A 56,625-nucleotide genomic window follows, 5' to 3' on the forward strand; every position below is an offset into this window, starting at 1 on the left:
ATTCGCCAGGTGGCCCTGCATCGCAGTGAAGAGGCGGCAGACAAGCCCGTCGCCCCGGAAGAAACACACTAGAGTGACCAAGGCGCCAGGGTGTTTCTGGCGCCGTTGACAAGGAGCTGCACCATGAAAAAAATCATCCTCCTGGGCCTGACCGCCCTGCTGGGAGCCTGCCAGACCATGAGCCCCGCGCCCAAAGCCAGCCTCGATGGCGAAGTGTTCTACCTGCAACGCATCGCCCTGCCGCCCGCCGCCACCTTGAGCGTGACCCTGCAAGACGTGTCCTTGATGGACGCCCCGGCCGTGACCCTGGCCGAGCAGAAAGGCCCGGTGAAAGGCCAGGTGCCGCTGCCGTTTCATTTGAGCTATGACCCGGCCCAGGTCAAACCCGGCCACAGTTACTCGGTGAGCGCTCGCATCGAACTGGATGGCAAGCTACTGTTTATTACCACCGAACGGCACGCTGTGCAGTTGAACGGCCAGGATCCACAACCGCTGCGCCTGCGGGTCGATGCGGTTGCACACTGATTAAAAAATCGAACATAAGGAAGCGCCCATGCTCCGTAACTCCCTTCGCCTCACTGCCCTGTGTGCCGGCCTGCTGCTCGGCGCCAACGCCATGGCCTTGTCCCTTGGCAGCCTGTCCCAGGGCGACGCCACCGGCGGCCTCAAGGACGCACTGACCCAAGGCGCGCAGATTGCCGTCAAACAACTGGGGGTGCCCGGTGGTTTCAGCAACAACCCCGAAGTGAAGATCGGCCTGCCGGGCAAATTGGGCAAAGTCGCCGACAAGCTGAAAATGTTCGGCATGGGTGACCAGGTCAACCAGCTTGAAGCCAGCATGAACAAGGCGGCCGAGTCTGCCGTGACCCAGGCCCAGCCGATCCTGGTCAATGCGGTGAAGAACATGAGCGTGACCGACGCCAAGGGCATCCTCACCGGCGGCCAGGACTCGGCCACCCAATACCTGAACAAAAGCAGCCGTGACGAAATCCGGGCCAAGTTCCTGCCGATCGTCAAGGCCGCCACTGACAAGGTCGGCGTGGCCCAGCAGTACAATGCGCTCGCGGGCAAGGCCGCCAGCTTTGGCGCCATTGATGCCAAGAGCGCCAATGTCGAAAGCTACGTGACCGAGCAGGCACTGGACGGGTTGTTCAAGATGATCGCCCAGCAGGAAGAAACCATTCGCAAGAACCCGGCGGCAGCGGCCACCAGCTTGGCCAAGAAGGTCTTCGGGGCGTTGTAGACCGTACCCCGCAACTAAAAAACGCCCTGAACCATTCAGGGCGTTTTTTTTAGTACCAGATCTTGCGAGGCAAACTGCTCACATTGGTATTGCTGTTGCTGTTGCTATTGGCATTGGCGTTGCTGTTTTCGTTACTGATAGTGATGTGGATGTCGGGCTGGCGATTGCCATTGAACTGGCCAAATCCCTGCCCCATTCCAAATACCGCCCCCATCAGTTGAAACGGCAACGCCAGTATCGGTATAAACATATGCACTCCTCAATATTCATCGTCAAAAGCTCCCTCTGAGTGGCAAGGCCGCCCGGATGGTTCCTGCTGCATGAGCGGTTATCGATCGAACGTAAAGGGTGCGGACAAAGGCCTGTAAGGCTGATGCCCCTCAATCACCGAGGCCTGCTGATAAGGCTTGGGCTGGGGAGGCAGGACAGGTCCCATGGTTGGCCGGGAGGGATGACCGTGATTAAAGCCGGGCCGTCCATGACCAGGCTTCTGCGGTCGTGCCGTATCAGCTTCTTTATTGCTGGAAGGAAATAGATTGCCCAACAGCGTCCCCAGGACCGCGCCTTTAAAAGCCGCCAGGGCAGACAAAATAAACATATGACACTCCATGAACTCAGTATTGAGGTGCCAGCACGACAGCCGTGCTGACATCCTCGCCTGTCAATCAGGCAAATCTGAGTGGAGTGACGCCTGCAAACGTTCCCAATGGGCGGGAACCGTTTGCATCCACATGTTAAGCGGCGTCCTTCCTGACCCTGAACCACGCCGCATACAACGCTGGCAGGAACAACAGCGTCAACGCCGTCGCCACAATCAACCCGCCCATGATCGCCACGGCCATCGGCCCGAAGAACACGCTGCGTGACAACGGGATCATCGCCAGTACCGCCGCCAGCGCGGTCAGCACGATCGGCCTGAAGCGTCGCACCGTCGCCTCGATAATCGCTTGCCAGGGCGCCAGGCCGGCCTTGATGTCCTGTTCGATCTGGTCCACCAGGATCACCGAGTTGCGCATGATCATCCCAGACAACGCGATGGTCCCCAGCATTGCCACAAAACCAAAGGGCTGACGGAACACCAGCAGGAACAGCGTCACCCCGATCAACCCCAGAGGCGCTGTAAGAAAGACCATCGCCGTGCGTGAGAAACTGCGCAGTTGCAACATCAGCAAGGTCAGCACCACCACGATAAACAGTGGCACGCCGGCCTTGACCGAGTTCTGCCCGCGGGCGGAATCCTCGACCGTACCGCCGACCTCCAACAGGTAACCGTCCGGCAGTTCAGCGCGCACACCTTCCAGCGTCGGCAGGATCTGCTGCACCAGGGTTGCCGGCTGTTCCTTGCCGTAGATATCGGCGCGGATGGTCACGGTCGGCAGGCGATTGCGGTGCCAGATAATGCCTTCTTCAAAGCCATATTCCAGGGTCGCGATCTGCGACAGCGCCACGCTTTTGCCGTTGTCGGTCGGCACTGCCAGGCTTGGCAGCAACGACAGCTCGGTACGCTCGTGAACGGTGCCGCGCAGCAGGATTTCGATCAACTCGTTGTCCTCCCGGTACTGGCTGACGCTGGAACCGGTGAGGGAGCTCTGAAGAAATTTCGACAGGTTGGCGGTGCTCACACCGAGGGCGCGAGCACGGTCCTGGTCAACGTTGAGGTAGACGATCTTGCTCGGTTCTTCCCAATCCAGGTGCACGTTGACCACGTGGGTATTTTCGCGAACCTTGGCCGCCACTTTCCGCGCCAGGGCTCGGACTTCTTCGATGTGTTCGCCCGTCACCCGGAACTGCACGGGGTAGCCAACGGGCGGACCGTTCTCAAGACGCGTGACCCGCGAGCGCAGTTCCGGGAACTGTTCGTTGAGGGTCTCGATCAGCCAGGTGCGCAGGCTTTCGCGCTCCTCGATGGTCTTGGCCAACACCACAAACTGGGCAAAGCTGGCGGCGGGCAATTGCTGGTCCAGCGGCAGGTAGAAACGTGGCGAGCCTGTGCCCACGTACGCCACGTAGTTTTCAATTCCCGCATGTTCCTTGAGCAGCGCTTCCAGGCGCTTGACCTGATCAGCCGTGTTGCTCAAAGACGCGCCTTCAGCCAGTTTCAGGTCGACCATCAATTCCAGCCGCCCGGAAGCCGGGAAGAACTGCTGGGGCACAAAGCGGAACAGCGCCACCGAGCCGATAAACAGCAGCAGGGTCAGGACGATTACCGTCTTGCGCCGACGCACGCACCATTCCACCAGGCGTCTTACGCGCTGATAGAACGGTGTGCCGTAGGGATCCGGCCCGTCAGTGCCATGCTTGGCTGCATGAATCTTCGCCAGATCCGGCAGGAGTTTTTCCCCCAGGTACGGCACGAACACCACTGCCGCGACCCACGAGGCCAGCAGCGCGATGGTCACCACCTGGAAGATCGAGCGGGTGTATTCACCGGTGCTCGATTGCGCCGTGGCAATCGGCAGGAAGCCCGCCGCCGTAATCAGTGTGCCCGTGAGCATCGGGAAGGCGGTGCTGGTCCAGGCGAAACTGGCGGCCTTGAGCCGGTCGTAACCCTGCTCCATTTTGATCGCCATCATTTCCACGGCGATGATCGCATCATCCACCAGCAGGCCCAGTGCGAGCACCAACGCGCCGAGGGAGATTTTGTGCAGGCCGATGCCGAGGTAATACATGGTGGCAAAGGTCATGGCCAACACCAGCGGAATCGCCAGGGCCACCACCATGCCGGTGCGCACACCCAGGGAGAAGAAGCTCACCAGCAACACAATCGCCAGGGCCTCCGCCAGCACCTGGACGAATTCGCCCACACTGGTTTTCACTGCTGCCGGTTGGTCCGACACCTTGCGCAGCTCCATACCGGCAGGCAGGTTCTTCTGCAGGCGTGCGAATTCGCTTTCCAGGGCCTTGCCCAGCACCAGAATGTCGCCGCCATCGCGCATGGCCACGGCCAGCCCAATGGCATCGTCGCCCATGTAGCGCATGCGCGGTGCCGGCGGGTCGTTGAAGCCGCGGTGAATCTCGGCCACGTCGCCGATACGGAACGTGCGATCACCGACGCGGATCGGGAAGTCGCGGATTTCGTTAACGGTCTTGAAGTTGCCGGACACCCTTAACTGCACACGCTCGCTCGGGGTTTCAAAGAAGCCGGCGGTCGATACCGCGTTTTGTTCCTGCAATGCCTGTTGCACCGCGGCCAGCGGCAAGCCGAGGGTGGCGAGCTTGAGGTTGGACAGCTCGATCCAGATCTTCTCGTCCTGCAAACCCAGCAGTTCGACCTTGCCCACATCCGGCACCCGTTGCAGCTGAATCTGGATGCGATCGGCGTAGTCCTTGAGCACAGCGTAGTCAAAGCCGTCGCCGGTCAGCGCGTAGATATTGCCAAAGGTGGTGCCGAATTCATCGTTGAAAAACGGGCCCTGAATATCCGGCGGCAAGGTCTGGCGAATATCGCTGATCTTCTTGCGCACCTGGTACCAGAGGTCCGGGATCTGCGCGGAATGCATGGAGTCCCGGGCCATGAAGGTGACCTGGGATTCGCCGGGGCGCGAGAAGGACACTATGCGCTCGTAGTCGCCGGTCTCCATCAGTTTCTTTTCAATGCGCTCGGTGACCTGGCGCGAGACTTCCTGGGCAGTAGCACCCGGCCAGTTGGTCTTGATCACCATGGCCTTGAAGGTGAACGGCGGGTCTTCGCTTTGTCCCAGCTTGGTGTAGGACAAGGTACCTACCACTGCCAGCAGGATCATCAGGAACAGTACGATCTGGCGATTACGCAACGCCCATTCGGAAAGATTGAAACCCATCGGGGACTACTCCTTGGCCGCCAGGCTTACCACTCGGTTGGCGCGATCCACCGGGCGCACTTGCTGGCCCTCATGGAGTACATGCACACCGGCCGCAATCACCCAGTCGGTGGGGTTCAAGCCTTCCAGCACCGGCACGGTTTTCTCGCCAAAGGCACCGATCCGCACCGGTGTGCGCTTGAGGGAGTTGTCGGGCTGCACCACCCAGACGTAGGACGCACCGTTCTCCGCGCTCAGGGCAGACAGCGGCACCGCCAGGGGAATCACGCCGTCAGCCTGTATGAAGACGCGAGCGCTCTGCCCCAGCTCCGCCGGCACCTTGCCGCCGGTGAAGGCGACGCGGGCGGCAAAGGTCCGCGACTTTGGATCGGCGGCGGGCGACAGCTCGCGGATGCGACCGTTAAAGCGCTGGTCAGGCTGACTCCACAGTTCCACGGACACCGGCTGGCCAATCTTGAAGCGCCCGAAGCTTTGCTCCGGCAGGCTGATCAGCACCTCCCGCTCGCCGTCGGTGGCCAGGGTGAATACGGTCTGGCCGGCCGACACCACCTGGCCCACTTCCACCGCACGCTTGGCGACCACGCCATCCTGGGGCGCGCGCAGCACGGCGTAGCCGGCCTGGTTATTGGCCACGTCGAATTCGGCCTTGATCTGCTTGAGGCGGGCTTCACCGGAACGGTAGAGGTTTTCGGAATTATCGTACTGGGAACGGCTGACCATCTGACGGTCCATCAGGGTCTTGTAGCGATCACGCTCGGCGCGCACCAGGCTCAGGTTGGCTTCGGCGGCAGCGACCTGGGCACGGGTAGCTTCCAGTTGCAGGCGCACGTCCTGGGGATCGAGTTCCGCCAGGGGCTGGTTGGCCTTGACGCGCTCGCCCTCCTCGACCAGCCGTCGGCTGACTTTGCCACCGATGCGAAAAGCCAGGTCGGGCTCATAACGGGCACGCACCTCGCCAGGGTAACTGTCTGAAGCCTGCGCCGAAGGCTCTGGCTGGACCACCATGGCCGGGCGGACGGTGGTTTGCGCCGCTTCTTCATGGCCACAGGCAGCCAACAGGAATAGCAAGCTGGCAGGCAACGCGAGTGGCAGGAAATAGCTGCGCATGCTGAAGGACCTTTCGCTAATGGTGCTAGGAATAATTATACTGGCCAGTATGTTATTAATACCAAACTCACCAGTCCAGTAATAAAGTGAAAATGTCCGACAATCCTGTAAACACCAATAGCCCCGGGCGTCCCAAGGACATGGCAAAACGCCAGGCGATCCTCGATGCGGCGAAAATCCTGTTTTTGAGTAATGGGTATGCCAGCACCAGCATGGATGCGGTGGCCGTGGAGGCCGGCGTGTCGAAACTGACCGTGTACAGCCATTTCACCGACAAGGAGACGCTGTTTTCGGCGGCGGTGGTTGCCAAGTGCGAAGAGCAGTTACCGGTGATGTATTTCGAGTTGCCGGAGGGCGTGCCGGTGGAGAAGGTGCTGCTCAATATCGCGCGTGGGTTTCATGTGCTGATCAATAGTGAGGAGTCGGTGAACCTGCATCGGTTGATGATGACCTCCGGAAGTCAGGATCCGAAGTTGTCGCAGATCTTTTTCGAGGCGGGGCCGATGCGTATGTTGCAGGGGATGGAGCGGCTGCTGAGCAAGATTGACCAGAGTGGCGCGCTGAGTATTGCCAAGCCGTTCACTGCCGCTGAGCACTTTTTTTGCTTGCTCAAGGGGACGGCGAATTTTTGCTTGTTGTATGGGTGCGGCGGGCAGTTGAGTGCCGAGGCGGCTGAGGAGCACGTGCAGGAGGTGGTTGGGTTGTTTATGCGGGCTTATCGGGTTTGATGTACATATCCGTTACTTCGGTAACGACTACTATTGGTTCCGCTCTTACAGCGGGTCACTTTTGGAAAAGAGCCCCAAAAGTAACCAAAAGGGCTCTTGCCCCACCACTCGGCACCTCGCCTAGGCTCGGTGTGCCCTCACTCCGGCTTTGGACCGTGGGCCGCCGCGATGGGCCATCCTTGGCCCAGCGCGGCTAACCCGGCGTCCTGCCGGGTTACCCACGCTCCAAAGCCTGCGTTCGGCCAGCGTGGTTTAACGGGGCGCCTAAGATCAAGATCAAGATCAAAAGCAAGAGCACAGCGGCCTACAGGCCGGCTTGAGTGGTGTGAAGCAAAGGCAAAATCAAAATCTAAATCCAGAGCGAGCACGGTCAAAAATGTGGGAGCGGGCTTGCTCGCGAATGCGGTGTGTCAGTCACCAAATGCATCAACCGAACGACTGCATTCGCGAGCAAGCCCGCTCCCACATTTAGACCGCGTGTGCCCTTGATCTTGCTCTGGCTTCTACCACTCAAGCCGGCCTGTAGGCCGCTGTGCTCTTGCTTTTGATCTTGATCTGGCTCTGACTGCCCCAATAAGCCCGAGGCCGAACGCAGGGATTGAGGAGCGGGTAAACCGGCAGGACGCCGGTTTAGCCGCGACGGGGCAGGGACGCCCCGTCGCGGCGGCCCGCGGAGCAATGCCGGAGTGAGGGAACGCCGAGCCCTAGCGAGGCGCCGACAGGCGGGGCAGAGCCCTTTGCTTACTTTGGGGCTTTTCCAAAGTGAGTCGCTGTAAGAGCGAAACCATAAGCAGCCGTTACCTAAATAACGGATATGTACACCAAAAGCCCCTCAGGACTTCAGCGCCTTCTTAGGATAAATGTCATACCGACTGGACTTCCCATCCAACGCATGACTCGGCTTCACCCCCTCAATACAAGGCGCCTTACGCGGCCGCTTCACCACCACCCGATGACTGGCCAAAGCCAACGCAGCAGCAAGCAACGCCGGCGCGTCGGGATCATCCCCCACCAAAGGCCGAAACAACCGCATCTCCTTCTTCACCAACGCGGTCTTCTCCCGATGCGGAAACATCGGATCCAGATAGATCACCTGCGGCGGCTCCCCCTCCCAATCGCGCATCACCTCGATGGAATTGCCCTTGAGCAACTTCATCCGCGCCACAATCGGCGCCACTTCAAAATCCTCAGCCCCACGCGCCAACCCATCTTCCAGCAACGCCCCAATCAACGGCTGCCGCTCAATCAGGCTCATCTCGCAACCCAGGCTGGCCAGCACGAAAGCATCCTTGCCCAATCCCGCCGTAGCGTCCAACACCCGCGGCCGCACGCCCTGGGCCACGCCCACCGCCTTGGCAATCATCTGCCCGCTGCCGCCACCGTACAAACGCCGATGCGCCGCGCCACCTTCCACAAAATCCACCCGCACCGGCCCAGGTGCGTCAGGCCCCAACTGCTGCAGTTGCAGACCCTGCTCACCCACCTGCAAGGCAAAGTCCGCCTCATCCAGCTGCAAAGGCAACCCAAGCTGATCGGCCCACTGCCGGGCACGGGCCTGAAAACCTTCAGCCAAGGCCTCGACCCGAATGCGGCTGGCCGCTGGTTGTTCGCTCATCGCTGACTACGCTCAAAAATATTAAGGATCGGCAAAAAGCGGCCGATAAAAAAAAGGATCCGGCATTTTGCCAGAGCTGAGCGACGATCGAGAGAAATGTCAGACATTCCTTCGCTATTCACCGGTGTACTGCCGACCCACAACCACTTCGGCCTGCGCAATACCCAAGCGCTGGCCGGCGTCAGTCATGTGTGGCAGGACTTCTTCGCCCAGGCGTTGGCCGAACAGCTCGGTGACACGCCGGGCGCGCTCGCCAAGTCCTCGGCGAAACCTGTGGATCCCTCGGTTGAACCCAGCGAAGGCAGTGACCTGCTGTCGCAGATCGTCACCCAGCGCGCGTGCGACGTAAAAGACACCGAGATCGCGCCGCCCGAGCCGCTGTTCCTGCCCATCGCCGAATTTGAACTGGAACTGCTGCCACCGGCACCGCCACCGTACCCGGCGGAAGAAGTGGTCGCCCAGCAAAAGCAGCAAAACTTCGAAAGCGGCTGGGTGCGCCCGATCGTCCTGACCGCCGGGCAACCGCTGCCCGAGCCCGGCCCGGCGCCGCAACCACGGCCACTGCATTTGCCCATTGCCGAATTCGAGCTGGACCTGCTGCCACCACCGCCGCCGCCGTTCCCGGCAGAAGCGTTGGTTGAGCAACAAAAAGCCCTGGACTTCGACAGCCGCTGGGCTCGTCCATTGATCCTCCACAACCTGCGCCTGGCGGCCTGACCCTCAACGACACACCCACCAACGCCCCATATCCACATGAAAGTGATTACGGTGGGCGGCGTTGTAATCCGGGCTCAACACCACGTTGAAATCCTTACAGGCGCCGTCGCGTACTTGCCGCAGGAAACGTGCCTCCTCGCCATCACCCGGCCAATCCTTGAGCACATTGAGGGTGCGCCCGTCCGCCAGGCGAAACCCGGCGATATCCAAGGCATTGGCCGACGCGTGCTCGCTGAGTCGCCCATTGGCGCGGTTGTAGATAGTGCGACAGGCAAAGCTCCCCAGGTGATCGACCCGTGTCACCGCCTGGCCAAATACCGCCTGGGCCGCCGGTTGCAGGCTGTGGCGCTCGAACAGGGCAAACGCCACGGCCAACGGGCAACTGGCGAGAAAACTGCTGCTTAGCCCGACGTCCGCGCCTTGCACACGCAAGGTGTTGCGCAGCGGGCAGGCGGCATCAGCGGGGCTGTCCGCCTGATGGGTAACGCGCAAACCGGAGGTTTTCAGCACTTGGTCACATAACGCAGGTTCATCCTGCAGACGCCCGAGTTTGAACCGGGTCAACAGGTTCGGGCTTGCGCGCACGTCCAGCGGCGCCCACGGGTTCCACTCATCCGGCAGCGGCACCCAGCCCCGCCACACGCCGAGAAGCAGGCCACCGGCTAACGCGAGCAACACCCCCACCACCTTGAGAAAACGCACGCGGCCTTATCCCTTGAACAGTTGATTGGCCTGACTGAACGGCATCGAGCGCCCGGTGAAGGTAAACGTGCCCAATTCATGAACCTCCTGGGCGGCCCTGAAGAACTCTCCATAAGCCGCCAGAGCCATGGCCGAGCCGACGCTGATGCGCTTGACGCCCATCTCGCTCAACTGCGCCACGCTGAGTTTCAGCGCACCGGACATCAGGATATTCACGGGCTTGGGCGCTACCGCCTTCACCACCGCCAACACTTCCTCAGCACTGCGCAGGGCCGGTGCATAGAGCACGTCGGCACCGGCTTCGGCGTAGGCCTGCAGGCGGCGGATGGTGTCGGGCAAATCCAGACGACCATGCAGAAGGTTTTCTGCGCGGGCAGTCAGGGTGAAGGGGAACGGCAAGCTGCGGGCAGCAGCGACGGCGGCTTCAACGCGCTCGACGGACAGATCAAACGGATAGATCGGGTCGACGGCAATGCCGGTGGCATCTTCGATGGAGCCACCCACAATCCCGGTGGCGGCGGCGCGCAGGATGGTTTCGGCGCAACCTTGCGGCGTGTCGCTGAAGCCGTTCTCCAGGTCGGCGGCGACAGGCAGCGAGGTTGCCTGGACGATCGCCCCTGCATTGCCCAGGGTGTCTTCAAGGGACAACGCACCTTCGGCATCCGGGCGGCCCAGGCTGAAGGCAAAGCCGGCGCTGGTGGTGGCCAGGGCTTCGAACCCCAGGCTGGCGAGCATCTTTGCGGAACCGGCATCCCACGGATTGGGCATCACGAAGGCACGGTCACGCTCATGCAAGGCCTTGAAGGTTTCGGCGCGAAGGGTTTGGGCATCCATGACTGACTCCTGTCGGGAAAAGGAGTCCTAGAGTAACCCCAGTTGCTCCGCTGCGGGTTCTCGATGCAGCGTGGGCAATGCCGGCAAGCCGGGCAACCGCGCCATCAACTGGTCGTGAAAGCGCAGGGCCAGTTGGGCGGCCAGGCGATTGTCGGAGGTGTGCAGAAAGATGTAGGGCGTACGGCCCTCTTCGATCCAGCCGGCGACCTTTTCGATCCAGGGCACCAGGAACGGGTCATTGGCTTCCAGCTCCGGATGGCCAATAAACCGTACTTGCGGAAACTGCGTCAGCGCCGCCGGACGAGGTGGCACCTTTGGCTTTTTCGATTGGGCGTGCAGCACGGCGGCCGAGGTGGACGTGCAACTGAACAGCGCCCGCGGGTCCAGGCAGATGCGCTCGACACCGCGATCACGCAGCAAGCGGTTCAGGCTGCGCTCGGCATCGCCCTTGGCGAAGAAATCCAAGTGCCGCACTTCCACCGCCAACGGTCGCTCCAGCCCGTCGATAAACCCGGCCAACTCACCCAGGCGTTGCGCGGTAAAACTGGCCGGCAGTTGCAACCACAATGGCGAAATGCGTTCGCCCAGCGGGCTCATCAACCCCAGAAAACTTTCCGCCGCCGGCAGTTGCTCAATCAAGTTGCCGCTGTGGCTGATGTCACCCGGAAACTTCGCGGTGAACCGAAAATGTTCGGGCATGATTTCAGCCCAGCGTTGCACGGTGGCGACGGAGGGACGGGCATAGAACGTGGTGTTGCCCTCTACGGCGTTGAAGACGTGGGAATACAGGGCGAGGTAGTCGCTGGAGCGGGCGTCGGCGGGATACAGGTATTCGCGCCAGGCGTTTTCACTCCAGGACGGGCAACCGAGGTAGTAAGGCAACTGCATCAGATATGGATATCGAGACCCAGCACTTCCATATCCCATTCGACAAAGCCGGCGGTGGTCAGGTAGCTGGCCAGGGCAGTGGCGACGTTTTTGCTCATGGAGCGGGGGAAGACCATGTCTTGCTGGCGGGCCGGTACACCGCTGATACGTTCGCCGCTGGAGCCTTGGGAACGAGCTGAAACCGCCGTTGAGTCGGACTGGATTTCAACAAAGTCGGGGGAGTCTTCGACGGAGTCGTCTACCGTCACGTTCGCCTTGCGAGGCTTACGCTTGAGGGGGTAGGACTGTGATGAAAAGCCGTCTATACGCATGCATGCGAACTCGGTATCGGTGATGGCATTTTAGTGGCGCTTCTCAAGGCGCGCAAATGCTCTGGTGATAACTAGAACACATAATTTGAAAAAGGTTTAAAAGCAGGGGCAAATTCTGACGATTGGTGATTTTCAGCTGAATTTGCCCGCACTTTTGACGTCAAATAATCCCGCGTTCGGCCTTGGTCTGCGCCACTTTATCGCGCAGGTACACAGGGGCGGCCTGGTCGGCGGGAATGGCTTCGCCCCGCTCCCAGGCAAAACGTGCCAGGGTCAGCAAGTCTTCGGCATGGGGCAGCATCCCGGCATCCTGGCCGGCAAGCGTCACGCCAACGCGTTCGCCGTAACCCCAGCCGGTGCCAGCACCGAACCAGTCGCCGCTGGCATCAGCCGGCAAAGCGGCCGTTTCAGGCGGCAGGACGGCTTCAGCGCCGATCAAACGCATCTCGCCAGCGGTTTCGCGGTAGCAGCCCCAATACACTTCGTCCATGCGCGCATCGATGGCCGCGGCGACCTGGTTCGCGCCGTGCTCGCGAAACGCCCGCTGCGCCAACACCGCCAGGTTGGACACTGGCAACACCGGACGCTCCAGCGCAAACGCCAGGCCCTGGACCACCCCGATGGCGATACGCACACCGGTAAAGGCGCCCGGGCCACGGCCGAATGCAATGGCGTCCACCGCCGACAAGGTAGTGCCCGCCTCCAGCAGCAGTTGCTTGATCATCGGCAACAGCTTCTGCGCGTGCAGGCGCGGGATCACCTCGTAGTGGCTCGTGACCTTGCCATCGTGCAGCAGGGCAACGGAGCAAGCTTCAGTCGCGGTGTCCAGGGCCAGCAAGGTGCTCATCGGTGTATGCATCCACGTTGAAAAAAAGTGCGCCAGTATAAACAACAACGGCCCGCAAGCGGGCCGTTGTGTAGGAGCAAGCTTGCTCGCGAGTTGAGCATCAGCTCAACGCTTGCAGTACCTTGCCGGTGATGGACTCGACCGAGCCAACGCCTTCGATGTGGCTGTACTTCGGTTTACCCTGGGCATCGGCCAGCTTCTGGTAGAAGTCCACCAGTGGCTTGGTCTGGGAATGGTAGACCGACAGGCGATGACGCACGGTTTCTTCGGTGTCGTCCTTACGCTGAACCAGGTCTTCGCCGGTGATATCGTCTTTGCCGGCCACTTTCGGCGGGTTGTAGACGATGTGGTAAACGCGGCCCGAGGCTTCGTGAACACGACGACCGGCAATACGCTGCACGATTTCTTCGTCTTCAACGGCGATTTCCACCACGTTGTCCAGCTCGACGCCAGCTTTCACCAGGGCTTCAGCCTGGGGAATGGTGCGTGGGAAACCGTCGAACAGGAAACCGTTCTTGCAGTCGTCCTGGCTGATGCGTTCCTTGACCAGGTTGATGATCAGGTCATCGGAGACCAGGCCGCCGCTGTCCATAACGCTCTTGGCGATCAGGCCCAGTTCGGTGCCGGCCTTGACCGCTGCACGCAGCATGTCGCCGGTGGAGATTTGTGGAATGCCGAATTTTTCAGTGATGAACTTTGCCTGAGTACCTTTACCGGCCCCGGGAGCTCCCAGCAGAATGACGCGCATCGATGTGCTCCTCAATTTTTTATAGAGATGACGCTCGGATTCGCCGCGTGGGGCCAATCTCGGAAATTTTGGGTCCAGGCCGCACAACCGGCCAAAGGCTGATCAAGATACACAGCAGGCCCAAACCACACAAGCCGCCGAAAGTAGGAGAAACCCGCGCCGCGCTGGCTTTATAGGCGGGTACAACCCCGACAGCAAAACGCCGGTCGCCAATTTTACGGCGACCGGCGCGGTGTGTCTGCAAGCTATTGAGAACACGCCATAAATGTCAGCCGGTGTTGCGCAAACCGGCCGCAATACCGGCCACAGACACCAGCAGCGCCTGTTCCAGAGGGCTGTCCTGTGCCGCTTCCTGTTGCCGTGATCGGGCCAGCAATTCGGCCTGCAGCAGGTGCAACGGGTCGAGATAGGTGTTGCGCAGGCGGATGAACTCAAGCGTATCAGGGCTATGGGCCAGCAGTTGCGACTGGCCGGTCAGGCCAAGCACCACACTGCACGCCTGCGACAATAGGTCGCGTAAGTGCGCGCCCAATGGCAGCAGATCGGGCTGCACCAGACGCTCGTCATACAGGCGCGCGATGTCGGCGTCGGCCTTGGCCAGGACCATTTCCAGCATATCGATGCGGGTGCGGAAGAACGGCCACTGCTCGCGCATCTGCCCCAGCAACTCGCCTTCGCCGCGCTCCAGGGCCTTGCTCAACGCGGCTTCCCAGCCGAGCCAGGCCGGCAGCATCAGGCGCGTTTGGGTCCAGCCGAAGATCCACGGGATCGCCCGCAGGCTCTCGATACCACCGGCGCGGCGCTTGGCCGGACGACTGCCCAGAGGCAAGCGTCCCAGTTCCTGCTCCGGAGTGGACTGGCGGAAATACTCGACGAACTGCGGATTTTCCCGCACCACGGCGCGGTAAGCACTGACGCCATCGGCAGCCAATTCGTCCATCAAATGGCGCCAGGCCGGTTCCGGTGGAGGTGGAGGCAGCAAGGTCGCCTCCAGCACCGCCGCCAGGTACAGGTTGAGGTTTTGCTCGGCGATGTCCGGCAGGCCGAACTTGAAGCGGATCATTTCGCCTTGTTCAGTGGTACGGAAACGCCCCGCCACCGAGCCCGGTGGCTGCGACAGAATCGCCGCGTGAGCCGGGCCGCCGCCACGGCCCACGGTGCCACCGCGACCGTGGAACAACAGCAGTTCAACTTGTTGTTCACGGCAGATTTCCACCAACCGCTCCTGAGCCCGATATTGCGCCCAGGCGGCGGCAGTAGTGCCCGCGTCCTTGGCCGAATCCGAGTAACCGATCATCACTTCCTGCGGGCCTTGCAAGCGCGAGCGATAGCCCGGCAACAGCAGCAGTTTCTCGATCACCGGCCCTGCGTTGTCCAGGTCAGCCAGGGTCTCGAACAACGGCACCACGCGCATCGGCCGTTGTACGCCGGACTCCTTGAGCAGCAATTGCACGGCCAACACATCCGACGCGGCCCCGGCCATGGAGATGACATAGGAACCCAGGGATGCGGCCGGTGCGGCGGCAATTTCCTTACAGGTGTTCAGCACTTCGGCGGTGTCTGCCGAGGGTTTGAAGTAACCCGGCAACAACGGTCGACGGTTGGCCAGCTCCTTCATGAGGAAGCTGATGCGCGCCTCTTCGTCCCACTCCTCATAGCGGCCGAGGCCAAGGTAATCGGTGATTTCGGTCATGGCCGCACAGTGGCGGGACGAATCCTGGCGCACGTCGAGGCGCACCAGGAACAGCCCAAACGTGACCGCCCGACGCAGGCAATCCAGCAGCGGGCCGTCGGCAATCACACCCATGCCGCAGGCGTGCAGCGACTGGTAGCACAGCTCCAGCGGGTCGAGCAGCTCGCGGTTGTTTTGCAGCACATCGGCAGGTGCCGGCGTGGGGCTGGTCAACGAGGTGTGAGCCCACTGGCGGGTGGCACGCAGGCGTTCACGCAACTGCTTGAGCAGCGCCCGGTAGGGCTCCACGCTGTCACCCACCTTGGCCTGCAACGCCGGGCTGGCCTGCTGCATCGACAACTCGGAAGCGAGCTGGTCGATATCGCGCAAGTAAAGGTCCGCCGCCATCCAGCGCGCCAGCAGCAGCACCTCGCGGGTCACCGGCGCGGTGACGTTGGGGTTGCCGTCACGGTCGCCGCCCATCCAGGACGCGAAGCGGATCGGTGCGGCTTCCAGGGGCAGGCGCAAGCCCGTGGCGGCGTGCAGAGCGTGATCGGCCTTGCGCAGATAATTCGGAATGGCGTGCCACAGCGAATGCTCGATCACCGCAAAGCCCCACTTGGCTTCATCGACCGGTGTGGGCCGGGTGCGGCGGATTTCTTCGGTGTGCCAGGCTTCGGCAATCAGGCGTTGCAGGCGATCGCGGATCTGCTCGCGCTCGGCGGTGGTGAGGTCGCGGTGATCCTGCAGGGCCAGTTGGGCGGCAATGGCGTCGTATTTCTGGATCAGGGTACGGCGGGCGACTTCGGTGGGGTGGGCAGTGAGCACCAGCTCGATTTCCAACCGGCCCAACTGGCGTGCCAGGGACTCGCTGCTGTGGCCTTCGCTCTGCAAGCGCGCCAGCAGTTCCGGCAGCACGCGCGACTCAAAAGGCGCAGGCGTTGATTCATCACGGCGGTGGATCAACTGATACTGCTCGGCGATGTTGGCCAGGTTGAGAAACTGATTGAAGGCCCGCGCCACCGGCAGCAGTTCGTCTTCTTTCAGTTGATTGAGGCTGGCGCTCAGCTCTTCGCCGGCGACCTGCTCGGAGGCCGCGCCACGGCGGTCGGCTTTGGCGCCTTTACGGATCTGCTCGATCTTGTCGAGGAATTCATCGCCGTACTGCTCTCGAATCGTGTTGCCCAACAGCTCACCCAGCAGGTGAACATCCTCACGCAAACGTGCATCGATATCGCTCATCAGCCAATCTCCAGCAGAAAATCCGGGACGCTTTGATCTTCAAGAGTGCCGCCCAAGGCGGCGTCTTACAAGGAACTTTAAACCTTGTGAGTTGCAGCTAGTCTCAACAGTAAGCCGCAGCGTTATCCGCGCTGGTCGGCTGGTCACTCATCATCGCCCGCCTACCGTGGGCTCCATTGAGGTTGCCATGAAAATCCGAGAACTGGCCCAGCATTGGGAAGAGAACGCCAAGGGTCGCCTGACCAAAACCGAATACGCCATCCATCTGGACGTAGAAGCCGCCGCCAGGCTGGCGGCGATCTCCGAAATGTACCCCAAACGCCATACCGAAGAACTGCTCGGCGAATTGATCGGCGCAGCCCTTGAAGAGCTGGAAGCGAGCTTTCCCTACATCAAGGGCAAGCAGGTCATTGCCACGGATGAGGAAGGCGATCCGCTCTACGAAGACGTCGGCCCTACGCCGCGTTTTCTGACGCTGTCACGGCGCTACCTGCACGATTTGTCAGCTCAATCCGACAAGCAAAAACACTGATCAACCTCCGCTAAAAAACCGCCACCCCAGGTATTCCGGGCCTCCCAGAGGCCCCGGATACCCCTGCGCATCGCAAAAGTTCCAACTTTTAAACGCTGACCGTTCAGTCAAATATTTTTTTAGGCAAATCGCCATCTTCGCTGAACTATTCAAAAAAGCCTCCGGTCACAGCCAGTAAGCCATCACTTGGAACAGCCGTTTGAAAGGCGTCCTGAGCCTTACCGCCGGACCCCGCACTCACTGCACACCGGAGATGGATTTTGATGTTTTTCAGGAGTTACCTAATGGAGTTGAAGACGATGAAGACCAGCACTGCCAAAACCTCGTTTAACCACCTGCGCGGGCTTAAATTGGCCGCGCTGGCAATCGGCACCAGCTTCGTTCTGGCTGGCTGCGCCGGCAATCCACCGACTGAGCAATACGCAGTGACCCAATCTGCGGTCAACAGCGCCGTCAGCGCCGGTGGTACCGAGTTCGCAGCCGTGGAGATGAAGTCGGCTCAGGACAAACTGAAACAAGCCGAAATCGCCATGCACGACAAGAACTATGACGAGGCCCGTCGCCTGGCCGAACAAGCCGAGTGGGACGCTCGCGTAGCAGAGCGTAAAGCCCAGGCTGCCAAGGCCGAACAGGCTGTGAAGGATTCCCAGAAAGCTGTTCAGGAGCTGCGTCAGGAAGGCATGCGCCCGGCTGTGATCAAACCACAGCAATAACCCGCCGCCCCTGATTGCATTGCACCCGAAACCGAATTGAAAGGACGACACGACTATGCGTAAACAATTGATGATCCCTGCCCTGCTGGCGATGAGCGTTGCTCTGGCGGCTTGCTCCACCCCGCCGAACCAGAACCTGGAAAACGCTCGGACCAACTTCTCGGCCCTGCAAGCCAACCCGCAAGCCACCAAAGTAGCGGCGCTGGAAACCAAAGATGCCAGCGAGTGGCTGGACAAGGCTGACAAGGCCTACCGCGACAAGGAAGACCAGAAGAAAGTCGACCAGCTGGCCTACCTGACCAACCAGCGCGTTGAAGTGGCCAAGGACACCATCGTCCTGCGTGAGTCCGAAGCCAAGCTGAAAAACGCCGGCGACGAACGTGCCCGCGCCCTGCTGGAAGCCCGCGACGCGCAGATCAAGCAACTGCAAGACAGCTTGAACGCCAAGCAAACCGATCGCGGTACCCTGGTGACCTTTGGTGACGTGCTGTTCGCCACCAACAAGTCCGACCTGAAATCCAGCGGCCTGGTGAACATCACCAAGCTGGCGCAGTTCCTGCGCGACAACCCGGACCGCAAAGTGATTGTTGAAGGCTACACCGACAGCACCGGTTCCGACTCCTACAACCAGAGCCTGTCCGAGCGCCGTGCCGCGTCCGTACAACGTGCACTGGCCAATCAGGGTGTGGATATCTCGCGCATCGTGACCCAGGGCTATGGCAAGGAATACCCGGTTGCCGATAACAGCAGCGTTTCGGGCCGTGCCATGAACCGCCGCGTTGAAGTGACCATCTCCAACGACAACCAGCCGGTCAAGCCACGTTCGTCCGTGCAATAACCGACTGATTGATACCGCGGCACAAAGCCCCGCCTGTTTTTACAGGCGGGGCTTTTCATTTCAACCGAAGTTGACTGGGTTGTTGTTCTCTTGGGGCATCATGTTCTGGAGGTTTGGCTGCTGCTGATCCATGGAGCCCTGATCGCCACCCCCACCGCCACCACTTCCCTGAGAGCCGCCCGCCCCCCTGCTGCAGCCAGCAGCTGCTCCAGGAGTCGCTTCATCTCTTCAGGGTTCATCTTGCCCTGTTGGCCACCCTCGACCCCACTCCCCACCATGTTGCCGAAGTCACCAAGGCCGCTGCCGCCACCAAACCCGCCTATGCCACCAATATTCATATCGATACTCCGCAAGAATTAAAAGTCATTCATCAGTGATGCTGACAATTCAATCAGTGGTTTCGTACGCAATATGGTTCCAGAAATTACTGAGCGGCCCAATCGATGGGTCAGTGCGTGTCATTCCTGCAATTGCGGTGTTTCCTGGCCCATGCAGCGCACTGCCTGTTTCTTGCTGTTTACCAGCACGCCCGTCAGGCCTTTCTGTTCGGTGTCAAACAGCACCAGCACGCCGTCGACACATTGCGCCACTTGCGCAGCCGGGGTCAGGGAGATTTTGTAGTCCTCGCCCGGCACAGTCTTGAGCATGGTGAAGTCGCTGAGCAGCAACGCATCCTCGGGCTTGGCGAAATGCAAATAGCCGTAGTACCACAGGCAGCCGACGGTGCCGATGATGGTGCCGATACCGGTGAGGATCAGGGGGATCATGTTGCGTTCTTCGCTCATTGCGGGTTCTCTGCGTTGGAATTCGGGGCCGCCGGGTAATTGGGGATTTCCCCCAGGCGGCGCAGCCCGTTGAAATGCTGCGGGTCGTCGAGGTAGCGCAGCATCACGGTTTGCCAGGTCTTGTCGGCAAAGGTCTGCACATGGCCACCCCGGGTCAGCTGCAGCACCCTCGGTGGCGGCGCAGCCTGATACAGGCGAATGCCGTTGGACAACGGCACGATCGGGTCATCGAGGCTGTGGAACAACAGTTTCGGCACGCCGGTCAGTTGGGGCATGGCGTTGATCGCACTGTCGGCGTCCGGCACCAGCCACGACAACGGCACCTGGAACGGCCATGTTAACCAGGAGGTGCTGAGTGCAAATTGTCCTACGTCACGATAACTGGCCGGCACACCGTCCAGCACCAGCGCCTTGAGCCGCGGCTGACGCTCGGGATGGACGGCCAGATAGTGCACCACCAGAGCGCCGCCCAGGCTTTGGCCGAGCACGATCAACGGCTGGCCCCGGGTTTCGGGAGCGTTGTCGATCCACTTGAAGGCCGCGTCGATGTCCTGATAGACCGCCGGCAGCGAAGGTTCACCTTCGGACAGGCCGTAACCGCGATAGTCCACCAACAGCACTTGATAGCCCTGCTCCGGCAACCACCAACTGCCACCGAGGTGCCAGGCGAGATTGCCGCCATTGCCGTGCAGGTGCAGCACCGTGCCCTTGAGCGGCACGCCAGCCTTGGCCGGCAGCCACCACGCGTGCAGCTTGAGGCCATCGGCGGTGGTCAGCGGGACGTCACGGTAGTGCAGGCGGGCCTTTTCCGGGGTGAACGGCAAGCCGCGCTCCGGGTAGAAGAGCAGGGAGCTGCAGCCGTTCAGGGTCAGTAGCAGGCACAGAATGCCGAGGATTCTCATCCGTTGAAGCCTCGTGAATGGGTTGGAAAACAGCCCCATGGCTGATGAAGATCAACTGTGGGAGCTGGCTTGCCTGCGATAACGGTGTTGGACTCACCATCGTCATCGCAGGCAAGCCAGCTCCCACATTTTGACCGAGTTCTTTCAGGGAAATCCCTCAAAGGATATTGGAGTAATCCGCCTCGATCCGGTCCAGGCTCAAATGGTTGAGGAAGTTGGAGAAACACATCCACGCCGCCAACGCATTCATGTCACGGAACTGGTCCGGCAGGTATTTGGGCGGCACCACCAGGCCTTCGTCCACCAGTTGGCGCAGGGTGCGCATGTCTTCAAGCGTGGTCTTGCCGCAGAACAGCAGCGGCACTTGTTCCAGCTTGCCTTTGCGCACCGCCAACTGAATGTAGTTGTAAACCATGATAAAGCCCTTGAGGTAGGACAAATCCTTGGTAAACGGCAGGCCCGTAGGGGTCGACCCACGGAAAACCCGGCTGGCGTTGCCGTAGCTTTCCGCCATCTCAAAGCCCTGCTCGCGAAAGAATTCGAACACCTGCAGGAAGTCGGCACCCTGCTCCACCATATGAATGGCGCGGGTGCGGTTGGTCAGTTTGCGCAAGCGGCTGGGGTAGGAGGCGAACGTGATGATTTCCATCAGGATCGCCAGGCCTTCCTGGGTCACCGTCGACGAGGGCGGGCCCTTGGACAGGAAGGTGCAGATCGGCTGGTTCTGGCCATTGAGGGTGGTGCCCACATGCACCAGGCCTTCATGGACTTCCAGGGCGCGCACGTCACGGTCGTTGAACATCGCGTCAGCGCGGATCTTGATGTAGTCGGCGCCTGCCGCCGCATCCGCCACGATACCGTCGGACTCGAACACCCGGATGGTTTCCTCGGCCTCGCCGAACACCTTGTTCAAGCGGCTTTGCAGCAGGTTGACGGCGTCCTTGGCGGTCAGGGTCTTGGCTTCGTCCTTGAGATCGCCACGGCCGTCGATATTGTTCAGGTAGTCCGACATCATCAGGCCGAGGTCGGCCAGGGTCGGGTCACCGGCGTGGAACGCGTCGGAGGCGGCGCCGTACAGCTCCTGGGAGATCAGGCCGAAATCCTCGGTGCCGCGCGCTTCGAGCATGCGCACCACCATGCGGTATTCCTTGCACATGCGCCGCATGATCTGCCCGACCGGGTTGAACTGGCCAAGCTGGCGGGTGATGTCACGCTCGATGTTCTGGAATTCCAGCTTCACCGCGCTGGAATCGAACGACAGCGGCCGATTCAGGTAGTAGTCGCGGTCCACCGCGGGCATTTCCTTGCCCTTGCCCTTGAGGAATCCCTGGCGAATATTTTCGTCCCACTTCACGGCGTCGAGGACGCGAATCGGTGTTTGCGCCAGCACAATGCGATCGGACAAGGTGCGTATCGTCTGCTGGTAATCGTCCACCCGGTGCTTCCTCTTTAAACGTTATTTGCCCGCACGCTGGTAGCGCACGGCTTCGACGAACACGTCGGCGTTGGCCGGGTTATCCAGGTAGTCAAACACCCGAGCCAGGGGGCTATCGACCAGCACACCGGCGCCTTCGACGGTTTCGACAGTGGTGCCGCTCAAGGCCTTCTGCCCGATAGCCTGGTGGACCTGATCCAGGTCGAGGTTGTAGACCACCAGTTCGTGTTCATCATTCAATTCGAACCCGGCGAGGATGTAATGCCCGCCGAATTTGGCCGGCAACGGCGCCGACAAATACCAGCGGCTGCCATGCCGGGAAACCGTGAACAGGTATTCATCCCGCTGGCCCGGTTTGGCTTTAGGGTAGCTCACGGCTTTGTAGCGATGCTCGCCAACGCGGCTGATTTGCAGGTTGAGCGGCTCGCCCCAGGCATTTTTGCTGGCCCATTTGCCCAACAGCGCATCAGGCGCCGCCTCGCTGGCCGGCAGCGGGTCCTTGAAGGTCACCAGGCAACCGCTGAGCAACAGGAACGACAAGGCGATCACGACGACACGCCAGGCTTTCATTGGACAATCCCCTGTGTCAGACCGAAGCCAACACCAAATGCATGTAACGCTTGAGGATCTCAAGCATTTCTTCGCTGGTCAGAGGCTCTGCCCCGCCCAACAGGCCCTGATATTCCATCCGACCGATAATCGCCGTCAACACTTTGGCATCCTGTTGCGGCTCGCGCGAACCCAATACCTGGAAAAACTGGCAAGTGCCCTGTAGCAGGATTTGCTGGTGGGAGCGCACCAACTCGGCCAGGCGCGGGTTCAGCAGCGCCTCCTGGCGAAACGCCTGCTCGGCCATCAGGTGCTCGCGACGGTTGAGCAATTGGCGTTGCACGTAATCGGCGGTCAGGCGCGCGATGTCATCGGCCAGTTGCGAGCGCGACTGCGGGCTGCCGTCGCCATACGCGACCATCTCCCGCAGCAGGCCCTCGTTACGCGCCCACAACTTGCCCATGAACGCCGCGCTGCGTTCCACGTATTGGGCGAAGGTGTCGGTGAGCAGGTCATCGATGTCCTTGAAGTAATAGGTGGTGGCCGACAACGGTACCCCGGCCTCCGCCGCTACTGCACGGTGACGCACGGCACGCACACCCTCACGCACCACGATGCGCATCGCCGCATCGAGAATGTCTTGCCTGCGTTGCTCACTGCCCCGGCGACTGGCCTTGCGGCCCTGGTACTGAACACTTTCAGCCACGGCAGCGGCAATGCCGGCGGCACCCTTTTGAGCCATTACGCGGTTCACGACGGATCTTCCTCCACAGTGTGACGCGGAGCGTCACGGGCTGCATTCCCACTCAGAGCATGGGAACGATCACCTGGCGCTGTTTACTTGACGCTTATAAACGCCACATAAAAAAGCCGCCTTATAAAAGGCGGCTTCGGATTTCGCTACGGTTACGCTTGTGGCCGCATGTGCGGGAACAAGATCACGTCGCGGATCGACGGCGAGTTGGTCAACAACATCACCAACCGGTCGATGCCGATACCTTCACCGGCCGTTGGCGGCATGCCGTACTCCAGGGCGCGAACGAAGTCGGCGTCGTAGTGCATCGCCTCGTCGTCACCGGCGTCCTTGTCAGCCACCTGGGCCATGAAGCGCTCGGCCTGGTCTTCCGCGTCGTTAAGCTCGGAGTAGGCGTTGGCGATTTCGCGGCCGCCAATGAACAGCTCGAAACGGTCGGTGACGTTCGGGTTGTCATCGTTGCGACGGGCCAGCGGCGACACTTCGAACGGGTACTGGGTAATGAAGTGCGGCTGCTCCAGCTTGTGCTCCACCAGTTCTTCGAAAATCATCACCTGCAATTTGCCCAGGCCTTCGAAGCCCAGCACCTTGGCACCGGCCTTCTTGGCGATGGCACGGGCCTTGTCGATGTCGTTCAGGTCGTCAGCGGTCAACTCAGGGTTGTACTTGAGGATCGAATCGAACACCGACAGGCGCACGAACGGCTCGCCGAAGTGGAACACCTTGTCGCCGTACGGCACGTCGGTGGAGCCCAGGACCAGCTGCGCCAGCTCGCGGAACAGCTCTTCGGTCAGGTCCATGTTGTCTTCGTAGTCGGCGTAGGCCTGGTAGAACTCCAACATGGTGAATTCAGGGTTGTGACGAGTCGAAACGCCTTCGTTACGGAAGTTGCGGTTGATCTCGAACACTTTTTCGAAGCCGCCGACAACAAGACGCTTGAGGTACAGCTCAGGCGCGATACGCAGGAACATTTCCATGTCCAGCGCGTTGTGGTGGGTTTCGAACGGCTTGGCTGCTGCACCACCCGGGATGGTTTGCAGCATCGGCGTTTCCACTTCCAGGAAGTCGCGCTTCATCAGGAAGCTGCGGATGTGCGCAATGACCTGCGAACGCACGCGGAAGGTCTGGCGCACTTCCTCATTGACGATCAGGTCGACGTAGCGCTGGCGATAGCGCTGCTCGGTGTCGGTCAGGCCGTGGTGCTTGTCCGGCAGCGGGCGCAGGGATTTGGTCAGCAGGCGCACGTTGGTCATTTCGACGTACAGGTCGCCCTTGCCGGAACGGGCCAGGGTACCTTCGGCGGCAATGATGTCGCCCATGTCCCAGGTTTTCACCGAGGCCAGGGTTTCTTCGGACAGGGTTTTACGGTTTACGTAGACCTGGATGCGACCGGTCATGTCCTGGATCACCATGAACGAGCCACGGTTGAGCATGATGCGACCGGCAACCTTGACCGGGATTGCAGCCTCTGCCAGCTCTTCCTTGGTCTTGTCCGCGTACTGTTTCTGCAAGGCATCGCAGTAGTTTTCGCGGCGGAAGTCGTTCGGGAAGGCGTTGCCCTTGGCGCGCTCGGCAGCAAGCTTTTCCTTGCGCAGGGCGATCAGGGAGTTTTCTTCCTGTTGCAGGGCCTGGTCGAGTTGTTGGTCGCTCATGTCTTTAATTTTCCATCAGGTTCGTTGTCCCCGGCCTGCGGCCGGGGATCGCCGGCAAGCCGGCTCCTACAAGGGGTTACAGGCCAGATTTCAGGCTGGCTTCCAGGTATTCGTCGATATCACCGTCGAGCACCTTGTCGCAGTCGCTGCGTTCGATGTTGGTGCGCAGATCCTTGATCCGCGACGCATCGAGCACATACGAACGGATCTGGTGACCCCAGCCGATATCCGACTTGGTGTCTTCCAGCGCCTGGGAAGCTGCGTTGCGCTTCTGCATTTCCTGCTCGTACAACTTGGCCCGCAGCATTTTCATGGCGGTGTCCTTGTTCGCGTGCTGGGAACGTTCGTTCTGGCAGCTGACCACGGTGTTGGTCGGTACGTGGGTAATACGTACGGCCGAGTCGGTGGTGTTTACGTGCTGACCACCGGCACCGGAGGAACGGTAGGTGTCGATCCGCAGGTCTGCCGGGTTGATCTCGATTTCCACCTTGTCGTCGATCTCTGGCGAGACAAACACCGCGGAGAACGAGGTGTGGCGACGGTTGCCGGAGTCGAACGGGCTCTTGCGCACCAGACGGTGCACGCCGATCTCGGTACGCAGCCAGCCAAAGGCGTATTCGCCCTTGATGTGCACGGTCGCGCCCTTGATACCGGCGACTTCACCGGCCGACAGCTCCATGATGGTCGCGTCGAAACCGCGTTTGTCGGCCCAGCGCAGGTACATGCGCAACAGGATGTTGGCCCAGTCCTGGGCTTCGGTGCCGCCGGAACCGGCCTGGATATCCAGGTAGGCGTTGTTCGGGTCCATTTCGTGGCTGAACATGCGGCGGAATTCAAGCTTGGCGAGGTTTTCCTCGAGACGGGCCAGCTCGGCGACGACATCGCCCACTGCGCCTTCGTCATCTTCCTCGACGGCCATGTCCAGCAGGTCGCGGCAATCGCCCAGACCGGTGTTCAATTCGTCGAGGGTCTCGACGATCTGCGCCAGCGCAGCGCGCTCGCGGCCCAGTTCCTGGGCGTATTCAGGTTTGTTCCAGACAGCCGGATCTTCAAGCTCGCGATTGACTTCAGTCAGACGCTCATGCTTTTGATCGTAGTCAAAGATACCCCCGAATAGTTTCGGAGCGCTCGGACAGGTCCTTGATGGTGTTAAGGATCGGGTTGATTTCCATGGCGGGCAGCACTCGTTGGCGAACTTTTGAAAGCCGACGAGTATAACGACAAACGGCTGATAACGGCAGTCCGCTTGGCCGATTGTGCTATGTGCCACTTGCCTGGAGCTGCGAGCACCCACCTGTGGCGAGGGGGCTTGTCCCCCGCTGGGCTGCGAAGCGGCCCCAATGCAGGCTATGGAGTTCTAACTGAGAGGAAACGCCGTTCTTAAACGGGGCTGCTACGCAGCCCAACGGGGACAAGCCCCTCGCCACAACAGCCCCTCAACCACAAAGTGGGTGGCAGGAATTATTCGATCCCCACCTGATTGCGCCCATTGTGCTTGGCCAGGTACAGGCCCTTGTCCGCCGACGAGATCAACTGCCGGCAATCGGTGCCCTGCACCGGGGTCATGGTCGACAGGCCGATGCTGATGGTCAGGCTCGCCCCTTCGGCCGGGCTGATGTGCGGGATTTTCAGCGCAGCCACCGCCTGGCGCAGTTTCTCGGCCACCAGCCGCGCGCCGCCCGGCGAGGTGTTGGGCAGCACCAGGGCAAACTCTTCACCGCCGTAACGCGCCGGCAGGTCCGAGGGACGGCTGCTGGCGTCACGAATGGTCGCAGCGACCTTGCGCAACGCTTCGTCGCCTTCCAGGTGGCCAAAACTGTCGTTGTAGGTCTTGAAGAAGTCCACGTCGATCATCAGCAACGACAGTTGGGTCTGGTCACGCATGGCACGGCGCCACTCCAGTTCCAGATATTCGTCGAAATGCCGGCGGTTGGACAGCCCGGTCAAGCCGTCGGAGTTCATCAGCCGTTGCAGCACCAGGTTGGTATCCAGCAGCTGCTGTTGGCTGACCCGCAGCGCGCGGTAGGCCGCGTCCCGCTGCAACAGGGTCATGTAGGAGCGCGAGTGGTAGCGGATGCGCGCCACCAGTTCGATGTTATCCGGCAGCTTGACCAGATAGTCGTTGGCCCCGGCGGCAAACGCCGCGCTCTTGATCAGCGGGTCTTCCTTGGTGGAGAGCACGATGATCGGGATGTTCTGCGTCGCCGGGTGATTGCGGTATTCGCGCACCAGGGTCAGGCCGTCGAGGCCCGGCATGACCAGGTCCTGCAGGATCACCGTCGGCTTGATACGAATCGCCTGGGCAATGGCCTGGTGCGGGTCGGCGCAAAAGTGGAAGTCGATATTGTCTTCATGGGCCAGGCCCCGGCGTACGGCTTCGCCGATCATGGCCTGGTCGTCGACGAGCAACACCATGGCGGCGTTTTCGTCGGTCTTGAAGTCGTCGAGCTGTAAATCATTCATTTGCAGTCACCTGAATTACTACCTGCAGGCCAGGACAGCGTGTGATATCGGTCATTTTGCGAATACCTCCAGCAATCGTGGCGCAATTCTGTCCAATGGGCGAATTTCAACAGCCGCGTCGATCGCCGCTGCCGCTTTGGGCATGCCGTAAACAGCACAGCTTTGCTGGTCCTGCGCGATGGTCAGGTAGCCTTGCTGACGCATCATTTTAAGTCCTTGGGCGCCGTCACGGCCCATGCCGGTCAGCAGCACGCCGACGGCATCGCCGCTCCAGTAACTGGCGACGCTCTCGAAAAACACGTCGATGGACGGCCGGTAAATCTCGTTCACGGGCTCGGCGGTGTAGGCCAGCGTCCCGTTCTTCAGCAAACGAATGTGATGGTTGGTGCCGGCCAGCAGCACCACGCCGCTTTGTGGCGGCTCGCCTTCCCGGGCCAGGCGCACCGGCAGGCCCGAGGCACTGCTCAGCCATTCGGCCATGCCGGCGGCGAATACCTGGTCCACATGCTGCACCAGCACAATGGCTGGCGAAAAGTCCCGGGGCAAGCCCTTGAGCAGGGATTCCAGGGCAGCCGGACCACCGGCAGACGAACCGATGGCCACCAGGCTCTGGCGCTTGCCCATGGTCCGCTGGGGCGCAGGCTCGGCCCGCACCCGATTGCCACGCTGGCCGATCAGCCAGCCAATGTTAAGGATCTTGCGCAGCAGCGGCGCCGCAGCGTCCTTGGGATTGCCCACGCCCAGCGCAGGCGTGTCGACCACGTCCAGAGCGCCGTGGCCCATGGCTTCGAACACGCGGCTGACGTTGGCCTGGCGGTCGACCGTTACAATCAGAATGGCGCAAGGGCTCTCGGCCATGATCTGCCGGGTGGCTTCCACGCCGTCCATCACCGGCATGATCAGGTCCATCAGAATCAGGTCGGGCGTCAGCTCGGCGCAGCGTTGCACGGCCTCGAGCCCGTTGCTGGCGACCCACACCACTTCATGGGCCGGCTCAAGGCTCAACGCCCGGCGCAAGGCCTCCACGGCCATGGGCATGTCATTGACGATCGCAATCCTCATGCCCGGGCTCCTCCGATCAGCTCCACCACCGCATCCAACAGCGCGTCGTCATGGAAGCTGGCCTTGGCCAGATAATAGTCGGCGCCGGCGTCCAGACCGCGGCGACGGTCTTCTTCACGATCCTTGTAGGAAACAACCATCACCGGCAGCGATTGCAGGCGAGTATCTCGGCGCAAGAGTGTGACCAATTCAATACCGTCCATACGAGGCATATCAATGTCAGTGATCAACAGGTCGAAGTCTTCGGAGCGCAGCGCGTTCCAGCCATCCATGCCATCGACCGCCACGGCCACTTCATAACCGCGATTAAGTAACAATTTGCGTTGCAGCTCGCGCACGGTCAGTGAGTCATCCACCACCAGAATACGCTTGCGCGGGGCTTCCAGGGTTTGCTGGGTGCGCCGGGCGATACGCTCCAGACGACCGGTATTCAGCAGTTTGTCCACCGATCGCAACATGTCTTCAACATCGACAATCAGCACCACCGAGCCGTCATCCAGCAATGCCCCGGCAGAGATGTCCTGGACCTTGCCCAGCCGGTCATCCAGGGGCAGCACCACCAGCGTGCGCTCGCCGATAAACCGTTCCACGGCAATCCCGTAGACCGCGTCGCGCTCGCGGATCACCACGACCTTGAGGGTTTCCTGGTTGCCCTGCCCGGGCGGGCGCTGCAGCAACTGGCTGGCGGCCACCAGCCCGACGTGCCGGCCTTCGTGCCAGAAATGCTGGCGGCCTTCCAGTTGCACGATGTCGTCGGGTTCCAGGTCGCACATGCGCTCGATGTGGGCCAGCGGGAAGGCGTAGGCCTCTTCGCCCACTTCCACCACCAGGCTGCGCACCACCGACAGGGTCAACGGCACTTCCAGGTGGAAGCGACTGCCCTGCCCCGCCGTCTGCTCCAGCACCACGGCGCCGCGCAACTGGCGCACCATATGCTGCACCGCGTCCAGGCCCACACCACGCCCGGAGACCTCGGTGACCTTGTCCCGCAGGCTGAAACCCGGCAGGAACAGGAACGTCAGCAGTTCCTCTTCGCTCAGGCGCAGGGCGGTTTCCAGCGGTGACAAATGCCGGTCGACGATGGTGCCGCGCAGGCGCTCAAGGTCGACACCGTTGCCGTCGTCGCTCAATTCCAGCACCAGCAACCCGGCCTGGTGCGACGCCCGCAGCCGGATCAAACCTTCAGCCGGTTTGCCCGCCAACAGGCGTTGTTCGGGCATTTCGATGCCGTGGTCGACGGCGTTGCGTAATAAATGGGTCAGCGGCGCTTCGAGCTTTTCCAGCACGTCGCGGTCGACCTGGGTTTTCTCGCCTTCAATTTCCAGGCGTACCTGTTTACCCAGGCTGCGGCCCAGGTCGCGGACCATCCGCACCTGGCCGGCCAACACGTCGGCAAATGGCCGCATGCGGCACGCCAGCGCGGTGTCGTACAAGACTTGGGCACGCTGCCCGGCCTGCCAGCCGAACTCATCGATCTCGGCGGTTTTTTCCGCGAGCAGCGCCTGGGCTTCGCTCAGCAGGCGGCGGGTGTCGGCCAGGGCTTCCTGGGCTTCCAGGCTCAAGTCGACGGTCTTGAGATGGCCGTCGAGGTTTTCCAGGGCTCGGGCACTGTTGCTCTGGATGCGCTTGAGGCGCTGCAAACTGGCGAGGTAAGGCTTGAGCCGCTGGGTTTCCACCAGGGATTTGCTGGACAGGTCCAACAGGCTGTTCAAGCGTTCGGCGGTCACCCGCAACACCCGCTCGCCGCCTTCGGTCATGCGCTTGTTCTGGCGTGGCAGCTCGGCACTGACGGCTGGCGCGGGTTCAGGCTCCGGCGGCAAGGTCAGCAGCGCTTCCATCGACAGTTCAGGTTCTGGCGCGGGTGTTGGCGGTGGCATTGGTGCAGCGGGCGGCGCGACTTTTTGCGACGGGTCGAGCAAACGTTCCATCAGCGCCACGTAGGCTTCGATGTCCGCCGGGCCCACGGTGTTGCCCGGCGTGGCGATGCGCATCAGCAAATCGGTGCCTTGCAGCAACGCGTCGATATGCTCGGGCAGCAGGTACAACCGGCTTTCCTGGGCGCTGACCAGGCAATCTTCCATCACGTGGGCGACGCTGACACCGGCGTCCACCCCGACAATGCGTGCCGCGCCTTTCAGGGAATGGGCGGCACGCATGCAGGCTTCGAGCTGGTCGGCCTGGGTCGGGTTGCGCTCCAGGGCCAGCAGGCCGGCGCTGAGCACTTGGGTCTGGGCGTCGGCTTCCAGGCTGAACAGTTCCAGCAGCGAGGCGTCGCGCATCTGGTCGGGGGTCATGTGAGGCTCCGGGTCACGGCAGACAACAATTGCGCCTCGTCCAGCCAGCGCAGGCTGCGGCCTTTCCATTGCAACACGCCCTGGGTGTAGCGGGCGCTGGCCTGGGTGCCGGAGGCGGATGCCGCGCTCAAGGTGCGTTCATCAATGGCATGGATACCGTCCACTTCGTCCACCGGCACCACCACCGGGCCGTCCTGCGCCGCGATGATCAGCATGCGCGGCATGATTCGTCCGCCACTTGGGCCGTTGCTGGTGCCGTCCAGCCCGAGCAACTCCACCAGAGACAGGCACGCCACCAGCGCGCCACGCACGTTGGCCACGCCCAGCAAGGCGCGGGAACGCTGGTGCGGCAAGGAATGGATCGGTTGCAGCGGCGCCACTTCCACCAGGCAACGGGTGGCGATGCCCAGCCACTCCTCACCGAGGCGGAACATCAGCAGTGAACGGGTGACGACATCGCCCTCGACGTCCGGCGTCGCCACCGGCCGGTGATCGTCCTGCTGCAAGGCATAGCGGTCGAGCAGGCGCGTGGCGGCGGCGGAATACACCGAACAGTTGCGACAGTGGATGTGTTCGGCCAGCAGCGGGCAGGATTTATCACCGTGAATACCGATGCGGTTCCAGCAGTCGTCGATGGCCTGGTTGTCGGCCAGGGTCAGGTTCAGCGCGGGATCCAGGGTCATGATTTACGCTCACTGTCAGCTCGCTCGCTGCGCGCGGCACGGGCCTGCAACCGGCGGGCACCGGGGACATCGCCCTGGGACTCAAGCAACGCGGCCAGGTGCATCAAGGCCTGCGGGTGCTGGGGTTCCAGGTACAAGGCTTTTCGATAATAACCCTGGGCTTCCAGGGCGCTGCCGGCCACATCGCTGAGCAGACCCAGCCAATAAAACACCTGAGCCGCCGGCGGGTGGCTCTGCAAATAGCGCTCGCAGGCCGCACGGGCCTCCAGGCTTTTGCCTTCATTGGCCAGGGTCGCGATCTGACTGAGCAGATCGGCGGCGTCCGACTGTGCGGGCGGCGGTTTGATCGGCAGTACCTGAGCGCTGACCGTGCTGAATGGCCGCGGCCTGGTCGGGATCGGCGCGGCGCTGCGCTGGGGGATCGGCGCGGGCATCGGCACAAATACCGGCTCAGGCGCAGGTGACGGGTGGCGACTGAAGGCAAAGGACTGCGGCACACCAATCGAACGCATGCCCAGGCGCCCGAGCAGGCTGCCTTCGGCGGGGCCGATAAACAGCACACCGTCGACGTGGGTCAGGCCCTTGAGCACTTCAAACACCTGCCTCTGCGTCGGCTGGTCGAAGTAGATCAGCAGGTTGCGGCAGAACACAAAATCGTAGGTGGGCTCGTTGGCCAGCAGCCTGGGGTCCAGCAAATTGCCCACTTGCAGGCTCACTTGTTCGCGCACCCGCTCGGCAATCAGGTAGCCGTCGCTTTGCTCGCTGAAGTAGCGGTCACGGAACTCGATGTCCTGGCCGCGAAACGAATTCTTGCCATACACCCCACGCCGGGCGCGCTCCACCGACAGCGGGCTGACGTCCATGCCCTGCACCTTGAACTGATGCGGCGCCAGGCCGGCGTCGAGCAAGGCCATGGCAATCGAATAGGGTTCTTCGCCGGTGGAGCACGGCAGGCTGAGGATTCGCAGGGCGCGCATCTGCTTGATGTCGGCCAGACGTGCCAGGGCCAGCCGGCCCAGGGTGGCGAAGGATTCGGGATAACGGAAAAACCAGGTTTCGGGGACGATCACCGCTTCGATCAGCGCTTGCTGTTCGTCGGTGGAGGCCAGTAGCTGCTGCCAGTATTCGTCTGCCGTCTGCGCATGGAGCGCCAGGCTGCGCTGGCGTACGGCGCGCTCGATGATCGCTTCGCCCACCGAGGCAACGTCCAGGCCGATGCGTTCTTTAAGAAAGTCGAAGAAGCGCTGATCACTGCTCATCAACCCTCCTCGCCCGCGGCAAACAGCAGCGCCTGCACGTCGGCGGTCAACAGGTCGGCCACGCCGATCCACTGCATCAAGCCGCGCTCGTCTTCGCGCACCGGGCCCAGGTACGGAGCCTGGCGGTTGTCCAGGCCATAAGGCTGGAACTCTGCCGGATCGCACCGCAGGGTGTCGGTAGCCTGTTCGAGGATCAGCCCCAGCCAGCGTGCGGGGATGAGCGCATCCGGCTGGTAATTGACCAGCACCAGGCGCGTGCTGGTGCGGGCCTGGGCCGGTGTGCCGAAGGTCAAGGCACTGAGGTCGATGACCGGCACCATCGCCCCGCGATGGGCAAAGATCCCGGCCACCCAGACAGGTGCATGGGCGATGGGCTTGAGCGGCAGGCGCGGCAGCACCTCGGCCACTTCCGTGGCCTTGAGGGCATACCGTTCGTTGCCGATGTGAAACACCAGGAACAGCGCTTTTTTCACTGCCGCAACGGCACCGCGTTTAGCCGCGAGGTCGCTCATCAGACTTTGAAACGCGACACGCCACTGCGCAGGCCGACCGCGACCTGGCTCAGCTCATCGATGGCAAAGCTGGCCTGGCGCAACGACTCCACGGTCTGGCTGCTGGCGTCGCCCAACTGCACCAGCGCATGGTTGATCTGCTCGGCACCGGTGGCCTGGGCCTGCATGCCCTCGTTGACCATCAACACCCGCGGCGCCAGCGCCTGCACCTGGTGGATGATCTGCGACAGCTGCTCGCCCACCTGCTGCACTTCGAACATGCCACGGCGCACTTCTTCAGAGAACTTGTCCATGCCCATCACCCCGGCCGACACCGCCGACTGGATCTCGCGCACCATCTGCTCGATGTCGTAAGTGGCCACGGCGGTCTGGTCGGCCAGGCGCCGCACTTCGGTGGCCACCACGGCAAACCCGCGGCCGTACTCACCGGCCTTCTCGGCCTCGATGGCGGCGTTGAGGGACAGCAGGTTGGTCTGGTCGGCCACCTTGACGATGGTGACCACCACCTGGTTGATGTTGCCGGCCTTCTCATTGAGGATCGCCAGCTTGGCGTTGACCAGGTCAGCCGCGCCCATCACCGAGTGCATGGTTTCTTCCATACGGGCCAGGCCTTGCTGGCCGGAGCCGGCGGCGACCGACGCCTGGTCGGCAGCGGTGGAGACTTCGGTCATGGTGCGGACCAGGTCCTTGGACGTGGCCGCGATCTCCCGCGAAGTGGCGCCGATCTCGGTGGTTGTCGCCGCCGTTTCAGTGGCGGTGGCCTGTTGTTGCTTGGACGTGGCGGCAATCTCGGTGACCGAGGTGGTGACCTGTACCGAAGACCGCTGGGCCTGGGACACCAGGGCGGTGAGCTCGGTCATCATGTCGTTGAAGCCGGTTTCCACCGCGCCGAATTCGTCTTTGCGTTCCAGGTTCAGGCGTTTGCTCAGGTCACCGGTGCGCATGGTTTCGAGGATGTCGACGATGCGTTTCATCGGCGCCATGATCGCGCGCATCAGCAGCAGGCCGCAGAGGCCGGCGGCCAGGATCGCGAGGATCAGCGAGACGCCCATGCTGATTTTTGCGGCGGACACCGCGTCGTCGATGGCGTTGGTGGCGCGGTCGGCGACGTCTTTGTTTTCGGTGATGATGTCATTGAGCTTCATGCGGCCTGCGGTCCAGGTCGGGGTGAGCTCGGCGTCGAACTGCTTGCGGGCGGCGACCACGTCACGGTTCTGCAGGCGGTCGAGGACGCCGGACAAGGCCTTGTTGTAGGCCTGGTGCAGGGCTTCGAATTTATCGAACTCGGCCTGATCGTCGCCGCCGTTGATGGTCGCTTTGTAATTGGCCATCTGGGTGAGGATGCGGGCTTCGAACGACTTGAATTCGGCCTTGTCGGCGTCGGTCAGGCCCTTGTCTTCGCGCAGGCCAATGATGTCGAGGGTTTGCAGGTAGCTGTCGACCCAGGCGCTGCGGATCATCGAGCTGAGGTACACCCCGGGGACTGCGTCGTCACGGACCGATTCTTCGCTGAGTTCGATCTTCAGCAGGCGTGAATACGAGACCACTACCATCAGCAGCATGATCGCGATGATGACCGCAAAGCTCGCCAAAATCCGTTGGCGCAAGGTCCAGTTCTTCACAGTAATTCCTCGAGGGCCATTCAAATGGAGGGGAGTATAGCTGAGCGGGTGGCATCATTAATCAACGGGTTGTGGGATCTGGGTCACGCCGTGGGGGATTTTTTTTGGGGGGGGCATATCCATTGCTGCGGTCAGGGCGGCTATTGGTTCCGCTCTTACAGCGGGTCACTTTTGGAAAAGAGCCCCAAAAGTAACCAAAAGGGCTCTTGCCCCACCACTCGGCACCTCGCTCAGGCTCGGTGTGCCCTTGTAAGATTGTTTTCACCTGCTTCAGACCGTAGTGCCCTCTGATTTCGAGATCGTGAGTGAGCATGGGTCGGAGCAGGTTCCTTCCTAAACTAGTCCGAACGGTTGCCTGGGCGCAAAGCCCGATTCTGCAAGGTTGGACGTGAGGAAAACGCTATGGACCATGACTCTGCGTTCGTCGGAATTGATGTTTCCAAAAACAAGCTCGACTCATTCGTCAGCACTACTGGCCAAGTCGAACAGTTTTCCAATACTCAAGAAGATATCCAGCGTTTAGCTAAACATCTCAAGGCTCAGGAGCCGGTTTTGGTGGTGCTGGAAGCGACTGGTGGATATGAGCGGCTTGCCGCTGCCGAGCTTTGTGCTGCTGGATTACCCGTTGTTGTTGTCAATCCCCGTCAGGTTCGTGATTTCGCCAAGGCGACCGGTAGGCTGGCGAAAACCGACGCTCTGGATGCCCAGGTGATTGCTGAGTTTGCCCAGGCGGTCAAACCCGAGATTCGGGAGATCCCAGATGAACACGCTCGTGAACTGGCGGATCTACTGACTCGACGCCGCCAGCTCATCGACATGATCGTGGCGGAAGAGTCTCGACTGAAACAGGCGGTATTCAAGGCACTTCGACGGGACATCAAGGCACATATCGTCTGGCTTCAAAAGCGCCTTAAAAGCACAGACGATGACTTGCACGAAGCGATCAAAGCTTCGCCGGCTTGGAAGGCCAATTATGATTTGCTGCGCGAGGTATCGGGCGTTGGCAATGTGCTCGCACTTTCGCTGCTGGCAATGGTTCCGGAGCTGGGCAAGGTTAATCGCAAACAAGTGGCTGCATTGGTTGGCGTGGCCCCTTTTAACTGCGATAGCGGCCTCTACAAAGGACGTAGACGGATATGGGGTGGTCGAGCTGAGGTGCGAAGTGTCCTTTACATGGCTGTCTTATCCTCGAAGAGCCATAACCCGGTGATCGAGAGGTTTTACAACCATCTGCTTGCTGCAGGGAAGACGAAGAAAGTAGCGCTGGTGGCATGCATGAGAAAGTTGCTGACGATCCTGAATGCGATGGTGCGCGATCAAAAGCATTTCGCTGAAATGGCTTGAATTTCGACACGGTTGCTCACTCCGGCAGCACGAAGCGGGCCGCCGCGACGGGGCGTCCCTGCCCCGTCGCGGCTAAACCGGCGTCCTGCCGGTTTACCCGCTCCGTACTACCTGCGTTCGGCCAGCGTGGTTTAACGGGGCGCCTAAGATCAAGATCAAAAGCAGATCAACAGCACAGCGGCCTACAGGCCGGCTTGAGTGGTGTGAAGCAAAGGCAACATCAAGATCAAAATCTAAAGCGGGCACGGTCAAATGTGGGAGCTGGCTTGCCCGCGATAGCATCGCCTCGGTGTACCTGAAAGACCGAGGTGTCTGCATCGCAGGCAAGCCAGCTCCCACAGAAAAGCAGAGCTGCAGCAGTTTCAGATTTGGTTTTCGATTTGGCTTTTGCTGTGGCTTCTACCACTCAAGCCGGCCTGTAGGCCGCTGTGCTCTTGCTTTTGATCTTGATCTGACTGCCCCAATAAGCCCGAGGCTGAACGCAGGGATTGAGGAGCGGGTAAACCGGCAGGACGCCGGTTTAGCCGCGACGGGGCAGGGACGCCCCGTCGCGGCGGCCCGCGGAGCAATGCCGGAGTGAGGGAACACCGAGCCTAGGCGAGGTGCCGACAGGCGGGGCAGAGCCCTTTGGTTACTTTGGGGCTTTTCCAAAGTGACTCGCTGTAAGAGCGAAACCATAAGCAGCCGTTACCTAAATAACGGATATGTACACAATCAACCAGCCACCACCTGCCGCACCTGTTTCTCCAGCTCAGCCTTCAACCCCGGCTCCAACTTAAGCTGCCGCGCCAACTCATCGAGATAAGACTTCTCCATGAAGTTCTCCTCATCCACCAACATCACACTGGCGATATACATCTCGGCCGCCATCTCCGGCGTACTGGCCGCCCGAGCCACATCTGCCGGATCCAGAGGCTTGTTCAGCTCGGCATGCAGCCATTGCTGCAACTCGCGGTCGTTGTCCAGCTTCACAAACTCCCCTTCGATCAACTCACGCTCGCGTTCATCCACATGCCCATCCGCCTTGGCCGCCGCCACCAGCGCCTTGAGAATCGCCTGGCTATGCAACTCAACCTGAGCGGCCGGCAAGCGATCAATAGTCTGCGGCTCACCCCGGGGCGCACTGGCCTGCTGCGCCTGCCAATTGCCATAGGCCTTGTAGGCAATCACGCCCAACGCAGCCAACCCGCCGTAGGTCAGCGCCTTGCCACCAAACTGGCGAGCTTTCTTGTTCCCCAACAAAAGCCCCATAGCGCCGGCTGCCAGGGCACCCCCACCCGCGCCACCGAGCAAACTGCCCAGCCCGCCGCTGCCGAGCAAGCCACCGAGGGCACCTTTGTCCTCACCTTTACGCTGCCCGCCAGCCTTGTTCTGCAGCATGTCCTGGCCGGATTTGAGCAGTTGATCAAGCAATCCACGGGTATTCATTCACAGCCTCCAGAAACTCAGATTCACAGGACCAATAGGCCCCCAGCGTAAAACTAAGTGCCAAAAACCCCCGATCTAGAGTGCTTCCAGATGTAACGCGCTTACCCCTCAATTAAAACGATATACACTCGAACAAATCTATAAAAACACCCCACTGGTAATTCCAGCATGATGACCTTGCGTCAGATCCGTCACTTCATCGCCGTGGCCGAGACCGGCTCGATCTCCGCCGCCGCCCAGACCGCCTTCATCTCCCAGTCCACCCTGACCCTGGCAATCCAGCAACTGGAACAGGAAATCGGCGTCAACCTGTTCAACCGCCACGCCAAGGGCATGACCCTGACTCACCAGGGCCATCAGTTCCTGCGCCAGGCCCACCTGATCCTCGCCACCGTCGACAACGCCAAGCGCAGCCTGCAACAGAGCACCGACCAGGTCGCCGGGCAACTGATCATCGGCGTAACCAGCCTGGTGGCCGGCTATTACCTGGCGGATTTGCTCACCCGCTTCCAGCGCGCCTACCCCAATGTGGAAATCCGCGTGATGGAAGACGAGCGCCCCTACATCGAGCACTTGCTGGTCAGCGGTGAAATCGACGTCGGCGTGTTGATCCTCTCCAACCTCGAAGACCGCCACGCCCTGCAAACCGAGGTGCTGACCCACTCGCCCCACCGCCTGTGGCTGCCGGCCCAGCACCCGCTGCTGGAACACGACAGCATCAACCTCGCCGACGTAGCGCGCGAGCCGCTGATTCAGTTGAACGTCGATGAAATGGGCCACAACGCCCAGCGCATGTGGACCGGCGCCGGGCTACAACCCCGGGTCACGCTGCGTACCGCGTCGACGGAAGCCGTGCGAAGCCTGGTCGCCGCCGGCCTGGGCGTGTCGATCCAGCCAGACATGACCTACCGCCCCTGGTCCCTGGAAGGCGACATCATCGAGGCCCGGCCGATTGCCGACCTCAGCCAAACCCTCGACGTGGGCCTGGCCTGGCGCCGGGGCACGGCGCGCCCGGCGCTGGTGGACCCGTTCCTGACGGTAGCCCGCGAACAGCCGCACCCGCGCAAGCCATCTATTTAATCGAATGCTGCTTTCAGTATTTAGTATTTGTTGACCTCGCGCCTGACCTCTAGTCTCTGCTCATCCCCTAAGAGAAGGTCAGGCGCCTCGCACGAGAACAGCCATGACCACACAAGAAAAGAGATCGCGAAAAATGTCTGGCGCGCCCACACCGCTGCTCACTGCGTTGCTGATCGACGGCGAACTGGTCCCGGGCCAGGGGTTTGTCGAGCCGATCATCAACCCGGCCACCGGTGAAATCCTCACCCATATCGCCGAAGCCAGCACCGAGCAGGTTGAAGCTGCGATTCTCGCCGCCCACCGCGCCTTTGCCGGCTGGTCGCGGACCACGCCCCAGCAGCGTTCGAACATTCTCCTGGGCATCGCCGATGCCATCGAAAAACAAGCCGACTACCTCGCCCGCCTGGAATCGCTGAACTGCGGCAAGCCGTTGCACCTCGCGCGCCAGGATGACTTGAGCGCCACCGTCGATGTGTTCCGCTTCTTCGCCGGCGCCGTGCGCTGCCAGACCGGGCAACTGAGCGGCGAATACCTGCCGGGCTACACCAGCATGGTGCGCCGCGATCCGATTGGCGTGGTCGCCTCGATCGCGCCATGGAACTACCCGCTGATGATGGCCGCCTGGAAAATCGCCCCGGCCCTGGCCGCCGGTAATACCCTGGTGTTCAAGCCGTCGGAACATACGCCGCTGTCGATCCTGGCCCTGGCGCCCGCACTGAGCCAACTGTTGCCGCGTGGGGTGATCAACATTCTGTGTGGCGGTGGCGAAGGCGTCGGCAGCCATTTGGTCAGCCACCCGAAAGTGCGCATGGTGTCGTTGACCGGCGATATCGTCACCGGGCAGAAAATCCTCCAGGCCGCCTCCAAGACGCTTAAGCGCACTCACCTTGAATTGGGTGGCAAAGCCCCGGTGATCGTGTGCAACGACGCCGACCTGCAAGCGGTGGTCGAAGGCGTGCGCGCCTACGGTTATTACAACGCCGGCCAGGACTGCACCGCCGCGTGCCGCATCTACGCCCAGGCCGGCATCCACGACAAATTGGTGGCCGACCTCGGCGCCGCCGTCAGCAGCCTGCGGTTTGCCGGCAAGCGCGATGCCGACAACGAACTCGGCCCGCTGATCAGCACGCGCCAGCGCGACCGCGTGGCCAGTTTTGTCGAGCGCGCCCTCGGCCAGCCGCATATCGAACGCATCACCGGCGCCGCCGTGCATTCAGGCGCAGGCTTCTTCTATCAGCCAACGTTGCTGGCCGGTTGTAAACAGAATGATGAAATCGTGCAGCGCGAAGTGTTCGGCCCGGTGGTCACCGTGACCCGCTTCGACGAGCTGGAACAGGCCGTGGACTGGGCCAACGACTCGGAATACGGCCTGGCCTCTTCCGTGTGGACCCAGAACCTGGACAAGGCCATGCAGGTAGCGTCGCGCCTGCAATACGGCTGCACCTGGATCAACAGCCATTTCATGCTGGTCAGCGAAATGCCCCACGGCGGCTTGAAGCGCTCGGGGTATGGGAAAGATCTGTCCAGCGATTCGCTACAGGACTACAGCGTGGTGCGGCACATCATGGCGCGCCACGGCCAGCATCTTTAAAACAACAACTACGCTCATGCACCACCTGCTGCAAAAACTGCCCCGACCATAATTAAAGAAGAGGGAACCCCCATGTCTGCGCACAAGACCGCACTGCTCAGTGCCCTGACCACCGCGCTGCTGGCCAGTGTCAGCATCCAGGCCGCCGAACCGCTCAAGGCGGTGGGTGCCGGTGAAGGCCAACTGGATATCGTCGCCTGGCCCGGCTATATCGAACGTGGCGAAAGCGACAAGAACTACGACTGGGTCACCGGTTTCGAGAAAGAGACCGGCTGCAAGGTCAACGTCAAGACCGCCGCCACCTCCGACGAGATGGTGAGCTTGATGGCCAAGGGCGGCTACGACCTGGTCACCGCGTCGGGCGATGCCTCGCTGCGGCTCATCGGCGGCAAGCGTGTGCAGCCGATCAACACGTCGCTGATTCCCAACTGGAAGAACATCGACCCGCGCCTCAAGGATGCGCCGTGGTACGTGGTCGGCCAGCAGACATACGGCACGCCGTACCAGTGGGGCCCGAACGTGTTGATGTACAACACCAACGTGTTCAAGACCGCGCCTACCAGCTGGAACGTGGTGTTCGATGCGCAGAACCTGCCGGACGGCAAGCCCAACAAAGGCCGTGTGCAGGCGTATGACGGCCCGATCTACATCGCCGACGCGGCGCTGTACCTCAAGGCCACCAAGCCGGAACTGGGCATCCAGAGCCCGTACGAGCTGACCGAAACCCAATACAAGGCCGTGCTCGACCTGTTGCGCGCCCAGCAACCGTTGATCCACCGCTACTGGCACGACACCACCGTGCAAATGAGTGACTTCAAGAACGAAGGCGTGGTGGCCTCCAGCGCCTGGCCGTATCAGGTCAACGGCCTGGTGAACGAGAAGCAGCCGATTGCCTCGACCATTCCAAAGGAAGGCGCCACCGGCTGGGCGGATACCACCATGCTGCACACCGATGCCAAGCACCCGAACTGTGCCTACAAGTGGATGGATTGGTCGCTGCAGCCGAAGGTCCAGGGTGATGTGGCCTCGTGGTTCGGTTCGCTGCCGGCGGTGCCTGCTGCGTGCAAGGAAAGCGAACTGCTGGGCGCAGAGGGTTGCAAGACCAACGGCTTCGACCAGTTCGAGAAGATCGCCTTCTGGAAAACCCCGCAGGCTGAAGGCGGCAAGTTCGTGCCGTACAGCCGCTGGACCCAGGATTACATCGCGATCATGGGCGGCCGCTGACACCGCCTTCCTGCAGGAGCCGGCTTGCCGGCGATGAGGCCCTTGAGTTCTTTGCAGTATTCAAGGCCGCCATCGCCGGCAAGCCGGCTCCTACAAGGGTTCTCACCGCTATTGATAGATTTTTCAGAAGTCCAGGCCGGGCCGCTGCGACGACCCGTACCTTTTTGGAGCACCGCACCATGACGCTTGCAGTCCAATTCACCCACGTTTCCCGTCAGTTCGGCGAAGTGAAAGCCGTTGACCGGGTTTCCATCGATATCCAGGACGGCGAGTTCTTTTCCATGCTCGGCCCTTCCGGCTCGGGCAAAACCACGTGCCTGCGCCTGATCGCCGGTTTCGAACAACCGAGTGCCGGCTCCATCCGCATTCACGGCGAAGAAGCCGCCGGCCTGCCACCGTATCAGCGCGACGTGAACACCGTGTTCCAGGACTACGCCCTGTTCCCCCACATGAACGTGCGGGACAACGTGGCCTACGGCCTGAAAGTCAAAGGCGTGGCCAAGACCGAACGGCTCAACCGCGCCGAAGAAGCACTGGGCATGGTGGCCCTCGGCGGCTACGGCGACCGCAAGCCGGTGCAACTCTCCGGCGGCCAGCGTCAACGCGTGGCCCTGGCTCGCGCACTGGTCAATCGCCCTCGTGTGCTGCTGCTCGATGAGCCCTTGGGCGCCCTCGACCTGAAGCTGCGCGAACAGATGCAAAGCGAGCTGAAGAAGCTGCAACGCCAGCTCGGCATCACCTTCATTTTCGTGACCCACGACCAGACCGAAGCGCTGTCGATGTCCGACCGCGTGGCCGTGTTCAACAAGGGCCGCATCGAACAGGTCGACACCCCGCGCAACCTCTACATGAAGCCCGCCACCACGTTCGTCGCGGAATTCGTCGGCACCTCCAACGTGATTCGCGGCGAACTGGCGCAACGCTTGAGCGGCAGCCCGCAGCCATTCTCGATCCGCCCGGAACATGTGCGTTTCGCCGAAGGCCCGCTGGGCAGCGGTGAAGTGGAAGTCAGCGGCTTGCTGCACGATATCCAGTACCAGGGCAGCGCCACCCGCTATGAACTGAAACTGGAAAACGGCCAGGCCCTGAACATCAGCCAGGCCAACAACCAATGGCTGGACACCACCGCCGGGCATCAGGTCGGCCAGTCCCTCACCGCGCGCTGGGCGCGGGAAGCCATGACGCCGTTGACCGACATCGCAGGCGAGGTGTGACATGAGCCTGGCCCTGTCCCAACCCCCAATGCGCAGGTTTTCCAACCTGCTGTACAAGAAGCCCAACCTGTACCTGTCGCTGCTGCTGGTGCCGCCGCTGATCTGGTTCGGCGCGATCTACCTGGGTTCGTTGCTGACCCTGCTGTGGCAAGGGTTCTATACCTTTGACGACTTCACCATGGCGGTCACGCCGGACCTGACCCTGGCCAACTTCGCCGCACTGTTCCAGCCGTCGAACTTCGACATCATCGTGCGCACCTTGAGCATGGCGGTCGTGGTGTCCATCGCCAGCGCCATCGTCGCGTTCCCCATCGCCTACTACATGGCGCGCTACACCACGGGCAAGACCAAGGCGTTTTTCTACATCGCCGTGATGATGCCGATGTGGGCCAGCTACATCGTCAAGGCCTACGCCTGGACCTTGCTGCTGGCCAAGGGCGGCGTGGCGCAGTGGTTCGTGCAGCACCTGGGCCTGGAGCCGGCGTTGCAATTCATCATGGGCATTCCCGGCGTGGGCGGCAGCACCTTGAGCACCTCGCATTTGGGGCGGTTCATGGTGTTTGTGTACATCTGGCTGCCGTTCATGATTTTGCCGATCCAGGCCTCGCTGGAGCGTTTGCCGCCGTCGTTGCTGCAAGCCTCGGCAGACCTCGGCGCCAAGCCGCGCCAGACCTTCATGCAAGTGATTCTGCCGCTGTCGGTGCCGGGGATTGCAGCAGGTTCGATCTTCACGTTCTCGCTGACCCTGGGCGACTTCATCGTGCCGCAACTGGTGGGCCCGCCGGGTTACTTCGTCGGCGGCATGGTGTACGCGCAACAAGGCGCCATCGGCAACATGCCCATGGCCGCAGCGTTCACCCTGGTGCCGATCGTGCTGATCGCGGTTTACCTGTCCATCGTCAAACGTCTGGGGGCCTTCGATGCACTCTGAAAAAGCCTCACTGAGCTTAAAAATCGCGGCCTGGGGTGGGTTGGTTTTCCTGCACTTCCCGATCCTGATCATCTTCCTCTACGCCTTCAACACCGAAGAAGCGGCGTTCAGCTTTCCACCCCAGGGCTTCACCCTGAAGTGGTTCAGCGTGGCCTTCTCGCGGCCGGACGTGCTGGAAGCGATCAAGCTGTCGCTGCAAATCGCGGCCATCGCCACGCTGATTGCGATGGTGCTCGGCACCCTGGCGTCGGCGGCGTTGTATCGCCGGGAGTTCTTCGGCAAGCAAGGCATCTCGCTGATGCTGATCCTGCCGATTGCACTGCCGGGGATCATCACCGGTATCGCGCTGCTCGCGACCTTCAAGACGTTGGGCATCGAGCCGGGGATGTTCACCATCATCGTCGGCCACGCGACCTTCTGCGTGGTGATCGTCTACAACAACGTGATCGCCCGTTTGCGCCGCACTTCCCACAGCCTGATCGAAGCCTCGATGGACCTCGGGGCCGACGGCTGGCAGACCTTCCGCTACATCATCATGCCCAACCTCGGCTCGGCGTTGCTGGCCGGCGGCATGCTGGCGTTTGCGCTGTCGTTCGACGAAATCATCGTCACCACCTTCACCGCCGGCCACGAGCGCACCTTGCCGCTGTGGCTGCTCAACCAGTTGAGCCGGCCACGGGATGTGCCGGTGACCAACGTGGTGGCGATGCTGGTGATGATCGTGACGATGTTCCCGATTCTGGGTGCCTATTACCTGACCCGCGGCGGCGAAAGCGTGGCCGGTAGTGGCGGTAAATAATTGTTTGAAGAGGACACGAACATGCAAACCAAACTGCTGATCAACGGCCAACTGGTCGAAGGCGAAGGCCCGGCGCAGCCGGTGTTCAACCCGGCACTGGGCCGGGTACTGGTAGAGATCAAGGAAGCCAGCGAAGCCCAGGTCGACGCCGCCGTGCGTGCCGCCGACAGCGCGTTTGAAGGCTGGTCCCAGACCCCGCCCAAAGACCGCTCGTTGCTACTGCTGAAACTCGCCGACGCCATCGAAGCCCACGGCGAAGAACTGGCCAAGCTCGAGTCGGATAACTGCGGCAAGCCCTACAGCGCCGCGCTGAACGACGAGATCCCGGCGGTGGCCGACGTGTTCCGCTTCTTCGCCGGTGCCAGCCGCTGCATGAGCGGCTCGGCCGGCGGTGAATACCTGCCGGGCCACACCTCGATGATCCGCCGCGACCCGGTGGGCGTGATTGCTTCCATCGCACCGTGGAACTACCCGCTGATGATGGTCGCCTGGAAAATCGCCCCCGCCCTCGCCGCCGGTAATACCGTGGTGCTCAAGCCGTCGGAGCAAACCCCGCTGACCGCGTTGCGTTTGGTGGAGCTGGCCGCTGAAATTTTCCCGGCCGGTGTGCTCAACCTGGTGTTTGGCCGCGGGCCGTCCGTGGGCAGCCCGCTGGTGAATCACCCGAAAGTGCGCATGGTCTCGCTGACGGGTTCGATTGCCACCGGTGCCAATATCATTTCCAGCACCGCCGACAGCGTCAAACGCATGCACATGGAACTGGGCGGCAAGGCACCGGTGATCATCTTCAACGACGCCGATATCGACGCGGCCGTGGAAGGCATTCGCACCTTCGGCTTCTACAACGCGGGCCAGGACTGCACGGCGGCCTGCCGGATTTATGCACAGGCCGATATCTACGACGCGTTCGTCGAGAAGCTCGGCGCGGCGGTGGCCAGCATCAAATACGGTTTGCAGGATGACCCAGCCACCGAGTTGGGACCGCTGATTACCGCGCAGCATCGCGACCGTGTGGCCGGGTTTGTGGAGCGTGCCGTGGCGCAATCCCACATCCGCCTGATCACCGGCGGCAAGGCCGTGGAAGGCAACGGGTTCTTCTTTGAGCCGACGGTGTTGGCCGACGCGCAGCAGGACGACGAGATCGTGCGCCGCGAGGTGTTCGGGCCGGTGGTGTCGGTGATCAGGTTTAATGACGAGGCCCAGGTATTGGGCTGGGCCAATGATTCGGACTACGGCCTGGCGTCGTCGGTGTGGACCGCCGATGTCGGCCGCGCCCACCGCCTGGCGGCGCGTTTGCAGTACGGCTGCACCTGGGTGAATACCCACTTCATGCTGGTCAGCGAAATGCCTCATGGCGGTCAGAAACTGTCCGGCTATGGCAAGGACATGTCCATGTATGGCCTGGAGGACTACACCACCGTTCGCCATGTGATGTTCAAGCACTGACCCATAACCCCTGTCGAAGCGAGCTCCCTCGCCACAACGGCCCGCTCCCACAGGGGATCTCCTCATAACAATAAATAATTCGCAGGTTCCCATGGACATCACCCGCCGCGACTTCCTCAACGGCGTCGCTATCACCATTGCCGCCGGCATGACGCCATTGCAACTCCTCCAGGCCGCTCCCGATGGCCGTTACTACCCGCCCGCCCTCACCGGCTTGCGTGGCAGCCATGTCGGTTCGTTCGAAATCGCCCACCAGATGGGCTGGGAAAAGAAGGTGTTCGACACCGACAAATTGCCGATCACCGAGGACTATGACCTGGTGGTGGTCGGCGGTGGCCTGAGCGGTTTGTCGGCGGCGTGGTTCTACCGTGAGAAGCACCCGAAGGCAAAGATCCTGATCCTGGAAAACCACGACGACTTCGGCGGCCACGCCAAGCGCAATGAATTCCAGGCCGGTGGCCGGATGATCATCGGCTACGGCGGCAGCGAAGCGTTCCAGTCGCCGAATCATCTTTACAGCAAAGAAGTAAACGGACTGTTGAAAAAACTCGGGGTGAACATCAAGCGCTTCGAGACCGCGTTTGACCGTCAGTTCTACCCGGGCCTTGGCCTGTCACGCGGGGTGTTCTTCGACAAGGAAAACTTCGGCGAAGACAAACTGGTCACCGGCGACCCGACGCCGATGGTCGCCGACGACATCGCCCCGGACCAATTGCATGCGCGCTCCATCAGCGACTTCATCAATGACTTCCCGCTGCCGCAAGCTGATCGCGAGGCTTTGATTGCCCTGCATGTCGCCCCCAAGGATTACTTGCCTGGCAAGACCGCCGAGGAAAAGGCCGACTACCTGGCCGCCACCAGCTACCGCGATTTCCTGCTCAAGGACGTGGGATTATCGGAAGGCGCGGTGAAGTACTTCCAGAGCCGCACCAACGACTTCATGGCCTTGAGCATCGATGCCGTGGCTTCGGCCGATGCCTACAGCGTGGGTTTCCCGGGCTTCGCCGGAATGAACCTCGCGCCCATCAGCGAAGAAGCCGCGGCAGAAATGGAAGAGCCCTACATCTACCACTTCCCCGACGGCAACGCCTCGCTGGCACGGCTGCTGGTGCGCAGCCTGATTCCGGCCGTGGCGCCCGGGCACACCATGGAAGACATCGTACTGGCGCCGTTTGACTACGCCAAACTCGATCAACCCAAGACGCCGGTGCGGGTACGCTTGAACAGCACGGCGGTGAGTGTGCGTAACGTCGGTGACGGCGTGCACATCGGCTACAGCCGTGGCGGCCAACTCGCACAGGTGCGTGGCAAGCGCTGCATCCTGGCGTGCTACAACATGATGATCCCGTACCTGCTGCGGGACCTGCCGGAGCAGCAGGCCCAGGCCTTGAGCCAGAACGTGAAGTACCCGCTGGTGTACACCAAAGTCGTGGTGCGCAACTGGACATCATTCCAGAAGCTGGGGGTGCATGAGATCTACGCGGCGACCCAGCCCTACAGCCGGATCAAGCTCGACTACCCGGTAAGCATGGGCGGCTACGAGCACCCGCGTGATCCGACGCAGCCGATCGGTTTACACATGGTGTACGTGCCCACCAGCCCCAACAGCGGCATGAACGGCCGCGACCAAGCCCGCGCCGGGCGGGGCAAGCTGTATGGGCAGACGTTTGAACAACTGGAAGCGCAACTGCGGGATCAACTGCAACGCATGCTCGGCCCGGGCGGTTTCAACCACCAGACCGATATTCTGGCGATCACTGTCAACCGTTGGTCACACGGCTATGCGACCTTCTCCAACAGCTTGTTTGACGATGCCGATGAAAGCGAAAAGCTGAAGGACCTGGCGCGCAAACCGCTGGGGCATGTGAGCATCGCCAACTCGGACGCGGCGTGGAGTGCGTATGCCCATGCGGCGATTGATGAGGCGTATCGGGCGGTAGGTGAAGTGGGTTGACCCCTGCTCTTCAAGCAGAAGGGCTTTTGTGGCGAGGGGGCTTGTCCCCCGTTGGGCTGCGTAGCAGCCCCAAAAGCTGACTTGAATTCCTGCCTGGAAAGGGCGGTGGCCTTAATGGGGCCGCTGCGCAGCCCAACGGGGACAAGCCCCCTCGCCACAGAAAATCCCATCTTCACAGACACCAGCGTTGTGTAGAAACGTCTTGTTTCATATGCAACGCCATCAACCCGCCATCAATCATTTTTCCTTCCGCACCGAACCGCTTAAGCTATTTGGCATCTGTTTAATGTCCGTTGCGTTTGGCCGAAGGCATGTCCGAACCGTTTTTCTTGATCCAGCACGTGCCAGGAACGGCGCGGGATTGTTCACGACAGGTTGTATTTATGCACCGCAGGAATTTGCTCAAAGCGTCCATGGCCATTGCGGCTTACACCGGTCTGTCGGCCAGTGGCCTGCTGGCCGCCCAAGCCTGGGCGGGCAATCGCGCCGCCGATGGTGAGGCCCAGGCCTTCGATTTCGAGGCGCTGAAGATCCAGGCCAAGCAACTGGCCAGCAATCGCTACCAGGACACCAAGCAGGTATTGCCGCCGACCCTGGCGACCATGACCCCGCAGAATTTCAACGCCATCGGCTACGACGGCAAGCATTCCCTGTGGAAGGAGCTGAACGGCCAGTTGGACGTGCAATTCTTCCACGTCGGCATGGGTTTCAAGACGCCGGTGCGCATGTACAGCGTCGACCCGAAAACCCACCAGGCCCGCGAAGTGCACTTCCGCCCTTCGCTGTTCAACTATGAAAAAACCACGGTGGACACCAAACAGCTGACCGGCGACCTGGGTTTCTCCGGCTTCAAGCTGTTCAAGGCCCCGGAACTGGACCGCCACGACGTGCTGTCCTTCCTCGGCGCCAGCTACTTCCGGGCGGTGGATTCCACTGGCCAGTACGGCCTTTCCGCACGCGGCCTGGCCATCGACACCTACGCGAAAAAGCGCGAGGAGTTCCCGGACTTCACCAAGTTCTGGTTCGAAACCCCGGACAAGGACAGCACCCGCTTCGTGGTCTACGCCCTGCTGGACTCGCCGAGCGCCACCGGTGCCTACCGCTTCGACATCGACTGCCAGGCCAACCAGGTGGTGATGGCGATCGACGCCCATATCAACGCGCGTACCGCCATCGAACAGCTGGGCATTGCACCGATGACCAGCATGTTCAGCTGCGGCACCCATGAACGGCGGATGTGCGACACCATCCACCCGCAAATCCACGACTCGGACCGCCTGGCCATGTGGCGCGGCAATGGCGAGTGGATCTGCCGCCCGCTGAACAACCCGGCCACCCTGCAATTCAACGCCTTTGCCGACACCGACCCGAAAGGCTTCGGCCTGGTGCAGACCGACCATGAGTTCGCCAGCTACCAGGACACGGTCGACTGGTACAGCAAGCGCCCAAGCCTGTGGGTAGAACCTACAACTGCGTGGGGCGAAGGCTCGATCGACCTGCTGGAAATTCCTACAACCGGCGAGACCCTGGACAACATCGTGGCCTTCTGGACCCCGAAAAAGCCCGTGGCTGCCGGTGAATCCCTGAACTACGGCTACAAGCTCTACTGGAGCGCCCTGCCGCCGGTCAGCACGCCGTTGGCGCAGGTTAACGCTACCCGTTCGGGCATGGGCGGCTTCACCGAAGGCTGGGCACCGGGCGAGCATTACCCGCAGGTGTGGGCGCGACGCTTTGCCGTGGACTTCAACGGCGGCGGGCTGGATCGTTTGCCTGAAGGCACCGGGATCGAACCGGTGGTGACCTGCTCCCACGGTGAGGTCAAAGACTTCAGCGTATTGGTGCTGGATGCCATCAAGGGTTATCGGATCCTGTTTGATTGGTACCCGACCAGCGACAGTGTGGAGCCGGTTGAGCTGCGACTGTTCATCCGCACCCAGGACCGTACCTTGAGTGAAACCTGGCTGTACCAGTACTTCCCACCTGCGCCAGACAAGCGCAAGTACACCTGATACCGAACGTTCCCACGCGTGCGTGGGAACGCCCCTTCGGCGCTTTCAGAACCGCGAAATACTCTTCATCGCCCCGATCAAGTACCGCATCGCCACCTGATCACTCTCGGTGAGGGCACGGTACTGTTCCAGCAATTGCTCCTCGTCCGAACTCAAGCGTTTGCCACGCAACGACATCCTGCGGGCCAGAAAAGACGACACAACACCCGCAACACCACAAGACTTGGCCATGGACTGTCTCCTCGTATCAATCGACTGCTCCTGATTGCCCATCACCTCATCCCTCGACACGCAATGCCTGCGAGGATCAACCGACTGACTTCCTGGGCCAGAGATCAGACTTACCGTAAGCGTAGAAACTATCTTGCCGGGCGTGAGACTTTTTAGAGTAATCACTTGAAAAAAACGCTTACGGGGCAATGACCTACAGCGCTATCCCACAAGCGGGCGATACAAATGGATGTCGTGCGGTTCCTGTTGATACAGCTCGGGGTCCGGCTGTTTGAGCAGCCGGCAACCGTGCCGGAGATAGAACTCCACCGTGTTACGTGACTCCGTGGCCGATACATATAACGCTTCGGCGCCGGCTGCGCGGGCGTGCTCACAAGCCATGGCAAACAGCTGGCCGCCCAGTCCCAGGCCACGGGCGCCGTGGCTCACATGCAGGAATTTGAGCTGGCGCATCGGCAGGCCCTGAGTGTGGATAACCCGGTTGTCCACCACCACGGCGGCCAGCAGCCTTTCACCGTCGAACACCCCGTGCAGCCAACCACCGCGCTTGAGGCATGCATGCAGGGCCACAGCGTCCTGCTCGGCCTCGCCCTCGGGCCAGCCGCGCATGTCGTGGAATTCGGGGTACAGCAGCAACTCGCCGTGTTCCACCCGATAGCACGCCTCGACCCGTTCGGTGCGGTCAATCAGCGCCAGCAGCGGCAGGTCCTTTTCGGCGAGATCACGCTTGATCAACATGCTGTGTTTCCGATGGCTGATAGTGAACAAGATTGAAGCCTTCAGCAGGCGTGGGCGCTTCGAAATAGCCCGTGATCAGGTCGAACTGGGCGTCGCTGGTTTCGAACGCGTGGGTGCCGGCGGCGTTACGCGCACGCAGGCGTGCCTTGCAGACCTCGTCCGGCACGTCCAGGTAATGCAATTGGTGGTCAGCGCCCGCGCCCTCGAACAACGAACGCATCCAGCGGCGACTGGCCAAGGTGTTGGCGGGAAAATCCAGCACCACCGAGATACCGGCCTTGAGCAACGAAATGATGTGCGCCGTCAACGCATCGCGCAGCTGGCCGGTGCAGCGTACATAGTCGCCAAGGGCGTTGATCTGCCCGGGATAAAGGCGCGACAGCCACTCATCTTCGCTGATCAATACCGCCTGTGGAGCCTGCGACAACTGCTGGGTCAGGGTCGACTTGCCGGACGCGATTTTGCCGCAGATCAGGTGCAACATGGGTTACTCCGGTGTTGAGGCCAATAAAAAAACCCGCCGGTTCAAGGGCGGGTTTTCATGTTTACCACGATTCCTGTACCGATCAATCCCGCAGATCCGACTCATGAATCGGCTGGTCCCGATGGGTTGCGCGCTGGTACTGCGCCGGCCAGGTCGCCTTGCGACCACCCAGGTCGTCATCCGCATGCAGCGGCCAGTACGGATCACGCAGCAGTTCACGGGCCAGGAAAATGATATCGGCCTGGCAGGTGCGCAGAATGTGCTCGGCCTGGGCGGGCTCGGTAATCATGCCCACGGTGCCGGTGGCGATGCCCGACTCCTTGCGCACACGCTCGGCGAAGCGGGTCTGGTAACCGGGGCCGGTCGGAATTTCCGCATTGGCGGCGGTGCCACCGGAAGAGACGTCGATCAGGTCCACGCCCAGGTCTTTCAGGCGGCGGGCCAGTTCGACGGTTTCATCCGGGTTCCAGCCGTCTTCGACCCAATCGGTGGCCGACACCCGCACAAACAGGGGCAGGTCCTGCGGCCAGGTTTCGCGCACCGCCTTGGTCACTTGCAGCACCAGGCGGATGCGGTTTTCGAACGAGCCGCCGTACTGGTCCTGGCGCTGATTGCTCAGGGGCGAGAGAAATTGATGCAACAGGTAGCCATGGGCGGCGTGGATTTCCACCACTTTGAAACCGGCGGTCAACGCGCGCTTGGCGGCGGCAACAAAGTCCGCAATCACTTGCTGAATCTGCCCTTCATCCAGTTGCTTGGGCGAGGTGTGCTGAGGGTCAAAGGCAATCGGCGATGGGCCCACCGGCACCCAGCCGCCGTCTTCCGGCTTGACACTGCCGTGCTTGCCAATCCACGGCCGGTGCGTACTGGCCTTGCGCCCGGCGTGGGCCAGTTGAATGCCCGCCACCGCGCCCTGGGCGTTGATAAAACGCGTGATGCGTTGCAGGGGTTCGATCTGTTCGTCGTTCCACAGGCCCAGGTCCTGGGCGGTGATGCGGCCATCGGCAGTGACGGCGGTGGCTTCGGTAAAAATCAGCCCGGCGCCGCCGACGGCACGGCTGCCGAGGTGCACCAGGTGCCAGTCATTGGCCAGGCCATCGGCACTGGAATACTGGCACATCGGCGACACGGCAATGCGGTTGAGCAGGGTCAGTTGGCGCAGGGTATAGGGTTCAAGCAGCAGACTCATGGGGCACCTCTTTTATGCAGTGGGCAGGCTCCAGGGTTCTGTTTGAAAGGTCGACGAAAAACCCGTCCCCGGCGGGCTGAAATAAGACAAGGTCACAAGACCGATCACACAGTGCTTAGAGACTAGTCGACAACAGAGGATTGCACAGGGTTCAGCGCGGCTCGATGTGGGCAATCATCAATTGCACGGTTTCCTGGCCCCGGAACTCGTTCACGTCGAGCTTGTAGGCCAGTTCCACCCAGCGAATGGTGGGGTTAGGCCAGATTTCACGGTCGATACCAAACGCGATGCCATCCAGTTTCACCGAACCACACTCGCTCTTGAGCACCACTTTCAGGTGCCGCTCGCCGACAACGCGCTGCTCGACCAACTGGAACACCCCATGAAACAACGGCTCGGGAAAATGCTGCCCCCACGGCCCGGCATTGCGCAGGGCGCGGGCCAGTTCCAGGTGAAACTCTTCAACCGCCAGGGTGCCATCGGACAGTAGTCGGCCCGTCAGGTCTTCTTCGCGCAGTTGCCGACGCACTTCGGCGTCAAACGCCTCGGCGAACAGTGGGAAGTTGGCCTCGGGCAAGGTAAGACCCGCGGCCATGGCGTGGCCGCCGTACTTGGCGATCAGGGTCGGATGCTGGCTGGCCACCACGGCCAGTGCGTCACGGATATGAAAGCCCGGCACGGAACGCCCGGAGCCCTTGAGCAGGCCGTCACCGGCATCGGCAAAGGCGATGGTCGGGCGGAAGTAGCGCTCTTTCATCCGCGAGGCGAGGATGCCGATGACGCCCTGGTGCCATTCCGGGTCGAACAGGCACAAGCCATACGGCATCGATTCCACCGGCAAGTCCTTGAGCTGGGCCAGGGCCTCGCGCTGCATGCCTTGTTCGATGGATTTGCGGTCCTGGTTCATGCCGTCCAGCTGCGCGGCCATTTCCCGGGCGGCGGCAAAATCCGTGGTGAGCAGGCATTCGATGCCCAGGCTCATGTCATCCAGGCGACCGGCGGCGTTCAGGCGCGGGCCGAGGATAAAACCGAGGTCGGTGGAGGTAATGCGAGCGTGATCGCGCTTGGCCACTTCGAGGATCGCCTTGATCCCCGGCCGGGCGCGACCGGCACGAATGCGTTCCAGGCCCTGGTAGACCAGGATGCGGTTGTTGGCGTCCAGCGGGACCACGTCGGCGACGCTGCCCAGGGCCACCAGGTCCAGCAGTTCGCCGATGTTCGGCTGCGGCGTGTTCTCGTACCAACCCAAACTGCGCAAGCGCGCGCGCAGGGCCATCAGCACGTAGAAGATCACGCCAACACCCGCCAAGGCCTTGCTGGGGAATTCACAGCCCGGCTGGTTCGGGTTGACGATGGCGTCGGCCGCCGGCAGTTCGTCGCCCGGCAAGTGGTGGTCGGTGACCAGCACCTTGAGCCCCGCCGCTTTCGCCGCTGCCACGCCTTCGACGCTGGAGATGCCATTGTCCACGGTGATCAGCAGCTGGGGCTGGCGCTGCAGCGCCACGGCGACGATTTCCGGGGTCAGGCCGTAGCCGTATTCGAAACGGTTGGGCACCAGGTAGTCGACGTGTGCAGCTCCCAGCAGGCGCAGGCCCAGGGTGCCCACGGTGCTGGCGGTGGCGCCGTCGGCGTCGAAGTCCCCCACGATCAGGATCCGCTGGCGCTGTTCCAGGGCCGTCACCAGCAGGTCCACGGCGGCATCGATACCCTTGAGCTGCTGATACGGGATCAGCCGCGCCAGGCTTTTATCCAGCTCGGCTTCCGATTGCACCCCGCGTGCGGCGTAGAGACGGGTCAACAACGGTGGCAATTCACCGAGGAATGGCAAGACGGCGGGCAACGGGCGAGGATCGATACGCATGGGGTGACGGAAGCTTCTCTTTAATACAGCGTTGAAAATTAATGCTGAAAACAGCGGTGATCCCTTGTGGGAGCTGTCGAGCCCCGGCGAGGCTGCGATAGGGTCACCTCGGTGTACCTGTCAGACCGCAGCGCCTGCATCGCAGCCTCGCCAAAGCTCGACAGCTCCCACACTCGACCAGCGTCCAATCAGTTATCGACGTTTCAGCCGCGCTCGCCAGCCAGCCACTCCAGCTGGACTTCGTGCTGGCCACGGTCATCGGTCACGAAGATCGTGCCTTCGCTGATCATCACGTCCCACTTGATCACCCGTGGCATGTCCTTGGCCAGGACTTCCAGGATTTCCTGGGGTACGGCGGCGATGCTCACGTTTTTCAGGTTTTTCGCCACCGGCACCACTTTGCCTTCCCAGACGCGCAAGCTGCCGTAGGCCAGCAAGGTGGTGCGTTCGGTGCGGCGCGAACACCAGGTCAGGCGGTCCGCGTCCGGCTGGCCGACTTCGATCCAGTGCAGGACGCGATCATCCAGGCTTTTTTCCCACAATGCCGGCTCGTCTACATCTGACAGGCCACGACCAAAAGACAACTGCTCGTTGTAGAAAAGGGCGTAGGCCAGCAAACGCACGGTCATGCGCTCTTCGGTTTCCGAAGGATGGCGGGCAATGGTCTGCTTGACGCTCTCGTACACCGAACGGTCAAGGTCGGTGAGGTTGAGTTCAAACTTGTAGGTCGTGGACGGCTGGGCCATGAACGGACTTCTAGAGACAGGGAAAGGCGGCAAGTCTAACCGATGGCGAGGTGATTCAACGAATCCTGCGCTGCATCATCCTTATCACTGCGCCACTCGCCTATGTTAAAAGGCATCACATCCCCGTACCGCGCCTGAAAGGATCCTCATGTCGTTTACCGCCAAACCGCTTGCCGGCCTGAAAGTCATCGAACTCGGCACCCTGATTGCCGGCCCGTTCGCGTCCCGCATCTGCGCCGAGTTCGGCGCCGAGGTGGTCAAGGTCGAATCCCCGGACGGCGGCGACCCGTTGCGCAAGTGGCGCAAGCTGTATGAGGGCACCTCGCTGTGGTGGTTTGTGCAGGCGCGCAACAAAAAATCCCTGACCCTGAACCTGAAACACCCGGACGGCCTGGCGATCCTCAAGCAGCTGTTGGCGGATGCAGACATCCTGATCGAGAATTTTCGCCCTGGCGTGCTGGAAAAGCTCGGCCTGGGCTGGGAAACCTTGCATGCCCTGAACCCGGAACTGGTGATGGTGCGCCTCTCGGGTTTTGGCCAAACCGGGCCGATGAAGGATCAGCCCGGGTTTGGCGCGGTGGGCGAGTCGATGGGCGGCCTGCGCTACATCACCGGTTTCGAGGACCGCCCTCCGGTGCGCACCGGGATTTCCATTGGCGACTCGATCGCGGCGTTGTGGGCGGTAATTGGGGCGCTGATGGCCTTGCGTCATCGCGAAGTGAATGGCGGGCTCGGCCAGGTCGTGGATGTGGCGCTGTATGAGGCGATATTCGCGATGATGGAGAGCATGATCCCGGAGTTCGACGTTTTCGGCTTTATCCGCGAGCGCACCGGTAACATCATGCCCGGCATCACGCCCTCCTCGATCCACACCAGCGCCGATGGCAAACATGTGCAGATCGGCGCCAATGGCGATGCGATCTTCAAGCGCTTCATGTCGGCCATTGGTCGGGACGACCTGGCCAACGACCCGGCCCTGGCCAGCAACGATGGCCGCGACAGCCGTCGAGATGAGTTGTATGGGGTGATTGATCGCTGGGTCAATTCGCTGCCGCTGGAGCAGGTGGTCGAACAATTGAACAAGGCCGAAGTGCCCGCCAGCCGCATCTACAGCGCCGAAGACATGTTGGGAGACCCGCAGTTTCTCGCCCGCGAGATGTTCCTCAAGGCGCAGCTCCCCGGCGGCAAGGACTTCAAGATGCCGGGCATCGTGCCCAAACTGTCGGACACGCCGGGCAGTTGTGAGTGGGTCGGCCCGCAGTTGGGTGAGCACAACAGCGTGCTGCTCAACGAACTGGGCTACGACACGGCCGCCATTACGCGCCTGCGCGAGGATGGCGCGATCTGATGGCCCGGCGCTTCATCATTCGACTCTGCGTCCTCGGTTCATTGCTCGGGGGGTGGCCGCTGTCGAGCCACGCCGACGACACCTTGATCTGGCTATTGCGTGACCTGCCGCCGGTGACGATTTTCGAGGGCCCGCAAAAAGGCCAGGGTGCCCTCGACCAACTGCTGCCGATACTCGCCGAGCACATGCCGGAGTATCGGCACCAGATCCTCCACGTGAACCGTGCGCGCGGCATGCAAATGCTCCGCGACCCGAGCACACTGACCTGCGACCCGTCCCTGTTGTGGACCGCAGAACGCGCGAAAACCATTGTGTTTTCCGCCCAGGCCTTTGCGACTGTGAGCAATGGCGTGACGATCCGCCAGAGTCAGCGGGCGGCGCTGGCGCCGTTTGTAGAGGGTGGCCTGTTTGACCTGGAGGCGTTTTTGAGTGCCCGGGATGCGCGCCTTGGCGTCATCGCCGAACGCAGCTATGGCGCCATCATCGATGAAGCGCTGAA

General features: G+C 61.6%; 54 protein-coding genes (2 of these 54 cut by a window edge). 20 read left to right on the forward strand and 34 right to left on the reverse strand.

Annotation, left to right across the window (positions count from 1 at the left end; genetic code table 11):
• The 3 genes in view from plsB to JFV30_RS01330 are tightly spaced (at most 51 nt apart) and all read left to right on the forward strand, a layout consistent with a single transcriptional unit that may run on beyond the window.
• Window positions 1–72, forward strand: the end of a protein-coding gene (gene plsB, locus JFV30_RS01320; protein WP_201121584.1) for a glycerol-3-phosphate 1-O-acyltransferase PlsB. 2,433 nt of this gene lie to the left of the window's left edge; only the last 72 of its 2,505 coding nucleotides appear in the window; its start codon lies beyond the left edge, outside the window; its stop codon occupies window positions 70–72.
• A gap of 51 nt (window positions 73–123) precedes the next feature.
• Complete coding sequence (locus JFV30_RS01325) at window positions 124–525, forward strand: YbaY family lipoprotein (RefSeq protein WP_169387216.1); 402 nt, start codon at window positions 124–126, stop codon at window positions 523–525.
• A gap of 28 nt (window positions 526–553) precedes the next feature.
• Window positions 554–1,243, forward strand: coding sequence for a DUF4197 domain-containing protein (locus JFV30_RS01330; protein ID WP_010176773.1), 690 nt, complete (start codon window positions 554–556; stop codon window positions 1,241–1,243).
• Between the two features lie 49 nt (window positions 1,244–1,292).
• Here the strand turns inward: JFV30_RS01330 and JFV30_RS01335 are convergent, their stop codons facing one another.
• From JFV30_RS01335 to JFV30_RS01350, 4 genes are all read right to left on the reverse strand, one after another.
• Entirely contained in the window at window positions 1,293–1,493 is a 201-nt protein-coding gene (locus JFV30_RS01335; RefSeq protein WP_201121585.1) for a hypothetical protein, read from the reverse strand.
• Window positions 1,494–1,571: 78 nt separating this feature from the next.
• Window positions 1,572–1,841: a hypothetical protein gene (locus JFV30_RS01340; RefSeq protein WP_201121586.1), complete on the reverse strand. Its 270-nt coding sequence runs from the start codon at window positions 1,839–1,841 to the stop codon at window positions 1,572–1,574.
• A gap of 136 nt (window positions 1,842–1,977) precedes the next feature.
• Window positions 1,978–5,043, reverse strand: a complete 3,066-nt coding sequence (locus JFV30_RS01345) for an efflux RND transporter permease subunit (RefSeq protein WP_201121587.1) — start codon at window positions 5,041–5,043, stop codon at window positions 1,978–1,980.
• Window positions 5,044–5,049: 6 nt separating this feature from the next.
• Window positions 5,050–6,150, reverse strand: coding sequence for an efflux RND transporter periplasmic adaptor subunit (locus JFV30_RS01350; protein ID WP_201121588.1), 1,101 nt, complete (start codon window positions 6,148–6,150; stop codon window positions 5,050–5,052).
• 92 nt (window positions 6,151–6,242) lie between these two features.
• On the opposite strand from JFV30_RS01350, the gene JFV30_RS01355 reads away from it, so the two are divergent.
• The gene (locus JFV30_RS01355; protein WP_201121589.1) at window positions 6,243–6,878 is read left to right on the forward strand and encodes a TetR/AcrR family transcriptional regulator; all 636 of its coding nucleotides are present in this window, start codon (window positions 6,243–6,245) and stop codon (window positions 6,876–6,878) included.
• An 832-nt stretch (window positions 6,879–7,710) separates the two neighbouring features.
• Here JFV30_RS01355 and JFV30_RS01360 read toward each other — a convergent pair.
• Entirely contained in the window at window positions 7,711–8,493 is a 783-nt protein-coding gene (locus tag JFV30_RS01360; RefSeq protein WP_010176778.1) for a class I SAM-dependent methyltransferase, read from the reverse strand.
• A 96-nt stretch (window positions 8,494–8,589) separates the two neighbouring features.
• On the opposite strand from JFV30_RS01360, the gene JFV30_RS01365 reads away from it, so the two are divergent.
• Window positions 8,590–9,210, forward strand: coding sequence for an energy transducer TonB (locus tag JFV30_RS01365; protein ID WP_201121590.1), 621 nt, complete (start codon window positions 8,590–8,592; stop codon window positions 9,208–9,210).
• Between the two features lie 3 nt (window positions 9,211–9,213).
• Here JFV30_RS01365 and JFV30_RS01370 read toward each other — a convergent pair whose 3' ends face one another.
• The 7 genes from JFV30_RS01370 to ppc form a co-directional block, all read right to left on the reverse strand.
• On the reverse strand, window positions 9,214–9,912 hold the full coding sequence (locus tag JFV30_RS01370) for an extensin family protein (protein WP_201121591.1): 699 nt from the start codon (window positions 9,910–9,912) through the stop codon (window positions 9,214–9,216).
• Window positions 9,913–9,918: 6 nt separating this feature from the next.
• Window positions 9,919–10,746, reverse strand: coding sequence for an isocitrate lyase/PEP mutase family protein (locus JFV30_RS01375; protein WP_201121592.1), 828 nt, complete (start codon window positions 10,744–10,746; stop codon window positions 9,919–9,921).
• 27 nt (window positions 10,747–10,773) lie between these two features.
• The gene (locus JFV30_RS01380) at window positions 10,774–11,634 is read right to left on the reverse strand and encodes a DUF72 domain-containing protein (protein WP_201121593.1); all 861 of its coding nucleotides are present in this window, start codon (window positions 11,632–11,634) and stop codon (window positions 10,774–10,776) included.
• On the reverse strand, window positions 11,634–11,945 hold the full coding sequence (locus JFV30_RS01385) for a hypothetical protein (RefSeq protein ID WP_010176783.1): 312 nt from the start codon (window positions 11,943–11,945) through the stop codon (window positions 11,634–11,636). The genes JFV30_RS01380 and JFV30_RS01385 overlap by 1 nt, the downstream gene beginning before the upstream one ends.
• 160 nt (window positions 11,946–12,105) lie before the next feature.
• Window positions 12,106–12,792, reverse strand: a complete 687-nt coding sequence (tsaB, locus tag JFV30_RS01390) for a tRNA (adenosine(37)-N6)-threonylcarbamoyltransferase complex dimerization subunit type 1 TsaB (protein WP_201121594.1) — start codon at window positions 12,790–12,792, stop codon at window positions 12,106–12,108.
• Window positions 12,793–12,892: 100 nt separating this feature from the next.
• Window positions 12,893–13,540 carry an adenylate kinase gene (gene adk / locus JFV30_RS01395; protein ID WP_010176785.1) on the reverse strand — a complete coding sequence of 216 codons (648 nt, stop codon included), beginning with the start codon at window positions 13,538–13,540 and terminating at the stop codon, window positions 12,893–12,895.
• 268 nt (window positions 13,541–13,808) lie between these two features.
• A complete protein-coding gene (gene ppc, locus JFV30_RS01400) occupies window positions 13,809–16,454 on the reverse strand; it encodes a phosphoenolpyruvate carboxylase (RefSeq protein ID WP_010176786.1) in 2,646 nt (881 codons plus the stop codon).
• Between the two features lie 187 nt (window positions 16,455–16,641).
• Here ppc and JFV30_RS01405 point away from each other — a divergent pair, with 187 nt between their 5' ends.
• The 3 genes from JFV30_RS01405 to JFV30_RS01415 all read left to right on the forward strand — a co-directional run bounded on the left by JFV30_RS01405 (window position 16,642) and on the right by JFV30_RS01415 (window position 18,537).
• Complete coding sequence (locus JFV30_RS01405; RefSeq protein ID WP_010176787.1) at window positions 16,642–16,986, forward strand: hypothetical protein; 345 nt, start codon at window positions 16,642–16,644, stop codon at window positions 16,984–16,986.
• A gap of 284 nt (window positions 16,987–17,270) precedes the next feature.
• Window positions 17,271–17,699, forward strand: a complete 429-nt coding sequence (locus tag JFV30_RS01410) for a DUF4398 domain-containing protein (RefSeq protein ID WP_010176788.1) — start codon at window positions 17,271–17,273, stop codon at window positions 17,697–17,699.
• A gap of 55 nt (window positions 17,700–17,754) precedes the next feature.
• The gene (locus tag JFV30_RS01415; protein ID WP_201121595.1) at window positions 17,755–18,537 is read left to right on the forward strand and encodes an OmpA family protein; all 783 of its coding nucleotides are present in this window, start codon (window positions 17,755–17,757) and stop codon (window positions 18,535–18,537) included.
• 98 nt (window positions 18,538–18,635) lie between these two features.
• Here the strand turns inward: JFV30_RS01415 and JFV30_RS01420 are convergent, their stop codons facing one another.
• From JFV30_RS01420 to JFV30_RS01490, 15 genes are all read right to left on the reverse strand, one after another.
• Window positions 18,636–18,875: a hypothetical protein gene (locus tag JFV30_RS01420; protein WP_201121596.1), complete on the reverse strand. Its 240-nt coding sequence runs from the start codon at window positions 18,873–18,875 to the stop codon at window positions 18,636–18,638.
• Between the two features lie 120 nt (window positions 18,876–18,995).
• The gene (locus tag JFV30_RS01425; protein WP_024073792.1) at window positions 18,996–19,322 is read right to left on the reverse strand and encodes a hypothetical protein; all 327 of its coding nucleotides are present in this window, start codon (window positions 19,320–19,322) and stop codon (window positions 18,996–18,998) included.
• A complete protein-coding gene (locus tag JFV30_RS01430; protein WP_201121597.1) occupies window positions 19,319–20,224 on the reverse strand; it encodes an alpha/beta hydrolase in 906 nt (301 codons plus the stop codon). Before JFV30_RS01430 ends, JFV30_RS01425 begins: the two co-directional genes overlap by 4 nt.
• A gap of 157 nt (window positions 20,225–20,381) precedes the next feature.
• Window positions 20,382–21,659 carry a flavohemoglobin expression-modulating QEGLA motif protein gene (locus tag JFV30_RS01435; protein ID WP_010176791.1) on the reverse strand — a complete coding sequence of 426 codons (1,278 nt, stop codon included), beginning with the start codon at window positions 21,657–21,659 and terminating at the stop codon, window positions 20,382–20,384.
• Window positions 21,660–21,680: 21 nt separating this feature from the next.
• On the reverse strand, window positions 21,681–22,229 hold the full coding sequence (locus JFV30_RS01440) for a hypothetical protein (protein WP_201121598.1): 549 nt from the start codon (window positions 22,227–22,229) through the stop codon (window positions 21,681–21,683).
• 16 nt (window positions 22,230–22,245) lie between these two features.
• Entirely contained in the window at window positions 22,246–22,962 is a 717-nt protein-coding gene (locus JFV30_RS01445; RefSeq protein ID WP_201121599.1) for a TetR family transcriptional regulator, read from the reverse strand.
• A 152-nt stretch (window positions 22,963–23,114) separates the two neighbouring features.
• Entirely contained in the window at window positions 23,115–24,614 is a 1,500-nt protein-coding gene (gene lysS, locus JFV30_RS01450; RefSeq protein WP_010176794.1) for a lysine--tRNA ligase, read from the reverse strand.
• A 76-nt stretch (window positions 24,615–24,690) separates the two neighbouring features.
• Window positions 24,691–25,786, reverse strand: a protein-coding gene (prfB, locus tag JFV30_RS01455) for a peptide chain release factor 2 (protein WP_141629576.1) whose coding sequence is annotated in 2 segments (ribosomal slippage) — window positions 24,691–25,713 and window positions 25,715–25,786 — 1,095 coding nt in all. Because the reading frame shifts where the segments join, the coding sequence is not laid out codon by codon here.
• A 289-nt stretch (window positions 25,787–26,075) separates the two neighbouring features.
• Entirely contained in the window at window positions 26,076–27,077 is a 1,002-nt protein-coding gene (locus tag JFV30_RS01460) for a diguanylate cyclase (protein ID WP_010176796.1), read from the reverse strand.
• 51 nt (window positions 27,078–27,128) lie between these two features.
• Window positions 27,129–28,139, reverse strand: coding sequence for a chemotaxis response regulator protein-glutamate methylesterase (cheB, locus tag JFV30_RS01465; protein ID WP_169387206.1), 1,011 nt, complete (start codon window positions 28,137–28,139; stop codon window positions 27,129–27,131).
• Window positions 28,136–30,433, reverse strand: a complete 2,298-nt coding sequence (locus tag JFV30_RS01470) for a hybrid sensor histidine kinase/response regulator (protein WP_201121600.1) — start codon at window positions 30,431–30,433, stop codon at window positions 28,136–28,138. Before JFV30_RS01470 ends, cheB begins: the two co-directional genes overlap by 4 nt.
• Window positions 30,430–31,116 carry a chemotaxis protein CheW gene (locus tag JFV30_RS01475; protein ID WP_010176800.1) on the reverse strand — a complete coding sequence of 229 codons (687 nt, stop codon included), beginning with the start codon at window positions 31,114–31,116 and terminating at the stop codon, window positions 30,430–30,432. Before JFV30_RS01475 ends, JFV30_RS01470 begins: the two co-directional genes overlap by 4 nt.
• Window positions 31,113–32,375, reverse strand: coding sequence for a CheR family methyltransferase (locus tag JFV30_RS01480; RefSeq protein ID WP_201121601.1), 1,263 nt, complete (start codon window positions 32,373–32,375; stop codon window positions 31,113–31,115). Before JFV30_RS01480 ends, JFV30_RS01475 begins: the two co-directional genes overlap by 4 nt.
• The gene (locus JFV30_RS01485) at window positions 32,375–32,887 is read right to left on the reverse strand and encodes a chemotaxis protein CheW (RefSeq protein WP_010176802.1); all 513 of its coding nucleotides are present in this window, start codon (window positions 32,885–32,887) and stop codon (window positions 32,375–32,377) included. The genes JFV30_RS01480 and JFV30_RS01485 overlap by 1 nt, the downstream gene beginning before the upstream one ends.
• Window positions 32,887–34,509 (reverse strand): methyl-accepting chemotaxis protein, encoded by a 1,623-nt coding sequence (locus JFV30_RS01490; RefSeq protein WP_010176803.1) that lies wholly within the window; start codon window positions 34,507–34,509, stop codon window positions 32,887–32,889. The genes JFV30_RS01485 and JFV30_RS01490 overlap by 1 nt, the downstream gene beginning before the upstream one ends.
• Before the next feature lie 402 nt (window positions 34,510–34,911).
• On the opposite strand from JFV30_RS01490, the gene JFV30_RS01495 reads away from it, so the two are divergent.
• On the forward strand, window positions 34,912–35,853 hold the full coding sequence (locus tag JFV30_RS01495; RefSeq protein ID WP_201121602.1) for an IS110 family transposase: 942 nt from the start codon (window positions 34,912–34,914) through the stop codon (window positions 35,851–35,853).
• 714 nt (window positions 35,854–36,567) lie between these two features.
• Here the strand turns inward: JFV30_RS01495 and JFV30_RS01500 are convergent.
• The gene (locus JFV30_RS01500; protein WP_010176804.1) at window positions 36,568–37,281 is read right to left on the reverse strand and encodes a tellurite resistance TerB family protein; all 714 of its coding nucleotides are present in this window, start codon (window positions 37,279–37,281) and stop codon (window positions 36,568–36,570) included.
• 168 nt (window positions 37,282–37,449) lie between these two features.
• Between JFV30_RS01500 and JFV30_RS01505 the strand changes: the two genes are divergently transcribed.
• From JFV30_RS01505 to JFV30_RS01545, 9 genes are all read left to right on the forward strand, one after another.
• Complete coding sequence (locus JFV30_RS01505) at window positions 37,450–38,361, forward strand: LysR family transcriptional regulator (RefSeq protein ID WP_003209548.1); 912 nt, start codon at window positions 37,450–37,452, stop codon at window positions 38,359–38,361.
• A gap of 133 nt (window positions 38,362–38,494) precedes the next feature.
• Window positions 38,495–39,952 carry a gamma-aminobutyraldehyde dehydrogenase gene (locus JFV30_RS01510; protein WP_178120984.1) on the forward strand — a complete coding sequence of 486 codons (1,458 nt, stop codon included), beginning with the start codon at window positions 38,495–38,497 and terminating at the stop codon, window positions 39,950–39,952.
• 72 nt (window positions 39,953–40,024) lie between these two features.
• Window positions 40,025–41,176: a putative ABC transporter substrate-binding protein YdcS gene (gene ydcS / locus JFV30_RS01515; protein WP_177046930.1), complete on the forward strand. Its 1,152-nt coding sequence runs from the start codon at window positions 40,025–40,027 to the stop codon at window positions 41,174–41,176.
• A 179-nt stretch (window positions 41,177–41,355) separates the two neighbouring features.
• A complete protein-coding gene (locus JFV30_RS01520) occupies window positions 41,356–42,390 on the forward strand; it encodes an ABC transporter ATP-binding protein (protein ID WP_201121603.1) in 1,035 nt (344 codons plus the stop codon).
• Window position 42,391: 1 nt separating this feature from the next.
• The gene (locus JFV30_RS01525) at window positions 42,392–43,321 is read left to right on the forward strand and encodes an ABC transporter permease (RefSeq protein ID WP_003209552.1); all 930 of its coding nucleotides are present in this window, start codon (window positions 42,392–42,394) and stop codon (window positions 43,319–43,321) included.
• Window positions 43,311–44,120, forward strand: coding sequence for an ABC transporter permease (locus tag JFV30_RS01530; protein ID WP_003209553.1), 810 nt, complete (start codon window positions 43,311–43,313; stop codon window positions 44,118–44,120). The genes JFV30_RS01525 and JFV30_RS01530 overlap by 11 nt, the downstream gene beginning before the upstream one ends.
• A 21-nt stretch (window positions 44,121–44,141) precedes the next feature.
• Complete coding sequence (locus tag JFV30_RS01535) at window positions 44,142–45,566, forward strand: gamma-aminobutyraldehyde dehydrogenase (RefSeq protein WP_201121604.1); 1,425 nt, start codon at window positions 44,142–44,144, stop codon at window positions 45,564–45,566.
• Window positions 45,567–45,657: 91 nt separating this feature from the next.
• Entirely contained in the window at window positions 45,658–47,520 is a 1,863-nt protein-coding gene (locus JFV30_RS01540) for an NAD(P)-binding protein (RefSeq protein WP_201121605.1), read from the forward strand.
• Window positions 47,521–47,903: 383 nt separating this feature from the next.
• Window positions 47,904–49,529 carry a glucan biosynthesis protein D gene (locus JFV30_RS01545; protein ID WP_201121606.1) on the forward strand — a complete coding sequence of 542 codons (1,626 nt, stop codon included), beginning with the start codon at window positions 47,904–47,906 and terminating at the stop codon, window positions 49,527–49,529.
• Window positions 49,530–49,574: 45 nt separating this feature from the next.
• Here the strand turns inward: JFV30_RS01545 and JFV30_RS01550 are convergent, their stop codons facing one another.
• The 6 genes from JFV30_RS01550 to JFV30_RS01575 form a co-directional block, all read right to left on the reverse strand.
• Window positions 49,575–49,760, reverse strand: coding sequence for a hypothetical protein (locus JFV30_RS01550; protein WP_029616165.1), 186 nt, complete (start codon window positions 49,758–49,760; stop codon window positions 49,575–49,577).
• 201 nt (window positions 49,761–49,961) lie between these two features.
• Window positions 49,962–50,498, reverse strand: a complete 537-nt coding sequence (locus JFV30_RS01555; RefSeq protein WP_201121607.1) for a GNAT family N-acetyltransferase — start codon at window positions 50,496–50,498, stop codon at window positions 49,962–49,964.
• Entirely contained in the window at window positions 50,482–50,982 is a 501-nt protein-coding gene (locus JFV30_RS01560) for an AAA family ATPase (protein WP_010176814.1), read from the reverse strand. Before JFV30_RS01560 ends, JFV30_RS01555 begins: the two co-directional genes overlap by 17 nt.
• Before the next feature lie 82 nt (window positions 50,983–51,064).
• Window positions 51,065–52,171 (reverse strand): NADH:flavin oxidoreductase/NADH oxidase, encoded by a 1,107-nt coding sequence (locus JFV30_RS01565; protein ID WP_201121608.1) that lies wholly within the window; start codon window positions 52,169–52,171, stop codon window positions 51,065–51,067.
• 151 nt (window positions 52,172–52,322) lie between these two features.
• Window positions 52,323–54,032 (reverse strand): single-stranded-DNA-specific exonuclease RecJ, encoded by a 1,710-nt coding sequence (gene recJ / locus JFV30_RS01570; protein WP_010176816.1) that lies wholly within the window; start codon window positions 54,030–54,032, stop codon window positions 52,323–52,325.
• 203 nt (window positions 54,033–54,235) lie between these two features.
• On the reverse strand, window positions 54,236–54,778 hold the full coding sequence (locus JFV30_RS01575; RefSeq protein ID WP_003209567.1) for a YaeQ family protein: 543 nt from the start codon (window positions 54,776–54,778) through the stop codon (window positions 54,236–54,238).
• A 148-nt stretch (window positions 54,779–54,926) separates the two neighbouring features.
• Between JFV30_RS01575 and JFV30_RS01580 the strand changes: the two genes are divergently transcribed.
• Together JFV30_RS01580 and JFV30_RS01585 are read left to right on the forward strand one after the other, a co-directional pair.
• The gene (locus JFV30_RS01580; protein ID WP_201121609.1) at window positions 54,927–56,126 is read left to right on the forward strand and encodes a CaiB/BaiF CoA transferase family protein; all 1,200 of its coding nucleotides are present in this window, start codon (window positions 54,927–54,929) and stop codon (window positions 56,124–56,126) included.
• Window positions 56,126–56,625, forward strand: partial view of a TIGR02285 family protein gene (locus JFV30_RS01585; protein WP_201121610.1) — the 5' portion only. Its footprint extends 379 nt past the window's final position; 500 of the gene's 879 nt are visible here — the first part of the coding sequence; the start codon lies at window positions 56,126–56,128; its stop codon lies beyond the right edge, outside the window. Before JFV30_RS01580 ends, JFV30_RS01585 begins: the two co-directional genes overlap by 1 nt.

The organism is Pseudomonas sp. TH32 (assembly GCF_016650855.1).
Taxonomy (GTDB): domain Bacteria; phylum Pseudomonadota; class Gammaproteobacteria; order Pseudomonadales; family Pseudomonadaceae; genus Aquipseudomonas.

Excerpts from the sequence above, each read along its gene's own strand:
- JFV30_RS01325 (WP_169387216.1), top strand. The coding sequence starts at position 124 with ATGAAAAAAATCATCCTCCTGGGCCTGACCGCCCTGCTGGGAGCCTGC.
- JFV30_RS01330 (WP_010176773.1), top strand. The coding sequence starts at position 554 with ATGCTCCGTAACTCCCTTCGCCTCACTGCCCTGTGTGCCGGCCTGCTG.
- JFV30_RS01335 (WP_201121585.1), bottom strand. The coding sequence starts at position 1,493 with ATGTTTATACCGATACTGGCGTTGCCGTTTCAACTGATGGGGGCGGTA.
- JFV30_RS01340 (WP_201121586.1), bottom strand. The coding sequence starts at position 1,841 with ATGTTTATTTTGTCTGCCCTGGCGGCTTTTAAAGGCGCGGTCCTGGGG.
- JFV30_RS01345 (WP_201121587.1), bottom strand. The coding sequence starts at position 5,043 with ATGGGTTTCAATCTTTCCGAATGGGCGTTGCGTAATCGCCAGATCGTA.
- JFV30_RS01350 (WP_201121588.1), bottom strand. The coding sequence starts at position 6,150 with ATGCGCAGCTATTTCCTGCCACTCGCGTTGCCTGCCAGCTTGCTATTC.
- JFV30_RS01355 (WP_201121589.1), top strand. The coding sequence starts at position 6,243 with ATGTCCGACAATCCTGTAAACACCAATAGCCCCGGGCGTCCCAAGGAC.
- JFV30_RS01360 (WP_010176778.1), bottom strand. The coding sequence starts at position 8,493 with ATGAGCGAACAACCAGCGGCCAGCCGCATTCGGGTCGAGGCCTTGGCT.
- JFV30_RS01365 (WP_201121590.1), top strand. The coding sequence starts at position 8,590 with ATGTCAGACATTCCTTCGCTATTCACCGGTGTACTGCCGACCCACAAC.
- JFV30_RS01375 (WP_201121592.1), bottom strand. The coding sequence starts at position 10,746 with ATGGATGCCCAAACCCTTCGCGCCGAAACCTTCAAGGCCTTGCATGAG.
- JFV30_RS01380 (WP_201121593.1), bottom strand. The coding sequence starts at position 11,634 with ATGCAGTTGCCTTACTACCTCGGTTGCCCGTCCTGGAGTGAAAACGCC.
- JFV30_RS01385 (WP_010176783.1), bottom strand. The coding sequence starts at position 11,945 with ATGCGTATAGACGGCTTTTCATCACAGTCCTACCCCCTCAAGCGTAAG.
- tsaB (WP_201121594.1), bottom strand. The coding sequence starts at position 12,792 with ATGAGCACCTTGCTGGCCCTGGACACCGCGACTGAAGCTTGCTCCGTT.
- adk (WP_010176785.1), bottom strand. The coding sequence starts at position 13,540 with ATGCGCGTCATTCTGCTGGGAGCTCCCGGGGCCGGTAAAGGTACTCAG.
- ppc (WP_010176786.1), bottom strand. The coding sequence starts at position 16,454 with ATGAGCGATATCGATGCACGTTTGCGTGAGGATGTTCACCTGCTGGGT.
- JFV30_RS01405 (WP_010176787.1), top strand. The coding sequence starts at position 16,642 with ATGAAAATCCGAGAACTGGCCCAGCATTGGGAAGAGAACGCCAAGGGT.
- JFV30_RS01410 (WP_010176788.1), top strand. The coding sequence starts at position 17,271 with ATGGAGTTGAAGACGATGAAGACCAGCACTGCCAAAACCTCGTTTAAC.
- JFV30_RS01415 (WP_201121595.1), top strand. The coding sequence starts at position 17,755 with ATGCGTAAACAATTGATGATCCCTGCCCTGCTGGCGATGAGCGTTGCT.
- JFV30_RS01420 (WP_201121596.1), bottom strand. The coding sequence starts at position 18,875 with ATGAATATTGGTGGCATAGGCGGGTTTGGTGGCGGCAGCGGCCTTGGT.
- JFV30_RS01425 (WP_024073792.1), bottom strand. The coding sequence starts at position 19,322 with ATGAGCGAAGAACGCAACATGATCCCCCTGATCCTCACCGGTATCGGC.
- JFV30_RS01430 (WP_201121597.1), bottom strand. The coding sequence starts at position 20,224 with ATGAGAATCCTCGGCATTCTGTGCCTGCTACTGACCCTGAACGGCTGC.
- JFV30_RS01440 (WP_201121598.1), bottom strand. The coding sequence starts at position 22,229 with ATGAAAGCCTGGCGTGTCGTCGTGATCGCCTTGTCGTTCCTGTTGCTC.
- lysS (WP_010176794.1), bottom strand. The coding sequence starts at position 24,614 with ATGAGCGACCAACAACTCGACCAGGCCCTGCAACAGGAAGAAAACTCC.
- JFV30_RS01460 (WP_010176796.1), bottom strand. The coding sequence starts at position 27,077 with ATGAATGATTTACAGCTCGACGACTTCAAGACCGACGAAAACGCCGCC.
- cheB (WP_169387206.1), bottom strand. The coding sequence starts at position 28,139 with ATGAGGATTGCGATCGTCAATGACATGCCCATGGCCGTGGAGGCCTTG.
- JFV30_RS01470 (WP_201121600.1), bottom strand. The coding sequence starts at position 30,433 with ATGACCCCCGACCAGATGCGCGACGCCTCGCTGCTGGAACTGTTCAGC.
- JFV30_RS01475 (WP_010176800.1), bottom strand. The coding sequence starts at position 31,116 with ATGACCCTGGATCCCGCGCTGAACCTGACCCTGGCCGACAACCAGGCC.
- JFV30_RS01480 (WP_201121601.1), bottom strand. The coding sequence starts at position 32,375 with ATGAGCAGTGATCAGCGCTTCTTCGACTTTCTTAAAGAACGCATCGGC.
- JFV30_RS01485 (WP_010176802.1), bottom strand. The coding sequence starts at position 32,887 with ATGAGCGACCTCGCGGCTAAACGCGGTGCCGTTGCGGCAGTGAAAAAA.
- JFV30_RS01495 (WP_201121602.1), top strand. The coding sequence starts at position 34,912 with ATGGACCATGACTCTGCGTTCGTCGGAATTGATGTTTCCAAAAACAAG.
- JFV30_RS01500 (WP_010176804.1), bottom strand. The coding sequence starts at position 37,281 with ATGAATACCCGTGGATTGCTTGATCAACTGCTCAAATCCGGCCAGGAC.
- JFV30_RS01505 (WP_003209548.1), top strand. The coding sequence starts at position 37,450 with ATGATGACCTTGCGTCAGATCCGTCACTTCATCGCCGTGGCCGAGACC.
- JFV30_RS01510 (WP_178120984.1), top strand. The coding sequence starts at position 38,495 with ATGTCTGGCGCGCCCACACCGCTGCTCACTGCGTTGCTGATCGACGGC.
- ydcS (WP_177046930.1), top strand. The coding sequence starts at position 40,025 with ATGTCTGCGCACAAGACCGCACTGCTCAGTGCCCTGACCACCGCGCTG.
- JFV30_RS01520 (WP_201121603.1), top strand. The coding sequence starts at position 41,356 with ATGACGCTTGCAGTCCAATTCACCCACGTTTCCCGTCAGTTCGGCGAA.
- JFV30_RS01525 (WP_003209552.1), top strand. The coding sequence starts at position 42,392 with ATGAGCCTGGCCCTGTCCCAACCCCCAATGCGCAGGTTTTCCAACCTG.
- JFV30_RS01530 (WP_003209553.1), top strand. The coding sequence starts at position 43,311 with ATGCACTCTGAAAAAGCCTCACTGAGCTTAAAAATCGCGGCCTGGGGT.
- JFV30_RS01535 (WP_201121604.1), top strand. The coding sequence starts at position 44,142 with ATGCAAACCAAACTGCTGATCAACGGCCAACTGGTCGAAGGCGAAGGC.
- JFV30_RS01540 (WP_201121605.1), top strand. The coding sequence starts at position 45,658 with ATGGACATCACCCGCCGCGACTTCCTCAACGGCGTCGCTATCACCATT.
- JFV30_RS01545 (WP_201121606.1), top strand. The coding sequence starts at position 47,904 with ATGCACCGCAGGAATTTGCTCAAAGCGTCCATGGCCATTGCGGCTTAC.
- JFV30_RS01550 (WP_029616165.1), bottom strand. The coding sequence starts at position 49,760 with ATGGCCAAGTCTTGTGGTGTTGCGGGTGTTGTGTCGTCTTTTCTGGCC.
- JFV30_RS01555 (WP_201121607.1), bottom strand. The coding sequence starts at position 50,498 with ATGTTGATCAAGCGTGATCTCGCCGAAAAGGACCTGCCGCTGCTGGCG.
- JFV30_RS01560 (WP_010176814.1), bottom strand. The coding sequence starts at position 50,982 with ATGTTGCACCTGATCTGCGGCAAAATCGCGTCCGGCAAGTCGACCCTG.
- JFV30_RS01565 (WP_201121608.1), bottom strand. The coding sequence starts at position 52,171 with ATGAGTCTGCTGCTTGAACCCTATACCCTGCGCCAACTGACCCTGCTC.
- recJ (WP_010176816.1), bottom strand. The coding sequence starts at position 54,032 with ATGCGTATCGATCCTCGCCCGTTGCCCGCCGTCTTGCCATTCCTCGGT.
- JFV30_RS01575 (WP_003209567.1), bottom strand. The coding sequence starts at position 54,778 with ATGGCCCAGCCGTCCACGACCTACAAGTTTGAACTCAACCTCACCGAC.
- JFV30_RS01580 (WP_201121609.1), top strand. The coding sequence starts at position 54,927 with ATGTCGTTTACCGCCAAACCGCTTGCCGGCCTGAAAGTCATCGAACTC.